Source organism: Streptomyces sp. NPDC111656 (assembly GCF_055656965.1).
In genome coordinates, this window is the sequence record NZ_JBVKCA010000010.1 from 113,568 (window position 1) to 170,360 (window position 56,793).

Below are 56,793 nucleotides of genomic sequence, written 5' to 3' on the forward strand. Positions count from 1 at the left end.
CATGGCGCGCAGGGCCGCGTCGGCGTCCTCGTCGTAGGGCTGCCCCTTCGCCACGGCCGACTGCCGGGCGACGATCGAGAGGACGCCCGCGAGCTGCTGGGGACCCATGACGGCGGACTTGGCGCTGGGCCAGGCGAACAGGAAGCGCGGGTCGTAGGCGCGCCCGCACATGCCGTAGTGACCGGCTCCGTAGGAGGCCCCCATGAGGACGGACAGGTGGGGGACCTTCGAATTGGAGACGGCGTTGATCATCATCGCGCCGTGCTTGATGATCCCGCCCTGCTCGTACTCCTTGCCGACCATGTAGCCGGTGGTGTTGTGCAGGAAGAGGAGGGGAATGTCGCGCTGGTTGGCGAGCTGGATGAACTGGGCGGCCTTCTGGGACTCGGCGCTGAACAGCACTCCCTGGGCGTTGGCCAGGATGCCGACGGGATAGCCGTGGAGGGTTGCCCAGCCGGTCGTGAGGCTCGTCCCGTAGAGGGGCTTGAACTCGTCGAAGTCGGAGCCGTCGACCACGCGGGCGATGACCTCGCGCGGGTCGAAGGGGTGTCGGAGGTCGCCGGGGACGATCCCCAGGAGCTCGTCCTCGTCGTACTTGGGGGGCTCGGCCGGACCGGGATCGCCGAACGCCTTGCGGTGGTTGAGCCGGGCGACGACGCGCCTGGCCTGGCGGAGGGCGTCCTGTTCGTCGACGGCGAAGTAGTCCGCGAGACCCGACACGCGCGCGTGCATCTCGGCGCCGCCCAGGGACTCGTCGTCGCTCTCCTCGCCGGTCGCCATCTTCACCAGCGGCGGCCCGCCCAGGAAGACCTTCGCCCGCTCCTTGACCATGATCACGTGGTCGGACATGCCGGGGATGTACGCGCCTCCGGCGGTGGAGTTCCCGAAGACGACGGCGACGGTCGGGATCCCCGCCGCCGACAACCTGGTGAGGTCGCGGAAAATCGCTCCCCCGGGGATGAAGATCTCCTTCTGGGACGGCAGATCGGCGCCGCCCGACTCCACCAGGCTGATGCAGGGCAGCCGGTTGGCGAGGGCGATGTCGTTGGCCCGCAGGGCCTTCTTCAGGCTCCAGGGGTTACTGGCGCCGCCCCGCACCGTCGGGTCGTTCGCGGTGATCAGGCACTCCACGCCCTCGACGACCCCGATCCCGGTCACCAGCGACGCGCCGACCGCGTACTCGCTCCCCCAGGCCGCGAGCGGCGACAGCTCCAGGAACGGTGTGTCGGGGTCGAGCAGCAGCTCGATGCGTTCACGGGCGAGCAGCTTGCCGCGCTTTCGGTGCCGGGCCACGTACTTCTCGCCGCCGCCCGCGAGCGCCTTGGCGTGCTCGGCGTCCAGCGCGGCGAGCTTGGCGAGCATGGCCTCGCGGTGGGCGGTGTAGTCGGGGGCGGCGGTGTCCAGGGCGGACGCCAGGACCGTCACAGCAGTGCCTCCGGGATGTCGAGGTGGCGGGAGCGGAGCCATTCGCCCAGGGCCTTGGCCTGGGGGTCGAAGCGGTGCTGGGAGGCGACGCCTTCGCCGAGGATTCCTTCGACGACGAAATTGAGGGCGCGGAGGTTCGGCAGAGTGTGACGGACAACTTTCAGATGACAGCTTTCAGTTATCAGATTCTGAAATCTGTCAGCCGTCAGTTGATGAACCAACCAGCGCCACGCGTCATCCGATCGCACCCACACCCCGACATTCGCGTTCCCGCCCTTGTCCCCACTGCGCGCACCCGCGACCACACCCAGGGGGGCGCGTCGCGTCGGCCCCGGAGGGAGCGGTTCGGGCAGGGCGGGCTCGGGCGCCGGTTCGAGTACGAGGGTGTCGGTGGCCGGAGCGACCGGCACCCGCCGCCCGTCATGGAGGACCGCCACGTGCGCCACGGCGCCCTGGGGGACGTACACGTCCTCGAAGACCCCGTACGGGGAGCCCTTTCCCGGGGGCGCGAGCACGTGGAACCCGGGGTAGCTGGCCAGGGCCAGTTCGATGGCGGCGCCGCTGAGGGTGCGGCCCACCGCGTCCTGGTCGGGGTCGCGTACGACGAGGCGCAGGAGGGCGCTCGCGGTCTCCTCCGTGGGAGCGTCGGGGTGGTCGGTGCGCGCGAGGTCCCAGCGGACCTCCGTGGGGCGCGACTTGGCCGCGTCGAGGGCCGCCTCCATCTGGTCCCGGACGAGGGCGGCCTTCGCCTCGATGTCGAGGCCGGTGAGGACGAAGGCGACTTCGTTGCGGTAGCCGCCGAGGCGGTTGAGGCCGACCTTGAGAGTGGGGGGCGGGGCCTCGCCGCGTACACCGGAGACGCGGACGCGGTCGGGAGCCTCCTGGGTGAGGCGGACCGAGTCGAGGCGGGCGGTGACGTCGGGGCCCGCGTACCGGGCGCCGGAGGTCTCGTAGAGGAGTTGCGCGGTGACGGTGCCGATGTCCACGAGGCCGCCGGTGCCGTCGTGCTTGGTGATGACGCTGGTGCCGTCCTCGTGGAGTTCGGCGAGCGGGAATCCCGGGTGGCGAAGGCGCGCCGGGTCGTGGTCGGTGAAGAAGGCGTAGTTGCCGCCGGTGGCCTGGGTGCCGCATTCCAGGACGTGACCGGCGACGACGGCGCCGGCGAGGCGGTCGTACGCGTCCGGCGCCCAGCCGAAGTGAGCGACGGCGGGCCCGGTGACCAGCGCCGCGTCCGTGACCCGACCGGTCACCACGATGTCCGCGCCCTCGCGCAGACAGGCGGCGATCCCGTCACCGCCGAGGTAGGCGTGCGCGGCGAGGCTCCTGGGGTGGCCGGCGGTCAGGTCGTCGCCCTCGACGTGGGCGACGCGTACCGGTATGCCGAGGCGGTCGGCCAACTGCCGTACGGCGTCGGCGAGTCCGGCGGGGTTGAGGCCGCCCGCGTTCGCCACGACCCGCACGCCCCGCTCGTGCGCGAGGCCGAGGCACTCCTCCAACTGGCCCAGGAAGGTGCGGGCGTAGCCGCCGGAGGGGTTTTTGAGGCGGTCGCGGCCGAGGATGAGCATGGTGAGTTCGGCGAGGTAGTCGCCGGTGAGGACGTCCAGGGGGCCGCCGGTGAGCATCTCGCGCATCGCGTCGAAGCGGTCGCCGTAGAAGCCGGAGGCGTTGCCTATCCGGAGGGGCGCGATGGTCACCTCGCGTCTCCCTTGGACGCGCGCCCCTGCCCGGGTGGACCCGCGAAGGCCTGGGCGATGTCAAGCCAGCGGTCGGCGTCGGGGCCGTCCGCCCGTACGGCGAGGTCGCCGCGGTGGGCCCGTTGGGTGACCAGGAGACAGAAGTCGAGGGCGGGGCCGGTGACGCGCTGGGGTGCCCCTTCGGGCCCGTACGTCCACAACTCGCCCTTGGGGCCGACCAGTTCGACACGGAACTCGGTGGCGGGCGGAGTGAGCCCCCGTACGTGGAAGGCGAAGTCCCGGGCCCGTACGCCGATGCGGGCGACGTGGCGGAGACGGTCGGTGGGAGTGCGTGCCACGCCCAGCCCGTCCGCCACGTCCTGGCCGTGGGCCCAGGTCTCCATCAGGCGGCCGGTGGCCATGGAGGCGACCGACATGGGCGGGCCGTACCAGGGGAAACGGGTGCCGGCGGGGGCCGCGCGGAGGGCCTCTTCCAACGCCGTTCGCCCCGCCCGCCAGTCGCCGAGCAGCGTGGCGGGCGGCAGCCCGGCCCCCTCCTCCGCGCCCTCGTCCACGAATCCGCCGGGCGAGGCCATCGCCTTCTCGACCTCCTTGGCGAAGGCCTCGGCGTCCGTCACGGCGAGCAGGGCCGAACGGTCCGTCCAGGCCAGGTGGGCGATCTGGTGAGCGACGGTCCAGCCGGCGGCGGGGGTGGCGAGTGCCCAGTGGCTCTCCGCCAAGTCCCTTACCAGCAGGTCGAGTTCTTCGCTCTCCTGGTGCAGATCGTCGATCACTGACGACGGGTCGGACACGATGGAGCTCCCCTCGGGGCACGACGGTGTGCGGCGGCGCGCGGCGATGTGCGGCGGGCGTGCGGAGTCTTTCGCGGTGCGCTCTGGAGCATGGCAGCGGCCACAGAAACAAGCAAGCATGCTTGCATTAATTGATGTGCCGCGCGGGTTGCAGAAGAGACGTCCCGCGCGGACTACAGGGAACGGAAGACGCCGTCCGGCGCCGCCTCGGCCGCGTCGGCGAAATCGGCGAAGTCGAGGTTGGCGATCATCAGGTTGGCGTGAATCTCGTGGACCCCGGCCGGGGCCGTGCGGAACTCGCCGCCTTCGGCCTCGAACTCCTCGTCGCTCTCGCACTCTTCCCTGGTCAGCGTGGACACCGCCAGCAGAGCTCCCTGTCCGGTGCGCAGGGCGACGCCGTCCGCGAGGAAGACGACGGCCAGTTCGTCGTCGGCGGAGACCGCGGCGAGTACGTCGGCCGTCGTGAGCCCCGCCCAGGAGGGGTCGTCGACAACATGGACGCGTGGCTCGAAGTCTCCTGGACCCCAGGGCAGGGACAGCGCGCGTCTCAGCGCCGTCCACGCCCCTTCGTCGCCGAAGTCGGTCCTGATGACCAGCGCCGCGAACTCGTCGCGGTCCGCCACGCCTTGCCCGGTGCGATCACTCATGACGCAGCCCCACTCCCCCGCTCGGATCACCGTCTGCATGTGCGGCACGCACACTAAACGAGGGCACCGACAAGCCGCGTTCGATGCGACGGAGTGGGGCAGGGGCAGGAGTCAGGCGTCGTCGTTGTGGGCGGACGCGCCCCGGCTCATCGCGAGGACCGCGTCACGTCGGCTGAGCGCGCCGAACGGGGAACCGCCGGTCGGGGTGTCGCTCCCGTAGATCCAGGTGGGGCCGTCGGCGAGGTGGTCGAGGGCCTCCGCCGCGACGTCGTCGGGATCGGCGAGTTCTCCGTACGGCCTGCCCTCGGCGTCGAACGCCCGGCGCATGGACGGGGTGTCGGTCTTGCCGAGGACGAGCCCCAGTACGTCGACGCCGCGGGTGCGCCACTCCGCCCACAGGCTCTCCGCGAGGATGAGGTCGAACGCCTTCGTGGCGCCGTAGGCGGCGAGCGTCGCACCGCCCGCCCAGGCCGCGCCCGACGTCACCAGCACCACGGCCCCGCGCCCGCGCGCCACCATCGGACCGCCGAAGCGGTATGCCGCTTCGAGCGGGCCGACGCAGTTGCGGTGGACCAGTTCGAGGTGGGTGGCGAGGTCCTTGTCGAGGAAGGCGACGCTGCGGTCGTCGCCGCCCGCGTTGTAGACGAACAGGCCGACTTCCAGGTCGGAGGTGGCGCGCGTCAGTTCCGACAACGCGTCCGGGGCGCCGAGGTCGAGCGCGACCGTGCGGGTCTCGACGTCGTACTTCGCCCGGATCTCGGCGGCGGACGCCTCCAGTACGGGTACGCGCCTCGCCACCAGGACCACGTTCATGCCGCGGGCGGCCATCGCGTGGGCGAACGCGGCGCCGACGCCGTCGGATCCACCGGCGACGACGCCCCAGGGGCCGTACGTGCCGGTCAGGGCTTCAGTCACTCTCCGCACCTCGTCTGCTCGATCGCCGAAGGGTCGTCAAAGGGTCATCGGGGGGCGCCGGAGGGGAATCCGGGGACGCCGGAGGGGCGTCGGCGCTGCTCACCGCGTCCTGTCGGACGCGGTCCGCGGGCGGCGCGAGCATCGCGCGGGGGCCCTCGGTTCCGTCCAGGTTGGCGTTGATCCGCTCGGCGATGCGCCAGCCCTGCGGGGTGCGCGCCCAACGCCAGGTGTTCGCGGAGACCTGGAACACCCAGAACCGGCCGGCGTCGGCGTCCCAGCGCAGGTGCAGCGCGTGGCTGCGGCCGGTGGCCCGGTCGCCGTCGACGACGATGTGCGGCACGGTCAGAACATGGCCGCAGCCGTTGTGGATCACGCTCTGGTGACCGGCGCCGTGAACCATCCCGAGGACGCCCTCCCGGCCCTCCATCCGCAGGTGAGGGACCGCGTCGAAGACGCCGTCCTCGGTCCAGAGGTCCGCCGCGGCCTCGCCGGAGCCGCTGTCGACGGCGGGCCCGTACTGGGCGACGAGCTGCATGATCTCGACCTGGTCCTCCAGGGCGTGGACCTTGGCCGCCAGCAACTCGACGGCGGCACGGAGCTCTTCGGTCTCGGTCATCCGTCACAGCCCTTCCCCGCTCGGATCCCCGCTCGGACTGTAGCTACGCGACGTCATTTATAGAAGAGGGCCTCCTATAAACAGGAGGCCGTGAACAGCCGGTCATTACGATGTCCGCCATGACAGAGCCGCGCCGTCGCCCCGGTCGCCCCCGGGACACGAGCATCGACGAACGGGCCCTCGCGGCAGCGCGCGAACTGCTCGTCCGGCGCGGCTTCGACGCGACGACGATCCAGGCGGTCACCGAACACTCCGGCGTGCACGCCTCCGCGATCTACCGGCGCTGGCCGTCCCGGATCGAGCTGATCGAAGAGGCCACGTTCCCCGGGCTCAGCCCGCTGAGCGTGCGGCCGACGGGGGATCTCGGCCGCGATCTGGGCCGGTTCGTCCGCGCCTACCTGGCGGCCTTCAGCACTCCCGCGGCCCGCGCGGCCGCCGCGGGCCTGCTCGCGCACCACCAGACGTCGGACCGGACCGGCCCGCCGGAGGTGTACGTCCGCATGTCGGCGCGACCCCTCTTCCAGGACATCCTGCGCGCCGCGCCACCCGGGACCGTCGACCCCACCGTGGACCCGGACGACGTGTTCGACATGCTGCTGGGCGCCGTCCTGACCCGCACCCTGTTGTTCAGCGCCACGGCGCGCGCCCGCCCCGTCGAGCGGACGGTCGAGATGATCCTCCGGCTGCTACGGCCTCTCTGAACCAGCCGAAGCGGCCGAAGCGACCGAACCAGCCGAAGCAGCCGGCCCGCCCGAGCCGACGTTCTTCGCCCTGCCCCGCCCCACCTGTGTCCGTACCGCCCCCATGCTCGCGGCGATGACCAGGGCGATCGCGAGGGCCTCGGTGGCGGAGAGGGCCTGGTCCAGGACGAGGAAGCCGGCGGTCGCGGCGACGGCGGGCTCCAGGCTCATCAGGATGGCGAAGGTCGCGGCGGGCAGGCGGCGCAGCGCGAGCAGTTCGAGGGTGTACGGCAAGACGGAGGACATGACGGCGACCGCGCCGCCCAGGGCCACGGTCGTCGGGTTGATCAGCCGGGTCCCGGACTCGGCGATCCCCAGCGGCAGGAACGCCACCGCCGCGACCACCATGGCGAGCGCGAGCCCGTCCGCCTGGGGGAAGCGTCGGCCCGTACGCGCGCTGAAGACGATGTACGCCGCCCACATCGCGCCCGCGGACAGGGCGAAGGCGACGCCGACCGGGTCGAGGGAGCTGAAGCCTCCGCCGCCGAGGAGGAACACGCCGCCGAGGGCGAGGCCCGCCCAGAGGAGGTTCAGGGCGCGGCGGGAGGTGAGGACGGAGAGGACGAGCGGGCCGAGGACCTCGAGGGTGACGGCGGGACCGAGTGGGATACGGGCGACCGACTGGTAGAAGAGGCCGTTCATCGCGGCCATGGTGAGGCCGAAGATCACGACCGTGCGCCAGTCCGCCCGTGAGTGCCCGCGCACCTTGGGCCGGCAGACGGCCATCAGCACGATCGCGGCCACCAGGAGGCGCAGGGTGACGACCCCGAGCGCGCCCGCGCGTGGGATGAGGGTGACCGCCAGCGCGCCGCCGAACTGCACCGAGACGCCTCCGGCCAGGACCAGTCCCACGGGGCCGAGGGCACCCCACCGGTTCGGGGCGCCCTCGCCCGGGGTGGGCGCGGGCGCCATCGCCGGGGCGGCCGAGGCCGGGGAGGACGGGGCGGCGCTGGGGGTGTTCACGGGGCCTTCCAGGGGCTCGACTCAGGAGTCGTGCATCAAGGTGCACTTCTCAGTCCACAGTAATGGACTAAGTCAGGCACGTGAACCCTTTATGCGCCTGTCCAGGGTGTCTCGTCGCGGAAGAGGGGCCGACCGTCGGGCAGATAGCCGTCAAGGGGGTCCCGCAGAGGATCGGGATCGGGGAGGGGGTAGGGGTCGGGGAGGGGGTAAGGGTCGGGAAACGCACCGGGGTACCAGGCTCCCTCGGCCCCGGACTGCCCGGCGGCTCCGTAGTACGCGTACTGCGGAGCCGCTTCCGCCACGAAGCCCCCCGCGTAATCCATCGGCACCCCGGTCGGCATTCCCACAGGCACCCCGGTCGGCATCCCCGCAGGCACCCCCACCGGCACTCCGGTCGGCATCCCCACCGGCACTCCGGTCGGCATCCCCACCGGCACCGCGCCACCCACCGGAACCTCCGCCTCCGTGAACAGCGGCAGCCTCAGCTCTCCGGTGTCCATCACCGCGTTGTTCTGCGATCCGTGCAGACGGGCGTACGCGCCGCCGCAGGCCAGGAGTTCGTCGTGGCGGCCGGTTTCGACCACGCGGCCGCGGTCGACGACGAGGATGCGGTCGGCGTCGGGCGCGAGGTTGAGGTCGTGGGTGATCATGATCGTCGTACGGCCCTGCATCAGTCGCCGCAGCGGCTTGATCACGCGGCGCGCGGCCATCGCGTCCAGGCCGGTGGTCGGCTCGTCGAGGACGAGGACGGGGGCGTCGCGCAGGATGGCGCGGGCGATGGCGAGCCGCTGGAGCTGGCCGCCGGAGAGGCGGGCCGAGTTGGGGTCGATCTTGGTGTCGTATCCGTCCGGCAGCTTCATGACGAAGTCGTGCGCGTCGGCGGCGCGCGCGGCCTCCACCAGCGCCTCGTCGCTCGCGCCGGGGCGCCCGCAGCCGATGTTGGCGCGGACGGTGTCGTGCAGGACGAGGGTCTCCTGCGGCAGCAGCGTGACGTACTCGCGCAGCCGGGCCAGCGGGAAGTCGCCCACCGGGACGCCGTCGAGGAGCACGGAGCCGGCGTCCGGGTCGTAGAAGCGCAGGAGGAGCTTGGACACGGTGGACTTGCCCGCGCCGCTCGGGCCGGTGACGATCACGAGCTCGCCGGGGTTGACCGTGAAGGACAGGCCGCGCAGGGCGTCGCTCTCCGCACCGGGGTAGCGGAAGGTGGCGTCGCGGACCTCCACGGCGCCGTCGGGGCGGCCGAGCCGGCTCTCCGCCGAGGGCGTCGGATCGGCGACCGCGGGCCGCACATCGAGAATCTCGATCAGCCGTTCGGCGCCGGCGGTGGCGGCGGCGATGGTCAGACCGAGCTGGGCCAGGCCGCGCACGGGCGGGTAGAGGTAGCCGAGGAACGCGGCGAAGGCGAGCAGCTGGCCGAGGGTCATCCGGCCGCCGGAGATCTCCCACACGCCGAGGCCGATGACCGCGAGCACGCAGATCGTCTCGATGACCTGGACGAGCTGCTCGTACAGCTCGTTGAGGCGCCCGGAGCGTACGGAGGCCCTGAACCAGGCGTTCGCCTCCTGGTTCAGCCGCCGCCGCTCGGCGTCGCGGCGGTCGTACGCCTGGGTGAGGACGATGTTGCCGAGGGACTCCTCGACGACGGAGGTGATCGCGCCGTCGGCGACCCGGCCGTCGCGCGAGACGGACTTGATGGCGCCGGAGAAGCGGCGGGCGGCCAGCCAGAACAGGGGGGCGAGCACGAAGGTCGCCGCGGCCAGGTCCCAGCGCAGCCAGAAGGCGGCGGCCGCGTAGAACAGCGCGCTGAACGCCGCCGACGCCGCGCCGACGAGCCCGGACACGACCATCGTCTCGATCGACTCGACGTCGCTGGTCAGCCGGGACAACAGGTCGCCCTGGCGGTGGCGTTGGAAGAAGTGCGGTGGCAACTGCTGCACGTGGTCGAAGACATGCTCGCGCAGCCGCATCACGAAGCGCTCGGTGACCCAGGTGGCGAGGGAGTTGCCCGCGTAGGCGACGGCGGCGCCGAGCACGGCGACGGCCAGCCATTCGGCGGCCGGGGCCCAGAACGCGGCCAGTGAGCCCTGTTGCAGGGCGTGGTCGGTTAGATCGCTGAAGAGGAGGATGGCGGCGGTCTCGGCGAGAGCGGCCAGCACCGTGCACAGCCAGATGGCCAGCAGCCAGCTCCGCAGTCCCTTGGTCAGCGGCCAGAAGCGCCGGAAGGCCGTACGGGCGGGGATGGTCGGCGTGTCGTGGTCGAGTTCATCGTCGTCCTCGTACTCGTGATCCTCGTACCGATCGTACGCGACCGCGCCGACGCCGGTTTCCGCGTATTCCTTGTGTTTCTCGTACCCCTGATTCTGCCTTTGCCGGGTCATGGCCCTCCTCATTTGAATTGCAGGCCGTGCCGAGGAATTCAAAAGAGAGAGGCCGACGGCGCACCGTCGGCCTCTCTGCTACCGCTCGATCAGCCGCTCGATCAGCGTTCGTCGTTGGGGAACGGCTTGGGGAGCGGCTTGTGCGCCTTCTTGCGCGGCTTCGGCGCCGGCGGGGGCGGGAGCTGCTTCGACTTGGGCTTGGGGGGCAGGGGGGCAAGCTTCTTGAAGCTCATGCCAACTCCTTGAGGTTTCTGGCTACGCAATAGCGAGCGCAAAAGTGCGATGGTGCGAGAATTCTCTACGGACCGGGCGGGAATTCCTGGTCGTCACCTCGGTTTTCCCTGCCGCCCGACATCAAGGAACCTACACGCCTCGCACCCCAAGGCACAGCAAAATGCAGCACATGACGACTGTGAATCCCCTTATGAAACCTGAGAGTTGCCTAAAAAACCTGGGTATTGGATATCCACGCCGTCAGTCCGGCCCTTGGTCGATCTCCAGGTCCACCCCTTGGTCCAGCGCCTCGGCCAGCGCCTCCGCCAGATGCCGCCCCTTGCGCCCCACCAGCTGTTCCAGCTGTGTACGGCAGGAGAAACCGTCCGCGAGAAGCAGGGTGTCGGGCGTGGCGGCCCGCACGGCCGGGAGCAGCTGTTCCTCCGCGCAGGTCTTCGACACCTCGTAATGGCCCTTCTCGAAGCCGAAGTTGCCGGCGAGTCCGCAGCAGCCGCCCGCGAGGGAGCCGGTGAGGCCCGCCGCCTCGCGCAGTCGGCGGTCTGCGCCGTCGCCGAGGACGGCGTGCTGGTGGCAGTGGGTCTGGCCGGTCACCGGACGGTCGAGGGGCGGGGGCGCCCAGTCCGGGGCGAGGCGCTCCAGGGCCTCGGCGAACGTCAGCACCGCGGAGGCGAGGCGCGCCGCGCGCGGGTCGTCGTGCAGGAGCTCAGGGAGGTCCGTGCGCAGGGCGGCGGCGCAGCTCGGTTCCAGGACGACGACGGCGGGTGGCCGCGGGTGGACGTCCGGGTCCAGGAACACGCCCATCAGGTCGAGCGTGCGGCGCATCACCGCGCGGGCGCGGTCGAGTTGGCCCGTGGAGACGTATGTCAGTCCGCAGCAGACGTGGCCCCGCGCGCCCACCGACCAGGGGTGGTGCGAGGGGGACACGCTTTCCCCGGCCCGCGGCGTCCGCTTGCGCATCACCACCGTCGGCGGGAGCATCACGTCCACCCCGGCCGCCTCCAACACCCGTACGGCCGCCTGCCCGACGGAGGGCGACAGGTACTCGGTGAAGGTGTCCGGCCAGAGGATCGCCACCTCCCTCCGGGACCCGTCGAGCTCCGCCTCGGGGTCGTACACCCCCTCCCGCATCATCCGCCGCACCCGCTCCTTGAACCGTCGCCCCCACCACCGGCTGAACGTCTCCGGCGCCAGGCGCGGGATCTCCCGCTCGGGTGCGATCCCGCCGAGCCGTTTGCCGAGCGCCGCGAACGGCCGCACGGACGCCAGGGAGTTGAGCAGCGGCGCCGTTCCCGTGCGGTCGACCAGGCGCAGCCACGCCGGCAGCCGGCCCATCGTGCAGTGCGCGGCGGGGCGCCTCCTGCCTTTGTAGTGGTGGTGCAGGAACTCCGCCTTGTACGTGGCCATGTCGACGCCCACCGGGCAGTCGGACCGGCAGCCCTTGCAGGACAGGCACAGGTCGAGCGCGTCCCGGACCTCGGTCGAGCGCCAGCCGTCGGTGACCACCTCGCCCGCGAGCATCTCGTGCAGCAGCCGGGCGCGCCCCCGCGTGGAGTGCTCCTCCTCGCCCGTCGCCCGGAACGACGGGCACATGACGCCCGCGTCGGCGGCCGTCGTACGGCACTTGGCGACCCCCACACATCTGCGCACCGCCGCCGAGAAGTCCCCGCCGTCCGCCGGATATCCGAACGCCACGTCCACCGGCTCGCGCGGCAGCACCGCGAACCGCAGGTTCTCGTCCAGCCGGTGCGGGCGCACCAGCATCCCGGGGTTGAGCAGGTCGTCGGGGTCCCAGAGGTCCTTGGCCCGCTCGAAGAGGCCGACCAGCTCCGTGCCGTACATCCTGGGCAGCAGTTCGGCCCGTGCCTGCCCGTCGCCGTGCTCGCCCGAGAGGGAGCCTCCGTGGGAGACCACCAGTTCGGCCAGTTCCTCGGAGAAGCGGCGGAAGCGGCGGATGCCCGCACCGGTCAGCAGGTCGAAGTCGATGCGGACGTGGATGCAGCCGTCGCCGAAGTGCCCGTACGGGGTGCCGCGCAGGTCGTGGGCGCTCAGCAGGTGGCGGAAGTCGCGCAGGTATGCGCCGAGCCGGGCCGGCGGCACCGCGCAGTCCTCCCAGCCCGGCCATGCCTCGCTCCCGTCCGGCATCCGGGTCGCCGTGCCGCTCGCGTCCTCGCGCAGCCGCCACAGTGCGCGCTGTCCGGCCGGGTCGGTGACCACGAGGGCGTCGAGCACGTCGGCGGCCCGGACGATCGCGTCCGCACGCGCGCGTGCTTCCGCCGGGTCCGCGCCCCCCGTCTCCACGAACAGCCATGCGCCGCCGCGCGGCAGCCCCGCGTCCGGCGGTACGAGGTCCGCGGCCATCCCCTCCACGGTGAGCGGCCCCAGCGGCAGCAGCCCGGCCGCCGCCTCGGCCGCCGCGCTCTCGTCCGCGTACGCCAGCACGGCCAGCGCCCGCGCGCGCGGTGCCTCGACCAGTCGTACGATCGCCTCCGTGAGCACCCCGAGCGTGCCCTCGGAGCCGCAGAAGGAGCGGGCGACGTCGGCGCCCTTCTCGGGGAGCAGCGCGTCGAGCGCGTAGCCGGAGATGCGGCGGGGCAGCTGCGGGAAGCCCGTGCGCAGGCGGGCCAGCTCGCCCTCGACCAACGTCCGCAGGCCGTCCGGGGCGCCCTGCCAGCTCTGTCCCAGCCGTACGACGGAGCCGTTCCCCTTGACCACCGACAGTTCGCGCACGCTGTCCGCCGTCGTGCCCCAGGCCACCGAGTGCGAGCCGCACGAGTTGTTCCCGATCATGCCGCCGAGGGTGCAGCGGCTGTGGGTGGAGGGGTCGGGTCCGAAGCGCAGGCCGTGCGGGGCCGCGGCCTCCTGGAGGCGGTCGAGGACGACTCCGGGCTGGACGACGGCCGTGCGTGCCTCGGGGTCGAGCGCGACGATCCGGTTCATGTGGCGGGTGAGGTCGAGGACGACTCCGGTGCCGGTCGCCTGCCCCGCGATCGAGGTGCCGCCGCCGCGCGGCACGACCGGCACCCCGTGGGTCCGGCACACGGACAGGGCGGCCGCCACGTCGTCCGCGTCGCGCGGACGGACCACGCCGAGCGGGACCCGGCGGTAGTTGGACGCGTCCATGGTGGTCAGCGCCCGCGCGGTCACGTCGAAGGCGACCTCGCCGCGCATCTCCGCCGCGAGGGCGGCCCGCAGCCCGTCCACGTCGGGCGGGTCCGCCGCGCCGCTCGTGCCGTCCTTCGCGCCAAGATCCGTCATGTCTCCAGGATGACCCCACGCACCGACAACGGTCCGTAACCGTGACGCATCGATCACCGAGCGATCACTGGCCGATCGCCGACCGGTCACTGACCGACCCCTGACCGATCACCGACCGATCGCCGACGCGATCACAGACCGATCACAGACCGATCACCAGCGGATTAGCAGCACGGATCCGGAACCTTCCCAATGCGAACACGAACTCTCATATAGTGACGGCAAATTGAGCAACCGGTGTCGGCTCTCGCCCAGGAACTTCCTCCCAGGAACCTCGCCCCAGGAAATTCGTCCAGGACACGACCGAGGACACGATTCATGACCGCGCCCATCCCCTCCGGCGAACGACCCACCCTCCGCGCGAGCGCCCCCGCGCCCCTGCTCACCGCCGTCGCGGCGGCGGTCGCGGTCGTCGTCGCCGTCTCCGTGGCACCCGACTCGGCACGCGTCCCCCTCGCCTGGGGCACGGGCGCCGCCGCCGTGCTGCTGTGCGTCGCCGTCGCGGTCGCCGCACGCGCCCTGCAGACCGCGAAGCTCGCGCGCCGCCGCCTCGACGCCGTGGCCCAGGACGCCGGACGGCTCCTGCAGGAACGGGCCCGCATGGCGGAGGAGTTCAACCAGGAGCGGTCCCGGCTCGCGGAGGAGTCCGCCCGCGACCGCGCGCGCCTGGCCGACGCCGACGCCCGCGAACGCGCCCTGCTCACGCAGGGGTTCGAGGAGGAGCGGCAGCGCCTCACCGCCGAGATCGCCGAGGAGCAGCGGCGGTTCGCCGAACTCGCCGAGGAGAACACCCGGCTGACCGAGCGCATGCGGCGGGCGGGCAGCGACCGGGCCGCCGCGATCTCGGCCACCGCCAACGCGGCCGGGCGGATGCAGGCACTGTCCACCGGCATGCTCGCCGACCTGCGCGCCATGGAGGACAAGCACTCCGACGAGGAGGTCCTCGCCGATCTCCTCCACCTCGACCACCGCACCGCGCAGGCGGGCCGCCTCGCCGACTCCGTCGCCGTCCTCGCGGGCGCCCGCTCCGGCCGCCGCTGGGCGCGCCCCATCGTCATGGAGTCGATCCTGCGCGGCGCCATGGGCCGCATCGGCGGCTACCAGCGGGTGCGCGTCCACTCCGCGAGCGACGCCGCCGTCGCCGGGCACGCCGCCGAGGGCGTGATGCACGCGCTCGCCGAACTCCTCGACAATGCCGCGAACTTCTCGCCGCCGACCGCCGAGGTGCACGTCTACGTCGAGGAGGTCCCGGCCGGTGTCATCGTCTCCGTCGAGGACAGCGGCCTCGTCATGGGCGACGTCCAGCTGCGCCGCGCCGAACGCGCCGTCTCCGCGGACGCCGCGGACGCCGCCGACCTCGGCGGCCTCACCGGCACCCGGCTCGGCCTCGCGGTGGTCGGCCGGCTCGCGCGCAAGCACGGCCTGAAGGTGTCCTTCCGGCCCTCCGCGCGCGGCGGCACGGGCGTCCTGGTGCTCATCCCCCAGGACATCCTGAGTCTGCCCTCCGCACCGGCCCCGGCCGCCCCTGCGGCGACGGAGTCCCAGGTCAAGCACGCCGCGGCGACCCCGCCTGCCGAGGACCGCCCGCTCGCCGAGCCGCGTCCCCAGGCGTCGTACGCCGCCGCCCGCGCCTCCGAGGACCTCGACCCGGACCCGGTCCCCACCCATGAGTCGCCCCGGCACGCCACCGACACCGACACCCCGCCGAACGGCACCCCCACGGCGGGCGCTCCCGCGACCGGCGGCCTCCCCAAGCGCCGCCGCGGCCGGACCCTCGCGCACGCCGAGCGCAGCCGCGCCCATCTCACGAACCAGGCCGACCCCGAGCCCCGTACGACCGACTCCAGGGCCACCGCCGCCCGCTTCAGCAGCTTCCGCCAGGCCGTCCGGGGCACCGCGCCGGACCAGGCGGCGGTCCAGGGAACGGTGCCCGAGGACGACGCCGTACGGGTCGAATCCGTACAGGGCGAATCCGGGAACGCCGTACGCGGCGAAGAAGCCGTACGGGAGCCCGCCCCCGCGCATCCCTCGCACGCCACCTCGCACACCTCTTCGCATCCGGAAGGCGACACCACTTCATGACCGGCACCACCACCGCCGACGAGAAGCTCTCCTGGCTCATCGAGGGCCTCCTCGAGCGCACCCCGGGCGCCCGGCACGCGCTCGTGCTCTCCCGGGACGGCCTGAAGCTGTGCCGCACGCCGGAGCTCACCGTCGACCGCGCCGACCAGCTCGCCGCGATCGCCGCCGGCATCCAGTCGCTGTCCCACGGGGCGTCCGTGGAGTTCGGCGACGGCACGGGGGGCGTGCGCTCGGCGATGACCGAGTTCTACGGCGGGGTCCTGTTCATCGTGGAGGCGGGCGACGGCGCCCACCTCGCCGTGGTCACCGCCGAGGACGCGGACGCCGGTCTGGTCGGGCACAACATGAGCGAGCTCGTGGAACAACTCGGCGAACACCTGAGCGCGCAGCCCCGGACGTCATGAGCCGTCCGGGCAGGGACGACGCGCCCGACCGGCTCTACACCCTCACCGGAGGGCGCAGCCGGTCCGCGCCCGACACCCCGTTCGACCTGGTGACACTCGTGGTCGCCGAGTGCGATCCGGCGGTGGGCATGCAGTCGGAGCACGCGGCGATCCTGCGGCTGTGCGAGCGGCCGACGGCGGTCGTGGAGATCGCCGCCGTGCTGAAGCTGCCGGTGTCCATCACCCGCATCCTGCTCTCCGACCTGCTCGCCGCGGGCCGCGTCAGCGCCCGCCACCCCCAAAAAGCCGCTCTTCCCGATCCCGACATCCTGGAGCAGGTGCTCGTTGGACTCCGTAACCTCTGATGCCCTTACGTCCCAGGGGGCCGACGCCCGTACGCCTCTGGGGGCACAGGCCGACAACGGTCTGAAGATCGTCATCGTGGGCGGCTTCGGCGTCGGCAAGACCACCCTGGTCCGCTCCGTGAGCGAGATACGTCCCCTCAACACCGAGGAGACGATGACGCAGGCCGGTGCGGCGGTCGACGACATCAGTGAGGTGCGCGGCAAGTCCGCGACCACGGTCGCCTTCGACTTCGGGCGCATCACGCTTGACGCCCGCAATGTGCTGTACCTGTTCGGCGCGCCGGGCCAGGAGCGTTTCTGGTTCCTGTGGGACCGGCTGTTCTCCGGCACGCTCGGGGCCGTCGTCCTCGTCGACACCCGCCGTATCGACGACTCCTGGTACGCGATCGACCGGCTGGAGCACCACGGGACGCCGTTCATCGTGGCCTGCAACGACTTCGGGGGCTCCGCCCACACCCCCGCCCAGATCCGCGAGGCCCTCGACCTCGATCCGCAGGTCCCGCTGCTCGACTGCGACGCGCGTTCGCGGGAGTCCAGCAAACGAGTGCTGATCACGTTGGTGGAGCACCTCAAGACCTTGCACGCCGCCGAAAGCGCCCTCACAACACCGGAGTTGGCCCTGTGACCCCCGCCCCCGTGCCCCTCAGCGGGCCCCGGTTCCAGACCGAACCCGCCGAGCTGTACCGGGAGATGCGACGCGACCACGGTGCCGTGACGCCCGTCGTCCTGGACGGCGACATCCCGGCGTGGCTGGTGCTCGGCTACCGCGAACTGCACCAGGTCACCGGCGACCCCGTGCTGTTCAGCCGCGACTCCGAGCTGTGGAACCAGTGGGACCGCATCCCCTACGACTGGCCACTGCTGCCGATGATCGGCCGCAAACAGCCCTCGATCCTCTATACCGTCGGCGAACGCCACCGCGAGCGCGCCGCGATGATCAGCGACGCCCTCGAAGCCGTGGACCCCTTCGAACTGCGCGCCCAGGCCGAGAGGTTCGCCGACGAACTCATCGACGCGGCGTGCGCCAAGGGCGAGGCGGACCTCATCGGGGACTACGCCGCCCTCCTGCCCGTCCGTGTCCTCGCCATGCTCTACGGCTTCGCCGAGGAACAGGGTCCTGGCCTCGTCACCGCCCTCAACGACATGGTCAACGGCCGTGAGACCGCGCTGGCCGGACAGCAGCACCTGGCCGGCTCCATGGCCCAGTTGATCGCCGACCGGAAGGCCGCGCCCGCACACGACGTCGTGTCCCGCATGCTCGCGAACACGGCCGGCTTCACGGACGAGGAGATCATCCAGGACCTGATGGTCATGATGGCCGCCGGCCACCAGCCGACCGCGGACTGGATCGGCAACTCGCTGCGCCTGATGCTGACCGACGAACGCTTCGCCGCCTCGCTCTTCGGCGGCCGCAACAGCGTCGCCGAGGCCATGAACGAGGTCCTCTGGGAGGACACCCCCACCCAGAACGTGGCCGGCCGCTGGGCCTCCCGCGACGCCCAGCTCGGCGGTCACCGCGTCCGCGCGGGCGATCTCCTCCTCCTCGGCCTCCAGGGCGCCAACTCCGACCCGCAGGTCCGCACCGACGGCTCCGCCCTCACCGGCGGCAACAACGCCCACTTCTCCTTCGGCCACGGGGAGCACCGCTGCCCGTTCCCGGCGCAGGAGGTGGCGGAGGTCATCGCGCGGACGGGGATCGAGGTCGTACTGGACCGCCTGCCGGACATCGACCTGGCGGTCCCGGCCGACTCCCTGACCCGGCGCCCCTCACCGTGGCTGCGGGGCCTGACCGAACTGCCCGTGCGCTTCACCCCGACCCCGGCCCTCGGAGGCACCCCCGCATGACCAGTCGTATCGCCCTGGACCCGTTCGTGTCCGACCTGGACGGCGAGAGCGCCCGGCTCAGGGAGGCGGGCCCGCTCGCCGCCGTCGAACTGCCCGGCGGCGTCCCGGTCTGGGCCGCCACCCACCACGCCGAGGCACGCGCCCTGCTCACCGACCCCCGGCTGGTCAAGGACATCAACGTCTGGGGTGCCTGGCAGCGCGGCGAGATAGCCCCCGACTGGCCGCTGATCGGGCTCGCCAACCCCGGCCGCTCCATGCTCACGGTGGACGGCGCGGACCACCGCCGGATGCGCACGCTGGTCGCGCAGGCGCTCACCCCGCGCCGGGTGGAGCAGATGCGGGAGCGCATCACCAAACTGACGGAGGGTCTGCTGGACGCCCTCGTGCCGGGCCCGGGCGGGCTCGTCGACCTGAAGGCCGCCTTCGCCTACCCCCTCCCCATGTACGTCGTCGCCGACCTCATGGGCATCGAGGAGTCCCGGCTCCCCCGCCTCAAGGAGCTCTTCGAGAAGTTCTTCTCGACGCAGACCCCGCCCGCGGAGGTCATCGCCACGCTGACGGAGCTGGCCGGGATCATGGCGGCGACGGTCGCCGCGAAGCGGGCGGAGCCCGGCGACGACCTGACCTCCGCCCTGATCCTGGCCTCCGAGGACGGCGACCACCTCACCGACGAGGAGATCGTCTCCACCCTCCAGCTGATGGTCGCGGCGGGCCACGAGACGACGATCTCCCTGATCGTCAACGCGGTGGTCAACCTCTCCGCCCACCCCGAGCAGCGCGCGCTCGTCCTCTCCGGCGAGGCGGACTGGTCGGCGGTCGTCGAGGAGACCCTCCGCTACTCCACCCCGACCTCACACGTCCTGATCCGCTTCGCGACGGAGGACGTACCCGTCGGGGACAAGGTGATCCCCGCGGGCGACGCCCTGATCGTCTCGTACGGTGCGATCGGCCGCGACGAGAACGCCCACGGTCCGGGCGCGGGCGACTTCGACATCACCCGCACCACGAAGAACCGTCACATCTCCTTCGGCCACGGCCCCCACGTCTGCCCCGGCGCCGCCCTCTCCCGCCTGGAGGCTGGGGTCGCCCTCCCGGCCCTGTACGCCCGCTTCCCGTCCCTGGACCTGGCGATCCCCTCCTCGGAACTCCGCAACAAGCCGGTGGTGACCCAGAACGACCTCCACGAACTCCCCGTGCGCCTGACCCCAACCCCCTGACCCGTTCCCTCGCCGCAGGCCTCCGCCCCGTACCCGGTCGGACGTCTTTCCGGCTGCGGGTGGGTGGGGGCTGGTCGCGCAGTTCCCCGCGCCCCCAAGGGGCGCCGGCGCGCATCTTTCAGCCCGTCCGGCGTGTGAGGACGAGGCCGTTCAGGCCGACGCGGGGGTCTGGGGGCGCAGCCCCCGGGGACGAGTCGGGTAGGGGCGGCGGGGGCGAGGAGAAGTGGGCCCCGCCTCGTCTCACCCGCCGGACGAAGTTTCCACTACGTTTCGTATAACGGATACGCTCGCTCCGTGGCTGATATCCAGATCCCCGCTGACATCAAGCCCGCCGACGGACGTTTCGGCGCGGGCCCCTCCAAGGTGCGCACGGAGGCGCTGGACGCGCTGGCCGCGACCGGTACCTCCCTGCTCGGCACCTCCCACCGCCAGGCCCCGGTCAAGAACCTGGTCGGCAAGGTCCGCGAGGGCGTGCGCGACCTGTTCTCGCTCCCCGACGGCTACGAGGTCGTCCTCGGCAACGGCGGCTCCACCGCCTTCTGGGACGTCGCGACCCACGGCCTGATCGACAACAAGTCCCAGCACCTCACCTTCGGCGAGTTCAGCTCCAAGTTCGCGAAGGCCGCCAAGCTCGCCCCCTGGCTCGCCGAGCCCACCGTCATCTCCTCCGACCCGGGCACGCACCCCGAGCCGGCGGCCGAGGCGGGCGTGGACGTCTACGCCTACACCCACAACGAGACCTCCACCGGCGTCGCCGCCCCCCTCAAGCGCGTCAACGGCGCCGACGAGGGTTCCCTCGTTCTGGTGGACGCCACCTCCGGCGCCGGCGGCCTCCCGGTCGACATCACCGAGACGGACGTCTACTACTTCGCCCCGCAGAAGTCCTTCGCCTCCGACGGCGGCCTGTGGATCGGCGTCTTCTCCCCCGCCGCCATCGAGCGCGCCGAACGCATCCACGCGAGCGGGCGTCACGTGCCGGAGTTCTTCTCGCTCCCCACGGCGATCGACAACTCCCGCAAGAACCAGACGTACAACACCCCGGCCCTCGCCACCCTGTTCCTGCTCAACGAGCAGCTGGAGTGGATCAACGGCCAGGGCGGTCTGGAGTGGTCCACGGGCCGTACGAAGGACTCCTCGACCCGCCTCTACACCTGGGCCGAGGAAAGCAAGTACGCGACCCCGTTCGTAGCCGACCCGACCAAGCGCTCGCAGGTCATCGGCACGATCGACTTCGCCGACGAGATCGACGCCGCCGCCGTCGCCAAGGTCCTGCGTGCCAACGGCATCGTCGACACGGAGCCCTACCGCAAGCTCGGCCGCAACCAGCTCCGTGTCGCGATGTTCCCGGCGATCGCCCCGGCGGACGTCGAGGCGCTGACGAAGTGCATCGACTACGTGATCGAAAAGCTGTAGTCCTCACTCGTACGCAGAGGGGGCGCCCTGCGCGAGCCATCGCGCCGGGCGCCCCTTTCTCATGCCGTACGCATCCTCACGTCGCCGTGCACGTCGCCATGCGGCGACTACGACTTGCGCAACAACCTCTTCAGCCCGAACCCCGCCGCCAGAACCGCGGCGACGGCGAGCGCCCCCTTGGCACCGGAGCTCAAGCCGCCGCCGTCGCTCCCACCGGCCGACGCCGATCCCCCGCCCTCCGAGGGCGACTTGGAGTCGGACCCGCCCCCGGGAACCGAGCCGGGCTGGACCGGACTGTCCTTGCCCTCGCTGCCGTACATGAGCTTGGACCCGTCAGGGGTGTACGTGACCGACTCCCCCTGGCGCTGGAGCGGCACGTCCAACCGCCCCTGGCGCTTGAGCTTCCCGTCGTTCCAGGCGTACGCGATCCCGCCGAAGTACCCGCGCACGACGAGCTGTTCACCGTCGGGCGAGAAGGCGCCGTCGGTGACCCAGAGGTCGATGGGGGCGACGGACCGGAAGATGTTGGCGCCCGACGTGGAGAGCCGGGCCGGACCCTCGTACAGGTGGCCGCCGTCCTCGTTCTTGTCGGCGATGTAGACCCGTCCGGTCTTCGGGTGGACCATCAGCGCCTCGGCGTTGCGGGGCCCGTCCGCGTACTTCACGACGTACTGCGTCGCCCGGATCGTCTGGTCCTTGAGCACCTTCGGCTCGGGCAGCTTGTAGATCCACACGTAGGACCACTTGCCGCCGAGGTTGTCGCCGATGTCGCCGACGTAGAGGTCGCCGTCGGGCCCGAGGGAGATGGCCTCGACGTCGCGCGGCGCGCCCACCCCCTTCATGGTGATGGTGGCGACGGTCTCGCCGGTCCTGCTGTCGACGGCGTAGAGGTAGGGACCGTCGTCGCTGTCGTTGTGGGTCCAGTAGATGCCGGGGTGGAGGTGCGAGGCGGCGAGCCCGCTCGACTCGGTGATCCGGGGATCCTTGATCGTGAACCCCCCGTCCCCGTCGGCGGCGAGGGCCGGTGCCGGCAGCGCGAGGGCGAGAACGGCAGCGGCGGAGGCGGCTCCGGCGAGGAACGAGGGCGATCGGCGCATGGCCCAAGCCTGCCATCCCTGAGCCGCCGGGACCCGGTGAGCCCCCGGGGAGCCGCCGCCCCCGGCGTGTCCATCCTCACACCCCACACCCCACACGGCCCTTACTGATCGCCCGCCCGATCATCCATGATGAGCGGATGCTCAGGTTCATGCCCGTCGGAGACTCCATGACGATCGGAAGCGCGGGCGAACACACATGGCGTTACCGAATGTGGCAGCACCTGCGCGCGACGTACGGGGGCCCGTTCCGGATCGTCGGCCCGCGCGAGACGCTGTACGACAAGGCGACGGAGTCCCCCGACTCGCACGAGTACGCGGACCCGGACTTCCCGCGCGCCCACCTCGCGGGCTGGGGCGAGGGCTGGCAGCACATGGTGCCCCTGATCGGTGAGGCGGTCCGCACCCAGCGCGCGGACGTGCTCCTGGTCTCCCTCGGCCTGATCGACCTGGGCTTCTACACGAACGCCGTACAGACGGCGGCGAACGCCCGCGCCTTCGTCGCCGAGGCCCGTGCGGCGAACCCGCGCATCCACCTGGTCCTCCTCCCGGTGATACCGAACGTCCGCGCGGAGTCCGACGCGCCCTTCGCCGCCGAGGTCGCCGCCTTCAACGAACTCCTGGCGAAGGCGGTGGCCGACCTGGACGAACCCCGCTCCCCCGTCCTCCTCGCCTCCCCGCCCCCCGGCTACGACGTCCACCACGACACGTACGACGGCACGCATCCCAACGCGTCCGGCGAGCACAAGATCGCGGAGGCCTTCGCGGAGGCGATGTACCAGGCCTGGGACCTGGGCGAGCCCTACTCGGCCTGACCGCCGACGCCGACCGGCGGCTATCCGTGCGTCCGGATCGCCTCGACGGCCCACTCCAGCACGGGCGCCGGACTCTCCGGGGCCGGCCAGCCGTTGATGACGGCGAGCAGCTCCGTGTACCGCTCCCTGCGCGGGTCGTTGACGGCTTCGAGCCAGGTCAGGACGTGTACGTCGTGAGCGAGGAGCGCCTCGACGACCGGCGCGGCGGCACCGTCTCCCGGCTCGATCCCCGCCGCGAGGACCGGGCCGACCAGCTCACGCACGGTCAGGACCAGCCCGGGGCGGAGCCCGCCGCCCCGGGCACCCTCCTGCTCCGCCTCCAGATGTGCGACCAACCGCCTCAGGACGGCCCGGAACTCCCCGTCCTGGGACAGCTCGGCCAACTCCACCCAGGCCGCGATCTGTTCGGGTTCGGGGTTGTCGGGCAGTTCGGGGGTGAACGAGCGCCGGATCCCGACGAACGCGCCTGAACGGGCCGACCCGGCGAATACGGAGTCGAGGAAGTCGTCGATCAGACGTCGGCGTTCGTCCTCTGAGAGCCTTGCCAACCGGTGCATGAGATCCATCTCCTCTGGGCTGGAGTCGCGCCGGGCCACCGCCGTCAGCACCGCGTGCCGCAGCCGCAGGGTGCGGATCTGTACGGCGAGCGCGTCCGCGTGCGCCGCCGCGACCTCGGAGAGCGAGAGCTCGCGTGCCACGACCTTCCGGATGTCCGGAAGTCCCACTCCCAGGTCACGCAGGGTCCGCACGAGATCCAGACGCGCGAGGGCGTCGGCGCCGTAGAGGCGGTAGCCGGCCGGGCTGCGACCGGTCGGCGGCACGATGCCCCGATCGGAGTAGAACCGAATCGCCTTGACCGTCAGCCCGGTCCGCCGCGCCAGCTCACCGATCGAGCAGAGCGGACCAAGGGGGTCGTTCATGCCGCCGTCCATGCCCCCACCCTGCCGCCTCCCCCTACGGGAGACTCAAGCGACCGCCGGGAACTGATCCCCACGTGACCAAGTCACCGTGCGTATCGTTGTACCGCGCGGCTGCACTCGACCGGGTTGCGGCCGGGGAGGAACGCCACGATGACCGTCCTTGAAGACAGGATCGAGATGGCCGACAGCGACGACATGAGCGCCTTGGACAGGCTCTTTGAACGACTGTCCGTCCCCGAGGGCTACAGGGCCGAGATCGTCGAAGGGGCCGTCTACATGGTGCCGCAGCGGAGCATCCACTGGCTGATCATCCGCAGGATCGTCCGCGCCCTGGACGAGAGGTTCGGCATCGACGCCATGGTCTTCTCGGACGTGCGCATCGACTTCCCCGGCCGCCTAAACGGCTTCTGCCCCGACGTGGCGAAGTTGCGCGACGGGGCGGAGCAGAACTCGGCGAACCACTGGCTCTACCAGGACGTCGAGTTCGTCGCCGAGGTGATCTCCAAAGGGACTGCCGCCAACGACTACGGCCCCAAGAAGACCGCGTACGCCACCGCCGAAGTCCCCGTCTTCCTGGTCGTGGACCCGTACGTTGGCAAATGCCACGTCTACACCCAGCCCAAGGACGGCGAGTACGTCACGGAGACGACGGTCTCCTTCGGCGGAGACGTCGACCTGACCACCACCCTGGGACTCACCCTCAAAACGGACGAGTTCCCCCGCGACTGACCCGCCACGCGGACACCTCCCTTGCCTAGAGCGCACTCCACCCCGTTGGCTAGGGAGTCATGAAGTACACGCAGCTCGGACGCACGGGACTCAAGGTCAGCCGACTCGTCCTCGGCACCATGAACTTCGGTCCGCAGACCGACGAAGCCGACAGCCACGCCATCATGGACGCGGCGCTGGACGCAGGAATCAACTACTTCGACACCGCGAACGTGTACGGCTGGGGCGAGAACAAGGGCCGTACGGAAGAGATCATCGGCAACTGGTTCGCGAAGGGCGGTGAGCGGCGCGACAAGGTCGTGCTCGCCACCAAGGTGTACGGGAACATGGCCGCCGACGGCGACGCCTGGCCCAACCACGACAAGCTGTCGGCCCTCAACATCCGACGGGCCGTGGACGCCTCCCTCAAGCGGCTCCGGACCGACTACATCGACGTCTACCAGTTCCACCACGTCGACCGCCGCACTCCCTTCGAGGAGATCTGGCAGGCCGTCGACGTACTGGTGCAGCAGGGCAAGATCCTCTACGTGGGGTCCAGCAACTTCCCCGGGTACAAGATCGCCCAGGCCAACGAGATCGCCGCCCGGCGCCACGGCACCATCGGTCTCGTCAGCGAGCAGTGCCTCTACAACCTCGCCGAGCGGCGCGCGGAGATGGAGGTCATCCCGGCCGCGCAGGAGTACGGCCTCGGGGTCATCCCGTGGTCGCCGCTGCAGGGCGGGCTGCTCGGCGGTGTCATCAAGAAGGAGGTCGAGGGCGGGCGCAGGGCGAGCGGCCGGGCCGCCGACTCCCTCGCGAACACCGCCATCCGCGCGCAGGTCCAGTCGTACGAGGATCTGCTCGACAAGCACGGGATCGAGCCCGGCGAGGCCGCCCTGGCCTGGCTGCTGACCCGCCCCGGCGTCACCGGCCCCATCGTCGGCCCCCGTACCGCCGCACAGCTCGACTCGGCCCTGCGCGCGGTCGAGCTGGAGCTGTCGGAGGAGCTGCTGACCGGCCTGGACGAGATCTTCCCGGGTCCGGGCCCGTCCCCGGAGGCCTTCGCCTGGTGACGCTCCCCAGGGGCGCCCGCCCGGGCGCCCCTCAAGGGGCGTGAGGAACCGCGCGACCGGCCACGGCCGCCCGCAGGCGGACGAGCGGCGCGGAGTTCCGGCCGAACCGGCAAAGCGGCCTGGCCGGCCCTACTTGACCGCCGCCGCCAGCGCCACCACGACGAACATCAGCACGAGCACACCGGCCATGATTTGGTTTCGGGTCTTCGGGTTCACGCCATCGAGGTTAACCGGCCGCCCCCGAGGACCTTCAGCCGCCCGCCCCGTCCAGCGGCCAGCACGCCACCGTCTCGTAGCGCGGCTGCTCCCCCGAGACTCCTGACCTCGGCAGATCGCTGCGTACGAGACACAGCTCCCGGACCGTCCAGTCCCGCCCGGCGAAGGCGTCCAGGGCGGCGACGTACGGGGCGAAGTCCGCGGTGTCGCGGCTGCGGGCCACCGTCAGGTGCGGGCGGTAGCGACGGTGCTCGCCCGTCCCGACGCCCGCCTTCCGCGCCGCCGCCTCCGCCCGGTCGGCCAGCAGCCGCATCGTAGGGACGTCTCCCGACACCCCGGTCCACAGCGCCCGGCCCCCGAAGTGGCCGCCGCCGCGGAGGGCGAGGGGGAAGGAGGGGGTGCGGTGGGCCGCGCGGGCCAGGCGGTCCGACAGGGGCTGGACGAGCTCTTCGGCCACCTCGCCGTAGAAGGCGAGGGTGAAGTGCCAGCCGGGGCGGCCCGTCCAGCGCAGTCCGTCCGCGCCCGGCAGGCGGTGCAACTCGTCCACCATCGTGCCGAGTTCACGCACCGCGGCCTGAGGTGGCAGCACGGCCGCAAAGAGTCTCATGCCCCTCACCCTTCCAGGGAATGGATCACCGGGCCACCCTCGCGCCGTGCCGACGGCCGACGGCCGACGGCCGACCTCCGTACGGCGGTCGGCCGGGCAACCATACGGCGGCCGTCGTCACACCGCCGTGGCCAGCCGCTCCTTCTGCTCCCCGGCCTCTCTCGGTACGAAGCTGACCTGCGGGTGGCCGCGATGCCAGCCCACCGACAGGCGCAGGCCGCCGACGCGGGCCAGGACCAGGCCGACGGTGGTCGCGGCGACGGCCGAGACCAGGCCGCCGAGGGCGAAGCCGACCCGGGCGCCGTAGGCGTCCGTGACCCAGCCGACGAGGGGCGCCCCCAGGGGCGTACCGCCCATGAAGACCATCATGAACAGCGCCATCACCCGGCCGCGCATGGCCGGGTCGGTGCCCATCTGGACCGCGGTGTTCGCCGTGACGTTGACGGTGAGACCGAAGATCCCGATCGGGACCATGAGGAGGGCGAAGAGCCAGAAGGACGGGGCCAGGGCCGCCGCCACTTCCAGGATGCCGAAGGCCACGGCCGCCACGATCAGGATGCGCAGTCTCGCCGTGCCGCGGCGGGCGGCGAGCAGCGCGCCGGCCACCGAGCCGACCGCCATCAGTGTGTTGAAGAGGCTGTACCCGCCGGCGCCCGCGTGGAAGATGTCGTCCGCGTACGCCGAGAGCCAGACCGGGAAGTTGAAGCCGAACGTGCCGATGAAGCCGACGAGGACGATCGGCCAGATCAGCTCGGGGCGGCCGGCGACATAGCGCAGGCCCTCGCGGAGCTGGCCCTTGCCGCGCGGCGCCCGCTCGACCGGGTGCAGGTCGCGGGCGCGCATCAGGAGCAGGCCGACGAGGGGGGCCACGAAGGACAGGCCGTTGAAGAGGAACGCCCAGCCCGTGCCCACGCCGGTGATCAGAACGCCCGCGACGGCGGGGCCGACCAGGCGGGCGGACTGGAAGTTGGCGGAGTTGAGGCTGACCGCGTTCTGCAGCTGGTCCGGGCCGACCATCTCGGAGACGAAGGACTGGCGGGCCGGGTTGTCGACGACCGTGGCGAGGCCGACGACGAAGGCCGCCAGGTAGACGTGCCAGACCTGGACATGGCCGGAGAGGGTCAGGAAGGCGAGCGCGAGGCCGGTGACGCCCATGGCGGTCTGCGTGGCCAGCAGGGTGGGGCGCTTGGGGAGGCGGTCGACGAGGACGCCGCCGTACAGCCCGAAGAGCAGCATCGGCAGGAACTGCAGCGCGGTGGTGATGCCGACCGCGGCGGAGGAGCCAGTGAGGCTCAGGACCAGCCAGTCCTGCGCGATGCGCTGCATCCAGGTGCCGGTGTTGGAGACGACCTGGCCGAGGAAGAACAGCCGGTAGTTCCTGATCCTCAGCGAGCTGAACATCGAGGAGCGGGGGGAACGGGAGGAACTCTCGGGGGCGGGCGGGGAGTCGGGGGTGGCTGGTCCGGGGGCGGAAGGTATTCCGGATCCCGTACTCAAAGGGATTCGCCTCCTAGCGTGGGACGTCATTGCACGCGGGCGCGGCCGCGTCTGTCACGGTGAGGTTCGGGCACGGCGGAGCGTGCGGGGCAGTGCGCACGGCCGTCACGGCGTGCCCCCGGCGGGGCATGGGGCACCGTGGCCGGCGCACATCCGGCGGTCCGCCGTGCGCGGCTGCGACCACCGCGCGGCGCCCGCGCCGAACCCGCGCCTGTCGCGTGCGGGCCCGGGCCGGGTGTGCGCCCCTGTCACAGTTGCGCGAGCTTTTCGAGGACGGGCGCGGCCTCGCGGACCTTCGCCCACTCGTCCTCGTCGAGGGCCTCGACCAGTCCGGCCAGGAACGCGTTGCGCTTGCGGCGGCTCTCCTCGAGCATCGCCTCGGCCTTGTCGGTCTGGGTGACGACCTTCTGGCGCCGGTCCTCGGGGTGCGGCTCCAGTCTGACCAGGCCCTTGGCTTCCAGCAACGCGACGATGCGGGTCATCGACGGTGGCTGCACATGCTCCTTACGGGCGAGCTCGCCGGGCGTGGCGGTGCCACAGCGGGCGAGGGTGCCGAGCACCGACATCTCGGTCGGGCTCAGCGACTCGTCGACCCGCTGGTGCTTGAGTCGACGCGACAGCCGCATTACTGCGGAGCGCAGGGCGTTCACGGCGGCAGCGTCGTCGCCATGGGTGAGGTCAGCCATGTCTTTAGAGTAACTCATTACCCTCTCTAAAGAGCCACAGGATGCCCGTGACACGGGTGACTGAACCGTCACGTCACCCATATGAGTGAGTCGCATCCAGAAAGTGACCTCGCGTCGCTCCCGCTCCCGCGACCCTCGACTGCATGGGGACCAGCGTGCTCAGCCTGCGGATGGACGGGGAGCTGCTCGACCGGCTCCGACACCATGCCGCCAAACGCGGAATGAGCGTCCAGGACTATGTCGTCCGGACGCTCATTCGCGATGACTTCGACGAGCGGTTCCAGACCGCGGTCGAGGAGACGGAGAAGTTCTACGGGGTCACGTGAGACCCCGTGGGGCCGCTCGCGCGACCCCCATGGGACCGCTTACGTCAGGCCCAGGGCCGGCATCAGGTAGTAGAAGGCGAACACCGCCGAGACGACGTACATCGCGACCGGGATCTCCCGGCCGCGGCCGGCGGCCAGGCGCAGTACCACGAAGGTGATGAAGCCCATGCCGATGCCGTTCGTGATCGAGTAGGTGAACGGCATCATCACCATGGTCACGAAGGCGGGCATGGCGATCGTGTGGTCCGCCCAGTCGATCTCCTTGACCGAGCCGGAGAGGATCAGGAAGCCGACCGCGAGCAGGGCGGGGGTCGCGGCCTGGGACGGGACCATCGTGGCGATGGGGGTCAGGAACAGGGCCACGGCGAAGAGTGCGCCGGTGACGACGTTCGCGAAGCCGGTGCGCGCGCCCTCGCCGACGCCCGCCGTGGACTCCACGAAGCAGGTGGTGGCCGAGGAGGAGGTGGCGCCGCCCGCGGCGACCGCGATGCCGTCGACGAAGAGGACCTTGTTGATGCCGGGCATGTTGCCCCGCGCGTCCGTCAGCTTGGCCTCGTCGCCGATGCCCATGATCGTGCCCATCGCGTCGAAGAAGCACGACAGCAGCACGGTGAAGACGAAGAGGATGCCGGTGAGCACACCGACCTTGCCGAAGCCACCGAAGAGGCTGACCTTGCCGACGAGACCGAAGTCCGGGGTGGCGACCGGGTTGCCGGGCCACTTCGGGGTGGTCAGGCCCCAGGAGGGGACCTTCGCGACGGCGTTGATGATCACCGCGAGGACCGTCATGCTCACGATCGAGATGAGGATGGCGCCGGGCACCTTGCGCACGATCAGCGCGAGCGTGAGCAGCGTGCCGAGGATGAAGATCAGGACGGGCCAGCCGTTGAGGTGACCGTCGGCGCCGAGCTGGAGCGGGACGGTGGTCTGGGCGACGTCCGGGATGCGCGAGACGAAGCCCGAGTCGACCAGGCCGATCAGCATGATGAACAGGCCGATACCGATCGAGATGCCCTTGCGCAGGCCCAGCGGCACTGCGTTCATGACGCGCTCGCGCAGACCGGTCGCGACGAGCAGCATCACGATGAAGCCCGCGAGGACGACCATGCCCATGGCGTCCGGCCAGGACATCCGCGGGGCGAGCTGGAGGGCGACGACCGTGTTCACGCCGAGGCCCGCCGCCAGCGCGATCGGCACGTTGCCGATGACGCCCATGAGCAGCGTGGTGAAGGCCGCGGTCAGGGCGGTCGCGGTGACCAGCTGGCCGTTGTCCAGGTGGTGCCCGTACATGTCCTTCGCGCTGCCCAGGATGATCGGGTTCAGCACGATGATGTAGGCCATCGCGAAGAAGGTGGCGAGACCGCCTCGGATCTCGCGGGGCAGGGAGCTGCCGCGCTCGGAGATCTTGAAGTAGCGGTCCAGCGCGCCCTGCGCGGGGCCGGGTCCCGGCTGGTCCGGGGCGGGGGCCTTGGTGGTGGCCGAGGTGGACATGGGTGACCTCATACGTGCGGGGCCTTGCGGGCCAGGACTGGCGCCGGGCGGGGACTGGCGCCGGGCTGGGGAAAAAACATGATCGAGTCTGGCCGCCGCACGATCACCAACAGGTTTCTCGGATGTTTCTGTTGGAGTTTCGTACGAACAGAAAGAGCCAGACTCGGACCGTTTCAGTATGAACATATGAGTTCGAAATCGCTATCTCCGCGCGTAGACCGTTGGTATACAAGGGCCCGTACGGGTCCGGCGGAGCCGGAGCGGACGGCCTCGTAAGCTGTGTCCATGGCGAAGTGGACCCCCAAGCACGAGGCGCCGGAGCCCCTGGAGGGGCCCGTCGTCGCCACCATCACGGGCGGCACGATCCTCTGGTTCGTCCTCTTCCTGGTGCAGCTGCCGTTCTACGGCTGGTTCGACGACCACGGACACCTGTGGTGGGTGTGGACCTGCCTGGCCGGCGCGGGCCTCGGCCTGATCGGCATCTGGTACGTCCGTGGGCGCGACGCCGCCCTCAAGAAGGCCGCCGCTGAAGCGGAGCAACAGCCCACCGCCACTACGGAGTAACCGTCCGCTGCTGCGGAGCAACCGGTTCCCCCTACAACCACGGCATCACTGGCCGCCGCTCCGGTCCTCCCCTGGTCGGATCTTTGGGGCACTCGGCGGGTGAAGCCGTATTTCCGCACGTACCGTCGGATGCATGACGCACATCGACGCGGGCGCCGAACTCGATCCTGTTCACCCCGTGCCCCTGCCCGCCCCCAAGCGGGCCCCGGGGCTGTCCGCCGCCGAAGTGGCCGAACGGGTCGCCCGCGGCGAGGTGAACGACGTCCCCGTGCGCAGCAGCCGCTCCATCAGCGAGATCGTCCGCGCCAACGTCTTCACCCGGTTCAACGCGATCATCGGTGTGCTCTGGCTGATCATGCTGTTCGTGGCGCCGTTCCAGGACAGCCTGTTCGGGTACGTGATCATCGCCAACACCGGGATCGGCATCATCCAGGAGTGGCGGGCCAAGAAGACCCTGGACTCGCTCGCGGTGATCGGCGAGGCGAAGCCGACGGTGCGCAGGGACGGGGTCGCGGGCGAGGTCAGTACGTCGGAGATCGTGCTGGACGACGTGATCGAGATCGGGCCCGGGGACAAGATCGTCGTGGACGGCTCGTGCGTCGAGGCCGACGGTCTGGAGATCGACGAGTCACTGCTCACCGGTGAGGCGGACCCGGTGGTCAAGCACGCCGGCGACGAGGTGATGTCGGGCAGCTTCGTGGTCGCGGGCGGCGGCGCGTTCACCGCGACGAAGGTGGGGCGGGAGGCGTACGCGGCGCAGCTCGCCGAGGAGGCGTCCCGGTTCACGCTGGTCCACTCCGAGCTGCGCAGCGGTATCTCCACGATCCTCAAGTACGTGACGTGGATGATGATCCCGACCGCGATCGGTCTGGTCATCAGCCAGCTCGTGGTCAAGCAGCACGGCTTCAAGGACTCCATCGCCCGTACGGTCGGCGGGATCGTCCCGATGGTCCCCGAGGGCCTGGTCCTGCTCACCTCCGTGGCCTTCGCGATCGGCGTCATCCGGCTTGGCCGGAAACAGTGCCTCGTGCAGGAACTTCCCGCCATCGAGGGCCTCGCCCGCATCGACACCGTCTGCCTGGACAAGACCGGCACCCTCACCGAGGGTGGCATGGACGTCACCGAGCTGCGGCCGATCCAGGGCGCCGACGAGACGTACATACGCAAGGCGCTCGGGGCGCTCGGCGAGTCCGACCCGCGCCCGAACGCCTCCCTCCAGGCCATCATCAACTCCTACCCGGACAGCGAGGACTGGCGCTGCACCGAGTCGCTGCCGTTCTCCTCGGCCCGCAAGTACAGCGGGGCGTCCTTCAGCGAGGGCAACGGAGAGTCGAGTACGTGGCTGCTCGGCGCCCCCGACGTCCTGCTGCCCGACGGGGACCCGGCGCTCGCCGAGACCGGACGGCTGAACGAGGACGGGCTGCGGGTGCTGCTGCTCGCCAAGGCCTCGAAGGACCTCGACGACCCCAAGGTGACGGAGGGCGCCCGCCCCACCGCCCTGGTGGTCCTGGAGCAGCGGCTGCGCCCGGACGCGGCGGACACCCTGCGCTACTTCGCCGAGCAGGACGTCAAGGCGAAGGTCATCTCCGGCGACAACGCGGTCTCGGTGGGCGCGGTGGCCGGGAAGCTCGGCCTGAGCGGCACTGTCGTGGACGCGCGCCACCTTCCCGACGAGAAGGAGGAGATGGCGAAGTCGCTGGACAAGGGCACGGTGTTCGGACGGGTCACCCCGCAGCAGAAGCGGGACATGGTGGGCGCGCTCCAGTCACGCGGCCACACGGTGGCGATGACGGGCGACGGCGTGAACGACGTGCTCGCCCTGAAGGACGCCGACATCGGCGTGTCCATGGGCTCGGGCTCGGAGGCGACCCGGGCGGTGGCCCAGATCGTGCTGCTCAACAACAGCTTCTCGACGCTGCCCTCGGTGGTCGCGGAGGGCCGCCGGGTCATCGGCAACATCACCCGCGTCGCGACCCTCTTCCTGGTGAAGACGGTCTACTCGGTGCTGCTGGCCATCCTGGTGGTGTGCTGGCGGGTCGAATACCCCTTCCTGCCCCGGCACCTGACCCTGCTGTCCACGCTGACCATCGGCATCCCGGCGTTCTTCCTCGCGCTCGCCCCCAACACGGAGCGGGCGAGACCGCACTTCGTCCGGCGGGTCATGCGGTACTCGATCCCCGGGGGCGTGGTCGCGGCCGTCGCCACCTTCATCACGTACATGGTGGCCCGTCACCACTACACCGGACCGGGCGAGTTGGACGCGGAGACCAGCGCCGCCACGCTGACACTGTTCCTGATCTCGATGTGGGTGCTGGCGATCATCGCCCGCCCGTACACCTGGTGGCGCGTCGCCCTGGTGGCCTCGATGGGCCTGGCGTTCCTCGTCGTACTGATCGTGCCGTGGCTCCAGCACTTCTTCGCCCTGAAGCTGGTGGGCGTGCAGATGCCGTGGATCGCGGTGGGCATCTCGGTGGTGGCGGCGGCCACCCTGGAGTTCCTGTGGAGAGGGGTGGACCGCCGGTTCCCGGCGTAGCCTTGCCGTCCCACCACGCGGAAAGCCCCTTGGAGAAGCCCCACGTGAGTGAATTGCAGCGCCTTACGGGAGTCGGCCTCGACCTCGACCACTACGAGTATTTTCTCGAGGTCCTGGCCGACTGAGGGCCGGCGCCCACCGGGAGGAGAAAAGGCCGGGTGCCGCCCGTCCACAGGGCGGCACCCGGCCTTCGTGTTGCGGCTCGCGAGGATCAGCGCACGTCGATGTAGTCACCGGTGGCGTTGACCGCCGGGGTGCTCGTGGTGCCCGCGAAGGCGTAGCGGTAGGTGCCGTCGACGGACGCCTTGACCGTCGTCTTCAGCGCGCCGCCACCGGTCGTCTTGATCGTCTTGACCGTGGTGTAGGCGCTGGCGCCCTTCTTCATGAACTGCAGCTTCACCGGCTGGCCCACGTAGCCCGTGTACTTGCCGGTCTGCCAGTCGGCGCGGGTCAGGGCACCGGTGACCGTGATGGTCTTGCCCTTCTTGACCGGCTCCGGGGCCGCGTTGACCGTCAGCTTGGAGGCGCGCTGGAGCTTGGCGGTGCCGAGCCCACCCTGCCACTTGATGGCGCCGCCGGCCGTGACCGCGACACCGCCCACGTTCCAGGTACCGGCGTCGGCGTTCGCGATCTCGTCGGCGACGGTGGGACGGAAGTACATGGTCGCCGTGCAGTTGGCCACGGTCGTCGAAGCGGCCTTGCAGGTCCCCGGTTCGTCACTGCCGAAGGCCGCGGTCCGCTCCGTCAGCGAGGAGCCGCGGTAGAGGATCGGGCCGGTGCCGAGCTTGTCAGGGGCGATGCTGACGTTGGCGGGGTGCGTCAGGGTGTACGTGACCGTGACAGCGGTCTTCTTGGTGCCGACGACCATCGCCTTGGCCTTGTTCACCTTCACGTTGGAGAAGGTGACGTTGGGCGCGGCGGCGGCGTGCGCGGCCGGTACGGCAAAGGCGGACAGGGCCAGGGCGCCGGAGACGGCGGCCACGGTGGCGCGAATGCGCATGTGCATTCCCCAGAGGGAGAAGTGATCGAGGAGTCTGTTGACTCACGTGCTCTGATCCGTGACGGGCGTGGCGGGTTGTAAGGGGCGATGCGAGTTTTACCCGTACATGACCAATGTTTGGGATACGCGTGTGCCACGCCTCGGTTCCGCATGCCGCAACACGAAACGCCGGTCCCGGAAAGTCCGGAACCGGCCCTCGCATCACACAACACCTAGACCGTCGGCCACATGCTCTTGCCGGCCGCCAGTCCACCCTTGCCGTCGCCCGCGTACCAGCGCAGGTCGCCGGCGGCCGTCACGGCGGCGAGGTCGGCCCTGCCGTCCCCGTCTCCGAATGGCTTCTCGCCCGCAAGGACGAGGAGACCAGTCTCGGCTGGAGGGCACTCGTCCTTGAGGAGGCCTTCCCCGGCGCCGGAATCCGGCACTGGGGGGCGCTGAACAAGGAACAGCAACAGCACGCAGTGGAACGCCTCTTCGCCCTGCTGCTCACGTTCCTGACCGAACGGGACACCGCCTAGCGAACGCGAGGGCGCCACCGACGAATCCGGTGGCGCCCTGCGCGGGTTCAGGTCTCAGTCGAACCAGCGGTCCCGGGCCAGTTCCTCCGTGCGGGACGGGTCCTCCAGCAGGGCCGCGACCTCGAAGCGGCGCGGCCACTGTCCGGCCGCCCAGGCGAGGCCGGCCGCCACGCCCTCCAGGGTGGCGGCGTGCAGCACCCCGTCCCGTGTGCGGCGCCAGTCCAATTCGGTGCCGTCGACGACGAGTTCCTCGTGTTCGACGTACGAGGTGGGGGTCGAGTGGCCCAGCAGGACCCGCACGGACTCCGGTACGTCGTGCTCGGTGCCCTCAGAGGTCACCTCGCCGGTCACCGACTCGCTGAGCCGCCGCACCTGGAACAGCTCGGCGAGATCGGCGGCGCGCGCGGGCCGTACGGGGAGCAGCGGCATGCCGCCGGTGAAGGGCAGCAGGTCGGGCGAGTCGACGACCACGGCGTCGGCGGCGTCCACCACGACCACCTCGCCGTCCACCACGGCCCGCAACTCGTCCGGCAGGGTCACCTGTTCGGGTTCGAGGTCGGCCAGGGCCCCGTAGAGGGCGTGAAGTTGCGCTCCGGAGACCTCGCGGTCGGGGTCGGCGAGCCGGTCGAGGAGTTCGGCGGCGCCGCCGGGCTCGCCCAGGAGGGCGGCCACGGACGTGCGTACGCCCAGCGCCCGCAGGACCTGCTCGTCGTCGAAACCGGTGGCGTCGGCGGCGTCGTACAGGCCGTGCAGGAGGGGGTCGCCGCCCGCCGCCCGCAGACCGGCCGGGCGGCGGCCGTCGAGGACGGGGTGGTCGCGCAGCCACCAGGCCGTGTACGGCCGGACGATCTCGTGCGTGCCGTCCGGGAGGAGGATCCGCACCGGCTGGGTGAGCGCGTCCCGCAGGGGCGGCCGGGAGAGCAGGGCGAGTGCCTGCGGCCAGCGGTCGTCGTCGACCAGGTCCAGGTCCCGTACGGCGACGATCTCCGTCGCGACCGGCGGCACCGGCGTGTCGGGCAGCCGGTCGAGGACGTCCTCGCACCACACGTCGACGGCGTCCAGCAGACCCGCGTCGTCGGGTTCGGCGAAGTCCGAGTCGCGGGGCTCCAGTTCGTCCGGGTCGAGGACGACGTCGGTGGCGCGGACGAGGGTGAAGTTGGCGAGCACACCACAGGCCGCGAGCGGCTGTTCGCCCCAGCGGTCGGCCAGCTCGCCGTCGACGAAGGCGAGTTCGTCCTCGCGCATGACCTGCGCGAAGGGGCTGCCGGGCAGTACGAGTTCACCCGCGGGCAGGAGTTCGCCCTCATCGTCGGGCAGGGCGAGGGCCCCGAGCCAGGGTTCGTCGCCTGGTTCGAGGGCGGCGTCGCGGACGAGGGCGAGGACGAGGTCCGCCAACTCCTCGGTGTCCGGGGTCTCCTGGTCCCAGGCCGCGCCCTCGTCGTCGAGGGAGGCGGCGACGGCGGCACGCACCTGCGGGGTGGTGAGGACGGCGCGGGGGGTGGCCGGGAGGGCGCCCAGCTTCTCCAGGAGGGGGTGGGCGGCGTCCGGGTGGGCGACCTTGAGGCCGATGCGGGCGAGGGCGTCGGAGGTGGCGGCCCAGGTGTCGTCGGGAGTGGGCCCTTCGGGGAGCGGCAGCAGGACCTGGCGGGGGCCGATGGTCGTACGGCCGTCGGCGAGCGGTACGGGCAGGCCGGAGAGCCGGTCCGGGTCGACGCCGGCGAGGCTGTCGTACAGCCGCCACCACCATCCCGGGTCCTTCTCGAGACCGGCCAGCCGGTCCACGGCCTCGGTGAGCGGGACGCGGGCGACACCCAGCGTCCGCAGCTCCACCCGGCGTTCCAGCCCGGCGGGGAGCAGGCTGGGGATCACCTCGGCGAGGACGCGGACGGTGTCGGCACCGGCGCCCTCGACGACCTCGGCGTCGCGCGGCCGCAGGGCGTCCGGGTTCTCCGCGAGACCGATCCCGGCCCCGGCTGCGTCGCTCTCGCCCTCGGGCCAGTCCGCCGGAGCGTCCTGGTCCTTGGCCTGCGGGACGGCGGGCGGCAGGAAGGCGGTACGCGGCAGCCGGTCCAGGATCGCCTGCCGCAGGGTGCCGTCCAGCTCGCCCTTGCCGAGGGGGCCGGGCACGAGGTCGATGATCCCGGTGTCCACCGGGCGCCAGGCGGCGAGGAGTTCGGCGTAGGCGTCCGCGGCGCGCTCCACCAGGAACTCGGTGAGCGGGCCGGGCGCGGCGTGGCGCCGGGTGGTGTCGAGCGGGAGGGAGGCGATGAGGAGGGCCGGCACGCCGAGGGGCTCGTCGCTGGGCGTGGGCGCGTGCACGACGGGGCTGGTACGGGGTCGGGCGGGCGTGCCGTCCTCGTCCACCGGGACGGCCCAGGTCACCGACCAGTGCGGGCGCAGGCGCTCCTCGACCGGGCGGTCGGCGAGGAGGGCGGGGTCGAGGGGGCCGTGGTGGGAGACGGTGCGGTAGGGCGTGGTGCCGTGGCGGGAGTCCTCGATGGTGACGCCGTGCTCGTCCCCGCGGCGCCGCAGCGTGCGTACGTCCTCGCCGCCCTCCCCGACCTCGACGATCACTTCCTCCAGGCCCGGGAGGGCGAGCAGGAGGGCGTCGTCGATGTTCTGCAGGAGGCGCTCGGCGAGGCCCTCGGCGGCGGGGTCGCGCAGCGGGAGGATCACGACGGTGTCGTACGGGTCCGGGGCGGTGCCCTCGGCCGCGAACGGCAGCCGGAGCAGCGGCACATGACCGTCGCGCCGACGGATCTCGTCCCCGAGGCCCGGGCTGTGGCGGGCGGTGTCCGCCGCCAGTTCGCGGGCCTCGGCGAGGGACCAGCGCACGCCGCCGTGCCGGCCGACCACGGCGGGCTCGTCGGTCACCGCGAGGACGGCCGCGAAGCCGACGCCGAAGCGGCCGACGGCGGTGTCGTGCGCGTCCCGCTTCGCGGAGGCGCGGAGGGTGGCGAGCGATTCGACGCCGGCCGCGTCGAGGGGGGCGCCGGTGTTGGCCGCGAGGAGTACGCCGTCGCGGAGGGTGAGGCGGAGACGGCCGGGGACGCCGGCGCGGGCTGCCGCGTCGGCGGCGTTCTGGGCGAGCTCGACGACGAGCCGGTCCCGGTAGCCGCCGAGGACGAGGTCCTCCTCGGCGTTGGCGTCCTCGCGGAACCGGGCCGGGCTGGTGGCCCAGGCGTCCTGCACGCCGCGGCGCAGGCGGGCCGTGCCGAACGGGTCCGCGCCCTCGGCTGCCGGCCGCACGAACTTGCTCACGGTTCACTCTCCCTCTCGCTTCGCGCGATCGCGAGCGCTGGGCTCGGCCGCGGCACGAAGGTACCGCGCGGCGGAAGGGGTTCTGGCCCGGGCCACGGTGCGTCTCGGCCTGCGGCGCTCTCACTCCGGGGCCGGGACCCCGGATTCCGGCCTGCCCGGATCCGCCCGGCCGCGGGCTTCCGGGCCCCCTGAACCGGGGCTACGCCCCGGATCCCCACCCACAGATCCCCTGCCTGCGGGCCGGTGGGGGCCGGCCGCGCGGTTCCCCGCGCCCCTGAAGGGGCGCTGCATCTTTCAGCCCGTCCGGCGTTCGAGGACGAGGCGAGGGACGTTACGAGTGGCCCAGTTCGGCCGCGGTTTCGTCGGGGGTGACGGAGACCGAACCGGAGTCCGGGGACGGGCGCAGGGGGAAGGGGTCGACCTTGGTCTCGTCGATGACCGGAGGAGCCGGGCGGGGAGGTTTGGGCATGACCGCGGCCTCGGAGTGGCCACCACAGCCGTAGGAGAGCGAGACGACACGCCCGTCCGCCGGAGAGAACTCGTTCGCGCAGACACCGAACGCCTGTCCGAGCGAGCCCCCGATGGGGTTCAGGAAGCCACAGCTGACGCAGGACGCCGGGGCGGCCTGGGCCATCGCCGTCTTGGGGCCGTACGACTCCTCCCAGCGGTCGGCCGCGACATGCAGGCCGTAGCGGGAGAGCACACGGGCCCGGCGCAGGCCGAGTTCCTCCGCGACGGCCGCGATCGAGCCGCGGCGCGGGGCGAACGGCAGATGCGCGGGGGTGCCGGCGGTGACCTCGGCGTCCTCCGCCTCGACCAGTTCCGCCATGTCCTGGGAGACCGCGGAGTTCGGCGCCGGCTCGTCCTCCCCGGAGAAACCGGGCTCCAGACGCAGATCCTCGGCGTCCGTGGGCAGCAGGTCGCCCGGGCCCATGTCCCCGGGGCGCAGCCGCTCGCTCCACGGCACCCACTCGGGGGCGAGCAGGGAGTCGGGGCCGGGCAGCAGCACCGTCTCGTCGAGGGTGACGACCTTCGCGCGGGAGGCACGGGCGACGGTGACGGCCCAGCGCCAGCCGCGGTACCCGAACTCCTTGCACTCGAAGTAGTGCGTGACAACGCGGTCCCCCTCGGAGACCAGTCCCACGTGTTCGCCGACGACGCCGGGGGCGGCGGCCTCCTCGGCGGCGGTGCGCGCGAGGTCGACGGCCTCGGCGCACAGGCGGTCGGGGGTGCGGCTTCGCGTTGTCGCTGCGCTCACAGGTATCGCTTCTCTCCTACGCCGTCTCACGGGTGCGCCATTCCTCGGCGGGGGTGCGGACGGAGCGGACCGGTGGGCCGCGTCGACGTCCACGCCCGATCGCACTCGGGCGCACCTACGTCATCCATTCTGCGGGATGACCGAGAGGCGCGCGGCCGAGAACAACCGCCGCAGGCGCGCTACGCACGCTACCTTCTCCTGAGCCCTGGGCCCACACCGGCGGGGCGCTTCCGCACTCCGCGCCAGGTTTCCGGACCGCTCCGAGGCCGTGTTTTCCCACCCCACACCCCCTCTCGTACGGATCGAAAAGAACCTCGCACAACCATCGCGGTCGGCCGGAAAACGCTCCTCACCCCCGACCCGGTCCGGTTCGGCACCCCGACACGCGCCCCGCATGCGGCCCGTCACCCGCCCACTCGGCCGCCATACGCGCGGTAACCGCACTACGTACGCACTTCTCGGGGCACTATTGCGGAGTGGCAGCCGCGAGGTCGCCCCAAGGAGCCGCCGGTGTCGGCGCTGCCAAGGGCGGCACCAGAAATGGCGGATCGGGCCGGATGACCGGTTCCGTCCGCGCGATGGGCCGTGCCCTGCACTTCCCGGTGACCGGAACGGCGCGCGGGATCCGCAAGGCGACGCACGCGCACGGGGCGGGCGAATCCGGCCTCGGGAAACTGATCGAGCTGCACGCGGTGAACGGCGCGGGCGATGTCATGATCACCGTCGCGCTCGCCTCCACCGTCTTCTTCTCGGTGCCCACCGACGAGGCACGCGGGCGCGTCGCTCTCTACCTCGCCATCACCATGGCGCCCTTCACCCTCCTCGCCCCGGTGATCGGCCCGCTTCTGGACCGTCTGCCGCACGGCCGCCGGGCCGCGATGGCGGGCGCGATGTTCGCCCGGGCCATGCTCGCGCTGCTGCTGTCGGGCGCGGTCGTGACCGGCGGCCTGGAGCTGTATCCCGCCGCGCTGGGCGTGCTGGTCGCGTCCCGGTCGTACGGGGTCGTACGAAGCGCCGTGGTGCCGCGGCTGTTGCCTCCCCGGTTCTCCCTGGTGAAGGCGAACTCCCGGGTCACCCTGGGCGGGCTCCTGGCCACCGGTGTCGCCGCGCCGATCGGGGCGGGGCTGCAGGCCCTCGGCCCGCGCTATCCGCTCTACGGCGCCTTCGTCATCTTCATCGCGGGCACGTTCCTGTCGTTCACGCTGCCGCCCAAGGTCGACTCGGCCAAGGGCGAGGACCGGGCGCTGCTCGTCGCGGACGAGGAGCATCTGCACCGACCGCAGCTCATCAAGGACAAGCTGCGGCGTCCGGGACTGCGCACCGTCGGTACGGCCGTCACCCACGCCCTCGGCGCCAACGCCGCCCTGCGTTGTCTCTCCGGCTTCCTGATCTTCTTCCTCGCCTTCCTGCTCCGCGAGCACCCGCTCACCGGCGAGAGCGCGGCCGTCTCGCTCGGGATAGTGGGCGTCTCGGCGGGCGCGGGCAACGCGCTCGGCACGGCGGTCGGGGCCTGGCTGAAATCGCGCGCCCCGGAGATCATCATCGTGACGGTCGTCGCGTGTGTGCTGGGGGCCGCGATCACCGCCGCCCTATTCTTCGGGGCCTTCCTGGTGGCCTGTCTGACGGCGGTCGCGGGGTTCTCGCAGGCGCTGGCCAAGCTCTCCCTGGACGCGCTGATCCAGCGGGACGTGCCGGAACTGGTCCGTACGTCGGCGTTCGCGCGCTCGGAGACGCTGTTGCAGGTGGCCTGGGTGTTCGGCGGCGCGATCGGCATCGTGCTGCCCCTCAACGGCACGCTGGGCCTGTCCGTGGCCGCCGCGATCGTCGCCGTCGGGTGGCTGACCACCACGCGGGGGCTGCTCGGCGCGGCGCGGCGCGGGGGCTCGGTGCGCTCACGCGTGGCCTGACGGCGGCACGCCGTACCCCACGTGGGGAGAGCGGTGGACGTGCCCGATAGCCTTCGGCCATGACCTCCCTGCCCCGCGGCAGAGCCGCCAATGGACATCGCCGTCGCGCCGTTGCCGCTCTCGGCGCCGTTTCCGCCGGACTTCTCGTCCTGTCCGCCTGTGACAAGCCGACGCCGCTGGCCACCATCACGGTCGGCAAGAACTCCGTGAGCTCCGAGACCGACTGCTACAACGACGGCAAGGAGGTGAAGACCGCGGACCTGGCCAAGTGCCTCAAGGGCACGGACATCAAGTCCATCAAGGTCGACCCCGACGAGACCGTCCGGTTCGGTGTGGACCCGAAGATCGCCGACAACGGCTGGACGATCCTGATGAACGGTCAGCCGCTGACCGACTCCAGCAAGAAGACGTACCGCACGATCCCGGGCAGCGTGTTCTTCAACGCGCAGTACGGCGCGAGCGGCAACTCCACGCTGGTCTCCATCAAGGAGGGCGACAAGACGGTGACCGGGCTGTGGTCCTTCAAGCTCAAGAAGGACGCCTGATCGCTGTCGCTGGGCTGAAGGTGCTGGTGGCCACCGCCGTTCCCGTGGAGAGGGACGCGGTGGCCGGGGCGTTCACTGCCGCCGGCCGTTCGCTGCGGCTGCCCGGGACGACCCTGGAGCGGCTGTCCCCGGCCTCCCGTGACGGCACTGCCGCCCGCGTGACCCTCGATCTGCTGGCCGCCGGGGTGGGGCCCGCTCCGGCCGCCGCGTCCACCGCGGGCGCGCTCACCGCGGCCGCCCTGGACGGCGCCCCCTACGACCTCGTCGTCTCCACCGGGATCGGGGGCGGTTTTCAGCCTGGGGCCCCGGTGGGATCCCTCGTCGTCGCCGACGAGATCACCGTGGCGGACCTGGGCGCCGAGACCGCGGACGGGTTCCTGCCGGTCACCGAACTCGGGTTCGGGACCGTCAGCCACCGTCCACCGCAATCACTCGTACGAGAAGTCGTGTCGGCCACGGGCGGACGCGCCGGAACCGTACTGACCGTGTCCACCGTGACGGGCAGCGCCGAGCGCGCCGCCGAGCTGCGGGCCCGGCACCCGCGCGCCCTCGCCGAGGCCATGGAGGGCTTCGGGGTGGCCGAGGCGGCCGCCGCGCACGGTGTGCCCGTACTGGAGATGCGCGCGGTCTCCAACCCCGTCGGCCCGCGCGACCGCGCCGCCTGGCGGATCGGAGAGGCTCTCGCGGCCCTCACCGAGGCGTTCGGGAAGCTCGCGCCCGTCCTGGAGAGTTGGAACCCACATGACCCAGACCCAGACCACCAGCCCTGAGAAGACGCTGCAGATCGCGTACTCGCCCTGCCCGAACGACACCTTCGTCTTCGACGCCTGGGCCCACGGCCGCGTCCCGGGCGCGCCCGCGCTCGATGTGACCTTCGCGGACATCGACATCACCAACGGCATGGCCGAGCGCGGCGAGTTCGACGTGCTCAAGGTGTCGTACGCCGTCCTGCCGTACGTCCTCGACGAGTACGCGCTGCTGCCGTGCGGGGGCGCGCTGGGCCGGGGTTGCGGGCCCCTCGTCCTCACCCGGGAGCCGGACGCGGACCTGACCGGGCGCACGGTCGCCGTGCCGAGCGAGCGGTCGACCGCCTACCTGCTCTTCCGTCTCTGGGCCGCGGACACCGTTCCCGGCGGGGTCGGCGAGATCGTCGTCATGCCCTTCCACGAGATCATGCCGGCGGTACGGGACGGGAAGGTCGACGCCGGACTCGTCATCCACGAGGCCCGTTTCACGTACCAGAACTACGGGCTGCACAAGCTCGCCGACATGGGCGAGCACTGGGAGCGCACGACCGGACTGCCCATCCCCCTCGGCGCGATCATCGCCAAGCGCTCGCTGGGCGAGGAGCGCCTGAAGGGCCTCGCCGACGCCACCCGCTCCTCGGTCCGCGCCGCCTGGGACGACCCGGAGGCCTCCCGCCCCTATGTCCTCGAACACGCCCAGGAGATGGACCCGGCCGTCGCCGACCAGCACATCGGCCTGTACGTCAACGAGTTCACCGCCGACCTCGGGGAGGACGGCTACGCCGCGATCCGGGGCCTGCTCACCCGCGCCGCCGCCGAAGGACTGGTCCCGGCACTCGGACCCCACGCGCTGTCGTTCCCCTGATCCCCGGCCGACGGTACGGACGGGGCCGAGGGGCTGATCACGCCCCTCGGCCCGGATACGCCTCCGGCGCTTCCTTCCGCCCGCCCGCGGGCTATACGTCGAGTTGGTCGGCGACCGCACGCAGGAGGCCCGCGATCTTCTTGCCGGAGGCCTTTTCGGGGTAGCGGCCCTTCTCCAGCATCGGCGTGATGTTTTCGAGAAGGGTCGTCAGATCCTGCACGATGGAGGCCAGTTCGTCCGGCTTACGGCGCTGGGCGGCCGCGACGGAAGGGGTCGGGTCCAGGATGGTCACCGAAAGCGCCTGGTCACCGCGCTGGCCGGCGACCACGCCGAACTCCACGCGCTGGCCGGGCTTGAGCACATCTACTCCGGCGGGCAGGACCGAGGAATGAACGAAGACGTCGCCGCCGTCGTCGCGGGAGAGAAAGCCGAAGCCCTTCTCGCTGTTGAACCACTTGACCTTGCCGGTAGGCACGTCTGTCCTCGTCCTCGTACTCGTCGGAAACTGCTCTGAAACTGCACGGGCGCACACTCGGGCCGTTGCACGGGCAACGGTCGAAAACTGCCCCGGATAGCACTACAGCGGGTCGTCGGACCCGCCGGTACCAAGGCTAATGGTCCCGGGGCCGGTGACAAGACGTCGCCGGATTGTTCCTTCGCGCTGGGAACTACCCTGGTCCGGTGCGTGACAAAACCCAACCGAATTCCGCCGAGCCCGGTGACCGGCTGATCCGTGCCGGTGCCATCGTGTTCTTCGTCGGAGCCGTGGCCACACTCGTCACCGTGGCCCCGCTACTCCTCCATACGACGCCTTTCCCTACGTACATGTTCGGCTTGAGCATGTTCATGGGCGTCGGCTTCCTGATTGCCGCGGCGGGGGTGCTGCGGTCCGTCGCCGCGGGACGCCGTCAGGCCCGCGCGATTCAGGCCCGGACGGCCTCCCGGTAATCCCCGCGGTAGTCGCTCAGCCACGCCGGGAACTCCGTCAGGTCGGCCAGCACGACGTCCGCGCCCGCCGCGCGCAACTCCGCCGCGTCGCACGGGCCGGTGGCGACCGCGACGGAGTACGCGTCCGCGGTGCGCGCGCCGCGGACGTCACCGGTGTGGTCGCCGACGTACACGCTCGCGCCGTGCTCCCGCAGTGCCTCTGCCTTCTGCTCGGCCCACAGGTTGCCGACGACCGCGTCGGCGTCGATGCCCAGGTGGTCCAGATGCAGTTTGGCGTTGGGCTCCCACTTCGCGGTGACGACGACCGCGCGCCCGCCCGCCGCGCGGACCGCGGCGACAGCCTCGCGGGCGCCGGGCATCGCGAGTGTGCCGGTGATGGCGTGCACGGGGTACATCTCGCGGTAGAGGTCGGCGATCGCGGGCACCTGGTCCGCCGGGAACCAGTTGATCAGCTCCTCCGCCAGCGGCGGTCCGAGCCGCGTGACGGCCAGGTCGCAGTCGATGTACGTCCCCGTGCGCTCCGAAAGTGCCTGGTAGCAGGCGTGGATGCCGGGGCGGGAGTCGATCAGGGTCATGTCGAGGTCGAAGCCGACGGTCAGCAGGTGGGCAGTCCGGGGGGTCGTCGATGCGATAGGCATATGGACCATTGTGCCCAGGTGCCCACGCGCCCGTGTGGTGGCCGGTGGCGGTCGGTCGCGGGGGTCAGCGGCGTCGCTGTGAGCGCCACACCAGGTACAGCGCAGAGGCCACGGCCGCGCCCCTGACCACCCACGGCCAGGTCTGCGCGACCGCCTCGTTCATGTGCCCCTTGACGATCGGATCGCCCCAGCGGCCGTCCGTACGGCCCCACAGCCAGACGACGCCCGCCGTCACGGCCAGCCCCGGCATGCCGAGCACGGCCCACTTCGACTCGACGGGGCTCAGCCGCCGGGAGGCCCAGGCGATGAGCCAGCCGAGGCCGAGGACGAACCAGTTGCCGAGGACGGCGCCGACGACGAGGAGGACGGCGGCCAGCAGAAGGAGGGGGTTGGTCCAGTTGCCGGGGCGGGGGAGTCGGCGACGGGGCGCGACGGTGACGTCGGGGTCCTCGACGGGGGCGGGCTTTTCTACCTTGGGCGCCTTGGAAGGCTTCGCCGACTTGGAGGGCTTGGAGAACTTGGAGGACTTGGCCGGATCGTCCCCGGTCGCGTCCTCGTCGTCGTCCTCGTCCTCGTCCTCGTGCTTCGGTGGTGGCTTGAGCAGTTCGGGGATCTCCACGCCGCCGACGAATCCCGGCACGCTGTCACCCAGCCCGAACGGGCTGGTGTCCTTGCGCCACCAGTCCGGATCCGCGGAGCTGTCGCCCAGTTCGTGCGTGCTCGCCAGGTGGGGCGGGGAGGGGGCGTCGTCGGTCTCGGTGGGGCGGGGCGCGGGTTTCGGCTCCGCCGGGCGCGGCCTCGGGACGACTCGGCGCAGGCCCTTGGGGCGGTCTTCGGCCTCGCCGGCGCGCTGGGTGGGGACGGCGGCCCAGGTGTCCGTACCGGCCTCGGGGGCGCCCTCGCGGGCGGCGGCGACGATGTCGTCCGGGGTGCCGAGGCGGGAGAGGATGCGGCGGACGGCGGCCGGGCTGTCGACGGGGGCCTTCGCCCGGCGTCGGTCGATCTCGTTGCGCAGCTCCGACACGAGTCGCATGCGGGTGGCCGAGGGCAGCTGGCGCTGCTGGGCCAGGTCTCCGACGCGGCTCAGATAGTCGAATACGAGCTGGTCGCTCTCAATCCCCACGAAGTCCCCTCCGGGGCGCGCACGTTGTAAACCCCGTGGCCACGACGGTACCGCGTACACCCCGAGTTCTTCGCCCCCGCCGCCCCTACCCACCCCATCCCCACCCGGGGGCTCCGCCCCCAGACCCCCGGGTGGGTTCTTCGACTGCGGCCGGGTGGGGGCTCGGCGCGCAGTTCCCCGCGCCCCTGAGGGGCGCCGGGGCGCAGCCCCGTGCCTTAGGGGCGCGGGGAACTGCGCGACCAGCCCCCTCCCAGCCGCAGCCGGACAACACTCCCGGGGTCCGGGGCGTAGCCCCGGGGATGGGGTGGGTAGGGGCGGCGGGGGCGAGAAACCACTACCGTTGAGCGGATGAGCACAGAGGAGCACCCCACGCCGGGCCGAACCCCGGACCCCGCCCCGCAGGGCACCGCTCCGCGCTCCCTCGCGGAAGCCCTCCGCGCCCGGGACGACGCCTCCCTGTCGGCCCTCCTCCGCACCCGCCCCGACCTCATCACCCCCGTCCCCACGGACCTCACCCAGCTCGCCACCCGCGCCGGCACCCGCGCCTCGGTGGTCCGCGCCCTGGAGCGCCTGGACCGGTTCGCGCTCCAGACCGCGGAGGCCCTCGCCGTCGCGTCGGACCCGGCGGCGCGCGACGAACTGCTCGCACTGCTGGCGGGCGACGACAGCGACCCGGCGGTCACGGCGGCGTTCCCGCGCGCTCTGGGGACGCTCCGCGAGCAGGCCCTGGTGTGGGGCCCCGACGACCGCCTGCGCCTCGTACGCACGGCGCGCGAGCTGCTCGCGCCGTCCCCCCAGCACCCGTCCCCCACCGGCCTGGGCCCGACCGTCGCCGAAGCCACGGCCGGGATGTCCCCGGGGCGCATCCAGGAGATCGTGGCCGAGGCGGGGCTGGCGACCACGCACGACTCCGTCTCCGCCGTCGCCTCGCTCACCGGGCTGTTCACCGACCGGGCCCGGATGTCGGCGCTCCTCGACACCGCCCCGGCCGAGGCGGTGGACGTGCTGTCCCGGCTGGTGTGGGGGCCGCCGTACGGCCAGGTGACCGCCGACCCGGCACGCCATCTGCGCTGGCTGATCGACCGCGGGCTGCTGCTGCCGACGGCGCCCGGCACGGTCGTACTGCCCCGGGAGGTCGCCCTGCATCTGCGGGCGGGCCGCGCGCACCGGGCGACGGAACCGGCGGCCCCGGCGGTCGAGGCCGCACGGACACACCGTCCACAGGTTGTGGACAGTGCGGCGGCGGGCCAGGCGTACACGGCGCTCGCCACCGTCGAGGAGCTGCTGAAGGACTGGCACGAGGGCGGGCCCGCGGTACTGCGCGCCGGTGGGCTCAGCGTGCGGGACCTGAAGCGGACCGCGGTGGCGCTGGACGTCGCGGAGCCGATCGCCGCGTTCTGGGTCGAGCTCGCCTACGCGGCGGGCCTGCTGGCCTCGGACGGGGAGGCCGACGAGAGGTACGCGGCCACTCCCGCTTATGACGAGTGGCTGGAGCGGCCCGCCGCCGAACGGTGGGCCACGCTCGCCGCCGCGTGGCTGGCCGCGACTCGTACGGCGGGCCTGATCGGCGGGCGGGACACGAAGGACCGTACGTTGTCGGCGCTGGGCCCCGGCCTCGACCGCTCGGCGGCCCCCGAGGTCCGCCACCGCGTCCTCACCCTCCTCGCCACCCTGCCCGAGGGCGCCGCCGCCACCCCTGACTCGGTCCTCGCCCATCTCCAGTGGGAGCGTCCGCCGCGCGGGGACCGGAGCACGGCCGAGGATCTGCGGGCCCGGCTCGCCCGGTGGACGCTGTCCGAGTCGGAGCTCCTGGGAGTCACCGGCCGGGGCGCCCTCTCGGCGCAGGGGCGGGCGCTGCTGGGGCTGCCGTCGGCGAGCGTGCGGGAGACCGGGACGCGCGCCCCGTCCGGTCCCGGCGACAAGCTCCCCGCCCACAAGCACCACCGCCCCGCCGTCGAGGCCCCCCTCTCCGAAACCCCGCGCTCCCCCGCCGAGCAGGCCGCTGCCGTCGCCCACGCCGCCCGGCTCCTCGCCCCGCTGCTGCCCGAGCCGCTGGACCACGTCCTGCTCCAGGCGGACCTGACCGCCGTCGCCCCCGGCCCGCTGGAGCGGCCCCTCGCCGACACGCTCGGCGTGCTCGCGGACGTCGAGTCGAAGGGCGGGGCGACGGTCTACCGCTTCACCCCCGGGTCGGTACGGCGCGCCCTGGACGCGGGCCGGTCGGCCTCGGACCTGCACGCGTTCCTCACGGCCCACTCCCGCACGCCCGTCCCGCAGCCGCTCGCCTATCTGATCGACGACGTGGCGCGCCGGCACGGCCATCTGCGGATCGGGGCGGCCTCGGCGTACGTGCGCTGCGACGACGACGCGCTGCTGAGCGAGATCCTCGCCGACAAGCGCTCGCAGGGACTGCGGCTGCGCCGCCTCGCACCCACCGTGCTCGCCGCCCAGGCCGACCCGGCGGCCCTGCTGGTGGGCCTGCGCTCGATGGGCTTCGCGCCCGCCGCGGAGTCCGCCGAGGGTGATGTGCTGATCACCCGCGCGCACGCCCACCGCACCCCGCCGCGCTCCGCCCCCGTGCCGGTCCCGGACGGTCCGCCGGTGCCCGACGCCACGCTCCTCGGTGCCGCGGTCCGCGCCATCCGCGCCGGTGACCTGGCCTCCACGACCCCGCGCAAGGACACGCAGGCGTCGGCGCCGGGCAACGGCGAGCTGCCGCGCACCAGCTCCGCCGAGACCCTCGCCACCATGCAGGCCGCCGTCATGACCGGAGAGGCGGTGTGGATCGGGTACGTGAACGCCGAGGGCGCCGCCAGCCAGCGCGTGATCGCCCCGATCCGGGTGGAGGGAGGCTTCGTGACGGCGTACGACCACACCGCGGACGAGGTCCGCACCTATCCGTTGCACCGCGTGACGGGGGTCGCCGAGCTCGCCGACGACCAGCCGTGATCACCGCCCCTTGAGGCACACTGGACGTTTGGCCGGTCATCCGCGCGGGGTGACGGCACGCAGAAAGGGACGGGTGTGAACGGACCCCTCATCGTCCAGAGCGACAAGACCCTGCTCCTGGAAGTCGACCACGAGCAGGCCGACGCCTGCCGTCGGGCCATCGCGCCGTTCGCCGAGCTGGAGCGCGCGCCCGAGCACATCCACACCTACCGGGTGACACCGCTCGGCCTGTGGAACGCGCGCGCCGCGGGCCACGACGCCGAGCAGGTCGTCGACGCGCTCGTCGAGTTCAGCCGCTACCCCGTACCGCACGCCCTGCTCGTCGACATCGCCGAGACGATGGACCGCTACGGACGTCTCACCCTCAGCAAGCACCCGGCCCACGGGCTGGTCCTCACCACCACCGACCGGCCCGTCCTGGAGGAGATCCTGCGGTCGAAGCGGATCATCCCGCTCGTCGGCAACCGGATCGACCCGGACACCGTGGCCGTGCACCCCTCCGAGCGCGGGCAGATCAAGCAGACGCTGCTGAAGCTGGGCTGGCCGGCCGAGGACCTCGCCGGGTACGTCGACGGGGAGGCGCACCCGATCGAGCTGGCGGAGGACGGCTGGGCGCTGCGGCCGTACCAGAAGCAGGCCGTGGAGAACTTCTGGCACGGCGGGTCGGGCGTTGTCGTCCTGCCCTGCGGAGCCGGGAAGACGCTCGTCGGCGCCGGGTCCATGGCGCAGGCCAAGGCCACCACGCTCATCCTCGTCACCAACACCGTCTCCGCCCGGCAGTGGAAGCACGAGCTGGTGAAGCGGACCTCGCTGACCGAGGACGAGATCGGCGAGTACAGCGGGACGAGGAAGGAGATCCGCCCGGTCACCATCGCCACCTACCAGGTGCTGACGACCAAGCGGAAGGGCGTCTATCCCCACCTGGAGCTGTTCGACTCCCGGGACTGGGGACTCATCGTCTACGACGAGGTGCACCTGCTGCCCGCGCCCGTCTTCAAGTTCACGGCCGATCTCCAGGCGCGGCGGCGCCTCGGCCTGACCGCGACCCTGGTCCGCGAGGACGGGCGCGAGTCGGACGTCTTCTCGCTCATCGGGCCCAAGCGGTTCGACGCGCCCTGGAAGGAGATCGAGGCGCAGGGGTACATCGCGCCCGCCGACTGTGTCGAGGTCCGCGTCAACCTCACCGACTCCGAGCGGCTCGCGTACGCCACCGCCGAGACCGAGGAGAAGTACCGCTTCTGCGCGACGACCGCGACCAAGCGGAAGGTGACCGAGGCGCTGGTACGGAAGTTCGCGGGGCAGCAGATCCTCGTGATCGGCCAGTACATCGACCAACTCGACGAACTGGGCGAGCACTTGAACGCGCCCGTCATCAAGGGCGAGACCAGCAACGCGCAGCGGGAGAAGCTGTTCGACGCCTTCCGGGAGGGCGAGATCAGCGTGCTCGTCGTGTCGAAGGTCGCCAACTTCTCCATCGACCTGCCGGAGGCGACCGTCGCCATCCAGGTGTCGGGCACCTTCGGCTCGCGCCAGGAGGAGGCCCAGCGCCTCGGCCGCGTGCTGCGCCCGAAGGCCGACGGCCACCAGGCGCACTTCTACTCCGTCGTCGCCCGCGACACCATCGACCAGGACTTCGCCGCCCATCGGCAGCGGTTCCTGGCGGAGCAGGGGTACGCCTACCGGATCGTCGACGCCGACGAGCTCCTGGCCGACAACTGAACCAGCAGGACCAGCCCCAGCAGGGGGTACGGCGAGGCGAACGGCTGCTGCCACCAGGGGAGACGAAGGTCCAGATCGCCCTGGTGGGGGACCAGCCAGAGGGTGCGGGCCGCGAAGACCGCGGCGGTGGCGGCGGCCGGGCGCGGGCCGTGTTCGGCGTACAGCACGGCGATCAGCGGGACGCACCACACCCAGTGGTGCGACCAGCTGATGGGTGAGATCAGCAGGGCCGTGAGGGCGATGACGAGGACGCCCTGGCGGTCGGTGCGCGCGCGGCGGGCGAGCCACAGTCCCGCCGCCGCGAGGGCCAGCGCGGGTACGGCCCACAGCGGACCCGGTGCCGGGTCCCCCAGCGCCCGGGCGATCAGCCCCTGGAGCGACTGGTTGTCGACGATCCACACCTTGCCGACGCGGCCGGTCTCGTAGAGCCGCCGGGTCCAGAAGTCGACGCTCGCGGCGGGAAGGGCGAGCGCTCCCAGGAGTACGGTCCCGGTGATGGCCGCCAGGGCGGTGGCCGCTTCCCGCCGTCGGCCCCTGAGCAGCAGATACGCCACGAAGACGGCGGGGGTCAGTTTCACCCCGGCCGCGATGCCGAGGGCGATGCCCTTGCCGGGGGCGCCGGGCGGCCGTGTCAGGTCCCAGAGGATCAGGCAGGCGACGGCGAGGTTGATCTGGCCGAAGAGCACGGTCTGGAAGACGGGTTCGAGCCACAGGGCGAGCGCGGTCGCGGCGCAGAGCGCGGGCAGCCGCGTCGGCAGGCCCGCGAGACGGCAGGAGAGCCGGACCAGCACAGCCAGCAGGGCCACGTTCCCGGCGACGAAGGCCGCCTTGAGGACGGACAGCGGAAGCCAGGCCAGCGGGACGAAGAGGACCGCCGCGAAGGGCGGGTACGTGGCGGGCAGCTGCCACTCGGTGACGGTGAACCCGTAGAGATCCGTGCCCTGGACGACGGCCGCGCCCTCGGCCTGGTAGACGAGCGCGTCGGCCATCGGGGTGCGCCGGAGAAGACACAGCGCGGCGAACGCGGCGAGGGAAGCGGTGAGCAGGAGGAAGGGAAGAAGAGCCGCGGGAAGGCGGGAGACGGAGAAACGAGGGGCGGAGAACGGGAGAACTTCGTCGAGTGAGCGATCGGTCACGTTCCGCTGAAGCACGGAGTGACCCTAGTGCCGGGACGGTTCACCCCGGCGGACGGCTCACCGGTGTCGTACGCCCGCCTCCTCCTCGTACTCCCCGAGGAGCACGACGCCGAACGCCGCGCCCACGAAGACCTTGACGGCGCGCAGGGCGTCGCCGACACGGTGGTGGTGGTGGACGGCGGAGAAGGCGGTCGCGCCACGAGCGGCGGGACCGCGCCGGGAAGGGCCTGAGGTGAAGGTTGCTGCGCTCATGTATCCATGATGGAATCCGCGACCCCATATGGCGTCGGCCTATGGACCGAACCTCGGCGGCCTCTCGTACGTCTTCAGGCCTCTGCGTGTACGCCTCACGACGGACGGCGACCCCTAGGGATATGGGGGCCGCATCCCTGATGTCGCGTAGGACGCCGGGAGCGATGCCGCGCACGACGCCGCGAGCGGTCCGCGAAAAAGAGTTGGCCCGGACCTCCTCCCCTGACCTAGAATCTCCGCTCTTGCCCGCCTCCCTCGACGGAGTGCCGCCGCCCGGCCGGAAACCGGACAGCATCCAACGGCTCGACCGCCGTACCCACTCACACGCAGCAGGTCTTCCGGAGGCACCACGTTGTCCACCCCACCCGCCCAGGACCCCCTCTCCCGCGAGCGCGCCCACCTCGGCTCGTCCCGTGCGGCACTGCGCGCGATGCGCGAGGACGTGGAGAACCTCGACATCAAGGACGTCACCGCGAACTGGGTGAACGCCGCGGTCCTCCAGCACCAGATCGACGAGCGGATCAAGGCCCTCGCCGACCTCAGTCACACCCCGCTGTTCTTCGGCCGCCTCGACTATCTGCACGCACCCGGCGCCGACAAGGCGGAGGGCGCGCAGGGCGGGCGTTTCTACATCGGGCGCCGGCACGTGCACGACGCCGAGGGCGACCCGATGGTCATCGACTGGCGCGCGCCGGTGTCGCAGCCGTTCTACCGGGCCTCGAAGAAGGACCCGATGGACGTCGGACTGCGCCGCCGCTTCGGGTACACCGGCGGCGACCTCACGGCGTACGAGGACGAGCACCTGTCCGACCCCTCCGAGGCCGCGGCGACCAGCAAGCTGCTCCAGCAGGAGATCGAGCGCCCGCGCGTGGGCCCGATGCGGGACATCGTGGCGACCATCCAGCCGGAGCAGGACGAGATCGTACGGTCGGGTCTCTCGGGCTCCGTCTGTGTGCAGGGCGGCCCCGGCACCGGGAAGACGGCCGTCGGCCTGCACCGCGTCGCCTACCTCCTCTACGCCCACCGGGAGCGGCTGGCCCGCACCGGCACCCTGGTCATCGGGCCGAACAAGTCCTTCCTGCACTACATCGAGCAGGTGCTGCCCGCGCTGGGCGAGCTCGAGGTCAAGCAGGCGACGGTCGACGACCTCGTCGCGCATGTGGAGGTACGCGGGACGGACGACGCGACCGCCGCCGTCGTCAAGGGCGACGCCCGGATGGCCGAGGTGCTGCGCCGGGCCGTCCGCTCGCATGTGACGCTCCCGACCGAGGGCGTCGTGGTCGTGCGCGGGTCGCGGCGCTGGCGTGTCCCGGCGTACGAACTCGAGACGATCGTCCGGGAGTTGCTGGACCGCGACATCCGGTACGGCGCCGCCCGCGAGGCCCTTCCGCAGCGGATCGCGCACGCCGTGCTGGTCCAGATGGAGCGCTCGGGCGAGGCACCGGACGACCGGGTGCAGGACGCCGTGGCCCGCAACACCGCGGTGAAGGCAGCCGTCAAGGCGATCTGGCCGCCGGTCGACCCGGCCAAACTGGTCCTTCGCCTGCTCACCGACGCCGACTTCCTGGCCGTCCACGCGGACGGAATCCTCGACGAGGACGAACAGAAGGAGATCCTCTGGTCGAAGCCGGTGCGGTCGGTGAAGTCGGCCAGGTGGGCGCCCGCCGACGCCGTGCTGATCGACGAGGCCACCGATCTCGTCCAGCGCACCCACTCCCTCGGCCATGTCGTGCTCGACGAGGCGCAGGATCTGTCGCCGATGCAGTACCGGGCGGTCGGGCGGCGCTGCACGACGGGTTCGGCGACCGTGCTCGGTGACCTCGCACAGGGCACGACCCCCTGGGCGACGCGGAGCTGGGACGAGGCGCTCACCCACCTCGGCAAGGGGGACGCGGTGATCGAGGAGCTGACCGCCGGTTTCCGCGTCCCCACCGACGTCATCACCTACGCCTCCCGACTGCTGCCGCACATCGCGCCGGGCCTGACCCCGGTGGCGTCGGTCCGTGAGAACCCGGGCTTCTTCGAGGTGCGGCCGACGACCGCCGACGAGCAGGTCGTGGACGCCTGCGAGGAGTTGCTGCGCAACGAGGGTTCGATCGGTCTCATCGCCGCCGACGCCCGGATCCCGGCGCTCACCGAGGCGCTGGCGGCGGCGGGGCTGACATACCTGGGCCCCGGCGAGGAGACGACGGCTCAGACCCGCCTCACCCTCGTCCCGGCCTCCCTCGCCAAGGGCCTGGAGTACGACTACGTGGTCCTGGACGAGCCGCAGGCCGTGGTCGACGGAGAACCGGACGAGCGGACCGGACTGCGCCGCCTGTACGTGGCCCTGACCCGAGCGGTCTCGGGCCTGACCGTCACCCACGCGGCCCCGCTGCCGCAGCAACTGGCCTAGCCGGGCGGGCCCTTCGACGGCCGCTACGCGTCCAGGGCCTGCCGCCACTCCCGTACGGCCGCCACCGCCACCGGCCCGTCCCATCCGCCGGGCCGGGCCGCCCCACCGATGTGGAAGGCGTCGATCCCCGCGGCCCTCAGCGGAGGAACGTGATCGAGACGCAGGCCGCCGCCCACCATGATCCGAGGTTCGTAGCCGGGTTCGGTGCGGCGGGCGGCCTCGGCGAGGAGGGTCGGGAGACCGTCGTCCACGCCGTCCGGGGAACCCGCCGTGAGGTACGCGTCCAGGCCCGGCAGGTCCGCGAGCTGCTTGCGCAGGGAGTCGCGGTCGGCGGCGCGGTCGATCGCGCGGTGGAACGTCCAGGGGCAGCCGTCCAGTTCCGCGACGATCCGCTCGACGGCGGACAGGTCGGGACCTCCGTGCTCGTCGAGGAAGCCGAGCACGAACTCGTCCGCTCCGGCGGCCCGCATCTCCTCCGCGAGCCGTACGAGCGCGTCGACGTCCTTGGCGGCGCCCGCCGCGAAGCCGTCCGCCCGCCTCAGCATGACGCGCAGCGAGATGTCGACGGCGGCGCGGATCCCGACGAAGGTCTCCAGCGCCGGGGTGAGCCCGTCGGCGGCCATGTCGGTGACCAGCTCCAGCCGGTCGGCGCCTCCCGCCTGGGCGGCGACCGCGTCCTCCACGCCGAGGGCGATCACCTCCAGGACTGCACGCTTGCGCTCGCTCATGGGGCCTCTTCCTCTGCGGCTACAGGTCTAGTCCAATCTCAGGGTACGCCGCGGCCACCGCCCCCCGCGAGAAGGCCTCGCCGTTTACCGGGGCACATCGTCGGGGCTCCGCCCCGGATCCCCGTCCACCTGGATTCGTTCGTCTGCGGGGCAGTGGGGGCTGATCGCGCAGTTCCCCGCGCCCCCAAGACGGGGCTGCGCCCCGAATCCCCCGTCCACCCGGATTCGTTCGTCTGCGGGGCAGTGGGGGCTGATCGCGCAGTTCCCCGCGGCCCCAAGACGGGGCTGCGCCCCGAATCCCCCGTCCATCCGAATTCGTTCGTCTGCGGGACGGTGGGGGCTCGTCGCGCCGTTCCCCGCGCCCCTGAAGGGGCGCCGGGGCGCAGCCCCGTGCCTTAGGGGCGCGGGGAACTGCGCGACCAGCCCCCACCCAGCCGCAGCCGACAAACCCACCCGGGGGTCTGGGGGCGGAGCCCCCGGGGGATGGGACGGGTAGGGGCGGCGGGGGCGAGGGAAGGCGCTAGGGGCCAAGCAGCCCGAGCAGGAGAATCGACGTATGCCCGACCTCGACGCGCTGCGCACCCGCTGGTCCCACGCCCTCGACGGCGCCCGCTCCCCCGGCGGCCCCGCCCCGACCCCGTACGCGGACAACCTCCTCACCCGCTGGCAGGAGCCCCAGCGCCGCTACCACACCGTCGCGCACCTCACCGCGGTCCTCGACCACATCGACGTACTGGAGGAGTACGCGGACGACCCCGCCCTCGTCCGCCTCGCCGCCTGGTTCCACGACGCCGTCTACCTCCCCGACCGCTCCGAGAACGAGGAACGCTCCGCCCGCCTCGCCGAACGCGCCCTCCCCGAGGCCGGGGTGAGGGAAGCCGAAACAGCCGAGGTCGGGCGTCTGGTCCGGCTCACCGTCACCCACGCCCCGGCCGACGACGACCGCAACGGCCAGGTCCTCTGCGACGCCGACCTCGCGATCCTCGCCTCGGCCCCGGACACCTACGCCGCCTACACCGCCGCCGTCCGCGAGGAGTACGCCTTCGTCCCGGACGAGGCGTTCCGGGCGGGCCGGGCAGCCGTACTGCGTCAACTCCTCGACCTGCCGGGACTGTTCAGGACGCCGTACGGAACACGGGAGTGGGAGGAGCGGGCCCGGGAGAACATCCGGCGTGAGCTCGCCCACCTCACCGAAACCACCCCGGAATCGGCGAACCCGCCCCGGAAGGACGCCAAGTGAGCCGCACCGGTCCGCCGCCCGGCCCCCGCATGCCCCTCGCCGTCTACATCCTCGCCCTCTCCGTCTTCGCCC

The 56,793-nt window shown here is 71.9% G+C and carries 50 protein-coding genes (2 of these 50 running past the window's edge); 24 read left to right on the top strand and 26 right to left on the bottom strand.

Annotation, left to right across the window (positions count from 1 at the left end):
• From ACZ7M3_RS28110 to ACZ7M3_RS28135, 6 genes are all read right to left on the bottom strand, one after another.
• Window positions 1–1,425: the 5' portion of an acyl-CoA carboxylase subunit beta gene (locus tag ACZ7M3_RS28110; protein ID WP_472066634.1), read on the bottom strand. The gene continues 174 nt to the left of window position 1, outside the view; only the first 1,425 of its 1,599 coding nucleotides appear in the window; its start codon is at window positions 1,423–1,425; its stop codon lies beyond the left edge, outside the window.
• A complete protein-coding gene (locus ACZ7M3_RS28115) occupies window positions 1,422–3,113 on the bottom strand; it encodes an acyclic terpene utilization AtuA family protein (RefSeq protein WP_472066911.1) in 1,692 nt (563 codons plus the stop codon). Before ACZ7M3_RS28115 ends, ACZ7M3_RS28110 begins: the two co-directional genes overlap by 4 nt.
• A gap of 2 nt (window positions 3,114–3,115) precedes the next feature.
• Window positions 3,116–3,910, bottom strand: a complete 795-nt coding sequence (locus ACZ7M3_RS28120) for a TIGR03084 family metal-binding protein (RefSeq protein ID WP_472066636.1) — start codon at window positions 3,908–3,910, stop codon at window positions 3,116–3,118.
• Between the two features lie 173 nt (window positions 3,911–4,083).
• Window positions 4,084–4,557, bottom strand: a complete 474-nt coding sequence (locus tag ACZ7M3_RS28125) for a DUF6924 domain-containing protein (protein ID WP_472066638.1) — start codon at window positions 4,555–4,557, stop codon at window positions 4,084–4,086.
• Between the two features lie 111 nt (window positions 4,558–4,668).
• Window positions 4,669–5,472, bottom strand: coding sequence for an SDR family NAD(P)-dependent oxidoreductase (locus tag ACZ7M3_RS28130; RefSeq protein WP_472066640.1), 804 nt, complete (start codon window positions 5,470–5,472; stop codon window positions 4,669–4,671).
• Window positions 5,465–6,088 carry a nuclear transport factor 2 family protein gene (locus ACZ7M3_RS28135; RefSeq protein WP_472066642.1) on the bottom strand — a complete coding sequence of 208 codons (624 nt, stop codon included), beginning with the start codon at window positions 6,086–6,088 and terminating at the stop codon, window positions 5,465–5,467. The genes ACZ7M3_RS28130 and ACZ7M3_RS28135 overlap by 8 nt, the downstream gene beginning before the upstream one ends.
• A gap of 119 nt (window positions 6,089–6,207) precedes the next feature.
• Between ACZ7M3_RS28135 and ACZ7M3_RS28140 the strand changes: the two genes are divergently transcribed.
• Window positions 6,208–6,789, top strand: coding sequence for a TetR/AcrR family transcriptional regulator (locus ACZ7M3_RS28140; RefSeq protein ID WP_472066644.1), 582 nt, complete (start codon window positions 6,208–6,210; stop codon window positions 6,787–6,789).
• Here the strand turns inward: ACZ7M3_RS28140 and ACZ7M3_RS28145 are convergent.
• The 4 genes from ACZ7M3_RS28145 to ACZ7M3_RS28160 form a co-directional block, all read right to left on the bottom strand.
• The gene (locus ACZ7M3_RS28145) at window positions 6,775–7,791 is read right to left on the bottom strand and encodes an EamA family transporter (protein ID WP_472066646.1); all 1,017 of its coding nucleotides are present in this window, start codon (window positions 7,789–7,791) and stop codon (window positions 6,775–6,777) included. The two genes, ACZ7M3_RS28140 and ACZ7M3_RS28145, sit on opposite strands and share 15 nt — an antisense overlap.
• Window positions 7,792–7,880: 89 nt before the next feature.
• Window positions 7,881–10,169 carry an ABC transporter ATP-binding protein gene (locus ACZ7M3_RS28150; RefSeq protein WP_472066648.1) on the bottom strand — a complete coding sequence of 763 codons (2,289 nt, stop codon included), beginning with the start codon at window positions 10,167–10,169 and terminating at the stop codon, window positions 7,881–7,883.
• 101 nt (window positions 10,170–10,270) lie between these two features.
• Window positions 10,271–10,402, bottom strand: a complete 132-nt coding sequence (locus ACZ7M3_RS28155) for a hypothetical protein (protein ID WP_256258009.1) — start codon at window positions 10,400–10,402, stop codon at window positions 10,271–10,273.
• A 241-nt stretch (window positions 10,403–10,643) separates the two neighbouring features.
• The gene (locus tag ACZ7M3_RS28160; protein ID WP_472066650.1) at window positions 10,644–13,658 is read right to left on the bottom strand and encodes an FAD-binding and (Fe-S)-binding domain-containing protein; all 3,015 of its coding nucleotides are present in this window, start codon (window positions 13,656–13,658) and stop codon (window positions 10,644–10,646) included.
• A gap of 318 nt (window positions 13,659–13,976) precedes the next feature.
• Between ACZ7M3_RS28160 and ACZ7M3_RS28165 the strand changes: the two genes are divergently transcribed.
• The 7 genes from ACZ7M3_RS28165 (at window position 13,977) to serC (ending at window position 20,963) form a co-directional block, all read left to right on the top strand.
• Window positions 13,977–15,740, top strand: a complete 1,764-nt coding sequence (locus tag ACZ7M3_RS28165) for a sensor histidine kinase (RefSeq protein WP_472066652.1) — start codon at window positions 13,977–13,979, stop codon at window positions 15,738–15,740.
• A complete protein-coding gene (locus ACZ7M3_RS28170) occupies window positions 15,737–16,144 on the top strand; it encodes a roadblock/LC7 domain-containing protein (protein WP_054235659.1) in 408 nt (135 codons plus the stop codon). The genes ACZ7M3_RS28165 and ACZ7M3_RS28170 overlap by 4 nt, the downstream gene beginning before the upstream one ends.
• Window positions 16,141–16,488, top strand: a complete 348-nt coding sequence (locus ACZ7M3_RS28175; protein WP_067371922.1) for a DUF742 domain-containing protein — start codon at window positions 16,141–16,143, stop codon at window positions 16,486–16,488. The genes ACZ7M3_RS28170 and ACZ7M3_RS28175 overlap by 4 nt, the downstream gene beginning before the upstream one ends.
• Complete coding sequence (locus ACZ7M3_RS28180; protein WP_472066654.1) at window positions 16,469–17,113, top strand: GTP-binding protein; 645 nt, start codon at window positions 16,469–16,471, stop codon at window positions 17,111–17,113. Before ACZ7M3_RS28175 ends, ACZ7M3_RS28180 begins: the two co-directional genes overlap by 20 nt.
• On the top strand, window positions 17,110–18,333 hold the full coding sequence (locus tag ACZ7M3_RS28185) for a cytochrome P450 (RefSeq protein WP_472066656.1): 1,224 nt from the start codon (window positions 17,110–17,112) through the stop codon (window positions 18,331–18,333). Before ACZ7M3_RS28180 ends, ACZ7M3_RS28185 begins: the two co-directional genes overlap by 4 nt.
• Entirely contained in the window at window positions 18,330–19,550 is a 1,221-nt protein-coding gene (locus ACZ7M3_RS28190; protein ID WP_472066658.1) for a cytochrome P450 family protein, read from the top strand. The genes ACZ7M3_RS28185 and ACZ7M3_RS28190 overlap by 4 nt, the downstream gene beginning before the upstream one ends.
• A 294-nt stretch (window positions 19,551–19,844) precedes the next feature.
• On the top strand, window positions 19,845–20,963 hold the full coding sequence (serC, locus tag ACZ7M3_RS28195) for a phosphoserine transaminase (protein WP_099942027.1): 1,119 nt from the start codon (window positions 19,845–19,847) through the stop codon (window positions 20,961–20,963).
• A gap of 107 nt (window positions 20,964–21,070) precedes the next feature.
• Here the strand turns inward: serC and ACZ7M3_RS28200 are convergent, their stop codons facing one another.
• A complete protein-coding gene (locus ACZ7M3_RS28200; protein ID WP_472066660.1) occupies window positions 21,071–22,060 on the bottom strand; it encodes a WD40 repeat domain-containing protein in 990 nt (329 codons plus the stop codon).
• 137 nt (window positions 22,061–22,197) lie between these two features.
• Between ACZ7M3_RS28200 and ACZ7M3_RS28205 the strand changes: the two genes are divergently transcribed.
• A complete protein-coding gene (locus tag ACZ7M3_RS28205) occupies window positions 22,198–22,872 on the top strand; it encodes an SGNH/GDSL hydrolase family protein (RefSeq protein ID WP_095854003.1) in 675 nt (224 codons plus the stop codon).
• A gap of 20 nt (window positions 22,873–22,892) precedes the next feature.
• Here ACZ7M3_RS28205 and ACZ7M3_RS28210 read toward each other — a convergent pair whose 3' ends face one another.
• A complete protein-coding gene (locus ACZ7M3_RS28210; protein ID WP_472066663.1) occupies window positions 22,893–23,792 on the bottom strand; it encodes a MerR family transcriptional regulator in 900 nt (299 codons plus the stop codon).
• A 150-nt stretch (window positions 23,793–23,942) separates the two neighbouring features.
• Between ACZ7M3_RS28210 and ACZ7M3_RS28215 the strand changes: the two genes are divergently transcribed.
• Window positions 23,943–24,521: a Uma2 family endonuclease gene (locus ACZ7M3_RS28215; protein WP_472066664.1), complete on the top strand. Its 579-nt coding sequence runs from the start codon at window positions 23,943–23,945 to the stop codon at window positions 24,519–24,521.
• Between the two features lie 59 nt (window positions 24,522–24,580).
• Complete coding sequence (locus ACZ7M3_RS28220) at window positions 24,581–25,573, top strand: aldo/keto reductase (protein ID WP_351308096.1); 993 nt, start codon at window positions 24,581–24,583, stop codon at window positions 25,571–25,573.
• Between the two features lie 250 nt (window positions 25,574–25,823).
• On the opposite strand, the gene thpR is transcribed toward ACZ7M3_RS28220, so the two are convergent.
• The 3 genes from thpR to ACZ7M3_RS28235 all read right to left on the bottom strand — a co-directional run bounded on the left by thpR (window position 25,824) and on the right by ACZ7M3_RS28235 (window position 28,579).
• Window positions 25,824–26,396 (bottom strand): RNA 2',3'-cyclic phosphodiesterase, encoded by a 573-nt coding sequence (gene thpR, locus ACZ7M3_RS28225; protein WP_472066666.1) that lies wholly within the window; start codon window positions 26,394–26,396, stop codon window positions 25,824–25,826.
• A gap of 117 nt (window positions 26,397–26,513) precedes the next feature.
• On the bottom strand, window positions 26,514–27,797 hold the full coding sequence (locus ACZ7M3_RS28230) for an MFS transporter (RefSeq protein ID WP_472066668.1): 1,284 nt from the start codon (window positions 27,795–27,797) through the stop codon (window positions 26,514–26,516).
• Window positions 27,798–28,141: 344 nt separating this feature from the next.
• Window positions 28,142–28,579: a MarR family winged helix-turn-helix transcriptional regulator gene (locus tag ACZ7M3_RS28235; RefSeq protein WP_054235179.1), complete on the bottom strand. Its 438-nt coding sequence runs from the start codon at window positions 28,577–28,579 to the stop codon at window positions 28,142–28,144.
• Between the two features lie 143 nt (window positions 28,580–28,722).
• Here ACZ7M3_RS28235 and ACZ7M3_RS28240 point away from each other — a divergent pair, with 143 nt between their 5' ends.
• A complete protein-coding gene (locus ACZ7M3_RS28240; RefSeq protein ID WP_101404380.1) occupies window positions 28,723–28,905 on the top strand; it encodes a ribbon-helix-helix protein, CopG family in 183 nt (60 codons plus the stop codon).
• Window positions 28,906–28,944: 39 nt separating this feature from the next.
• Here ACZ7M3_RS28240 and ACZ7M3_RS28245 read toward each other — a convergent pair whose 3' ends face one another.
• Complete coding sequence (locus ACZ7M3_RS28245) at window positions 28,945–30,396, bottom strand: NCS2 family permease (protein ID WP_355305883.1); 1,452 nt, start codon at window positions 30,394–30,396, stop codon at window positions 28,945–28,947.
• A gap of 285 nt (window positions 30,397–30,681) precedes the next feature.
• Here ACZ7M3_RS28245 and ACZ7M3_RS28250 point away from each other — a divergent pair, with 285 nt between their 5' ends.
• Window positions 30,682–30,960 carry a DUF2530 domain-containing protein gene (locus tag ACZ7M3_RS28250; protein ID WP_261685834.1) on the top strand — a complete coding sequence of 93 codons (279 nt, stop codon included), beginning with the start codon at window positions 30,682–30,684 and terminating at the stop codon, window positions 30,958–30,960.
• Between the two features lie 133 nt (window positions 30,961–31,093).
• Window positions 31,094–33,493, top strand: coding sequence for a cation-translocating P-type ATPase (locus tag ACZ7M3_RS28255; RefSeq protein ID WP_472066671.1), 2,400 nt, complete (start codon window positions 31,094–31,096; stop codon window positions 33,491–33,493).
• A gap of 211 nt (window positions 33,494–33,704) precedes the next feature.
• On the opposite strand, the gene ACZ7M3_RS28260 is transcribed toward ACZ7M3_RS28255, so the two are convergent.
• The 4 genes from ACZ7M3_RS28260 to ACZ7M3_RS28275 all read right to left on the bottom strand — a co-directional run bounded on the left by ACZ7M3_RS28260 (window position 33,705) and on the right by ACZ7M3_RS28275 (window position 39,530).
• Complete coding sequence (locus ACZ7M3_RS28260) at window positions 33,705–34,493, bottom strand: hypothetical protein (protein ID WP_472066673.1); 789 nt, start codon at window positions 34,491–34,493, stop codon at window positions 33,705–33,707.
• Between the two features lie 212 nt (window positions 34,494–34,705).
• Window positions 34,706–34,918 (bottom strand): hypothetical protein, encoded by a 213-nt coding sequence (locus ACZ7M3_RS28265; RefSeq protein WP_472066675.1) that lies wholly within the window; start codon window positions 34,916–34,918, stop codon window positions 34,706–34,708.
• Window positions 34,919–35,065: 147 nt separating this feature from the next.
• Entirely contained in the window at window positions 35,066–38,272 is a 3,207-nt protein-coding gene (locus ACZ7M3_RS28270; protein ID WP_472066677.1) for a sacsin N-terminal ATP-binding-like domain-containing protein, read from the bottom strand.
• Between the two features lie 331 nt (window positions 38,273–38,603).
• Window positions 38,604–39,530 (bottom strand): DUF3027 domain-containing protein, encoded by a 927-nt coding sequence (locus ACZ7M3_RS28275; protein WP_472066679.1) that lies wholly within the window; start codon window positions 39,528–39,530, stop codon window positions 38,604–38,606.
• A gap of 476 nt (window positions 39,531–40,006) precedes the next feature.
• Between ACZ7M3_RS28275 and ACZ7M3_RS28280 the strand changes: the two genes are divergently transcribed.
• The 4 genes from ACZ7M3_RS28280 to ACZ7M3_RS28295 are packed head-to-tail and all read left to right on the top strand — an operon-like array spanning window position 40,007 to window position 43,593.
• Window positions 40,007–41,437, top strand: coding sequence for an MFS transporter (locus tag ACZ7M3_RS28280; RefSeq protein WP_472066681.1), 1,431 nt, complete (start codon window positions 40,007–40,009; stop codon window positions 41,435–41,437).
• Between the two features lie 59 nt (window positions 41,438–41,496).
• Window positions 41,497–41,982, top strand: coding sequence for a DUF2771 domain-containing protein (locus ACZ7M3_RS28285; RefSeq protein WP_067371854.1), 486 nt, complete (start codon window positions 41,497–41,499; stop codon window positions 41,980–41,982).
• Window positions 41,983–42,008: 26 nt separating this feature from the next.
• On the top strand, window positions 42,009–42,752 hold the full coding sequence (locus ACZ7M3_RS28290) for a futalosine hydrolase (protein WP_452970934.1): 744 nt from the start codon (window positions 42,009–42,011) through the stop codon (window positions 42,750–42,752).
• On the top strand, window positions 42,724–43,593 hold the full coding sequence (locus ACZ7M3_RS28295) for a 1,4-dihydroxy-6-naphthoate synthase (RefSeq protein ID WP_472066683.1): 870 nt from the start codon (window positions 42,724–42,726) through the stop codon (window positions 43,591–43,593). The genes ACZ7M3_RS28290 and ACZ7M3_RS28295 overlap by 29 nt, the downstream gene beginning before the upstream one ends.
• A gap of 91 nt (window positions 43,594–43,684) precedes the next feature.
• On the opposite strand, the gene ACZ7M3_RS28300 is transcribed toward ACZ7M3_RS28295, so the two are convergent.
• Window positions 43,685–44,068 carry a cold-shock protein gene (locus ACZ7M3_RS28300; protein ID WP_054235168.1) on the bottom strand — a complete coding sequence of 128 codons (384 nt, stop codon included), beginning with the start codon at window positions 44,066–44,068 and terminating at the stop codon, window positions 43,685–43,687.
• A gap of 206 nt (window positions 44,069–44,274) precedes the next feature.
• Here ACZ7M3_RS28300 and ACZ7M3_RS28305 point away from each other — a divergent pair, with 206 nt between their 5' ends.
• Complete coding sequence (locus ACZ7M3_RS28305) at window positions 44,275–44,541, top strand: hypothetical protein (protein ID WP_351308056.1); 267 nt, start codon at window positions 44,275–44,277, stop codon at window positions 44,539–44,541.
• On the opposite strand, the gene ACZ7M3_RS28310 is transcribed toward ACZ7M3_RS28305, so the two are convergent.
• Both ACZ7M3_RS28310 and ACZ7M3_RS28315 read right to left on the bottom strand, forming a co-directional pair.
• Window positions 44,517–45,179, bottom strand: coding sequence for an HAD family hydrolase (locus ACZ7M3_RS28310; RefSeq protein ID WP_472066685.1), 663 nt, complete (start codon window positions 45,177–45,179; stop codon window positions 44,517–44,519). The genes ACZ7M3_RS28305 and ACZ7M3_RS28310 overlap by 25 nt on opposite strands.
• A 64-nt stretch (window positions 45,180–45,243) precedes the next feature.
• Complete coding sequence (locus ACZ7M3_RS28315; protein WP_472066687.1) at window positions 45,244–46,302, bottom strand: hypothetical protein; 1,059 nt, start codon at window positions 46,300–46,302, stop codon at window positions 45,244–45,246.
• Window positions 46,303–46,650: 348 nt separating this feature from the next.
• Here ACZ7M3_RS28315 and ACZ7M3_RS28320 point away from each other — a divergent pair, with 348 nt between their 5' ends.
• Together ACZ7M3_RS28320 and ACZ7M3_RS28325 are read left to right on the top strand one after the other, a co-directional pair.
• Window positions 46,651–49,251, top strand: a complete 2,601-nt coding sequence (locus ACZ7M3_RS28320; RefSeq protein ID WP_472066689.1) for a helicase-associated domain-containing protein — start codon at window positions 46,651–46,653, stop codon at window positions 49,249–49,251.
• Window positions 49,252–49,326: 75 nt separating this feature from the next.
• The gene (locus ACZ7M3_RS28325; RefSeq protein ID WP_351308044.1) at window positions 49,327–50,970 is read left to right on the top strand and encodes a DNA repair helicase XPB; all 1,644 of its coding nucleotides are present in this window, start codon (window positions 49,327–49,329) and stop codon (window positions 50,968–50,970) included.
• Here the strand turns inward: ACZ7M3_RS28325 and ACZ7M3_RS28330 are convergent.
• Window positions 50,928–52,016 carry a glycosyltransferase 87 family protein gene (locus ACZ7M3_RS28330; RefSeq protein ID WP_472066913.1) on the bottom strand — a complete coding sequence of 363 codons (1,089 nt, stop codon included), beginning with the start codon at window positions 52,014–52,016 and terminating at the stop codon, window positions 50,928–50,930. The genes ACZ7M3_RS28325 and ACZ7M3_RS28330 overlap by 43 nt on opposite strands.
• Before the next feature lie 147 nt (window positions 52,017–52,163).
• Window positions 52,164–52,358 (bottom strand): hypothetical protein, encoded by a 195-nt coding sequence (locus ACZ7M3_RS28335; protein WP_472066691.1) that lies wholly within the window; start codon window positions 52,356–52,358, stop codon window positions 52,164–52,166.
• A 352-nt stretch (window positions 52,359–52,710) separates the two neighbouring features.
• Between ACZ7M3_RS28335 and ACZ7M3_RS28340 the strand changes: the two genes are divergently transcribed.
• A complete protein-coding gene (locus ACZ7M3_RS28340) occupies window positions 52,711–54,753 on the top strand; it encodes a HelD family protein (protein WP_472066693.1) in 2,043 nt (680 codons plus the stop codon).
• 23 nt (window positions 54,754–54,776) lie between these two features.
• On the opposite strand, the gene ACZ7M3_RS28345 is transcribed toward ACZ7M3_RS28340, so the two are convergent.
• Window positions 54,777–55,481 (bottom strand): copper homeostasis protein CutC, encoded by a 705-nt coding sequence (locus ACZ7M3_RS28345; RefSeq protein WP_472066695.1) that lies wholly within the window; start codon window positions 55,479–55,481, stop codon window positions 54,777–54,779.
• Window positions 55,482–56,037: 556 nt separating this feature from the next.
• On the opposite strand from ACZ7M3_RS28345, the gene ACZ7M3_RS28350 reads away from it, so the two are divergent.
• Together ACZ7M3_RS28350 and ACZ7M3_RS28355 are read left to right on the top strand one after the other, a co-directional pair.
• Entirely contained in the window at window positions 56,038–56,721 is a 684-nt protein-coding gene (locus ACZ7M3_RS28350) for an HD domain-containing protein (RefSeq protein WP_472066697.1), read from the top strand.
• A 29-nt stretch (window positions 56,722–56,750) separates the two neighbouring features.
• Window positions 56,751–56,793, top strand: the start of a protein-coding gene (locus ACZ7M3_RS28355) for a Cmx/CmrA family chloramphenicol efflux MFS transporter (protein WP_472066915.1). Its footprint extends 1,187 nt past the window's final position; the window shows 43 of its 1,230 coding nt (coding positions 1–43); its start codon is at window positions 56,751–56,753; its stop codon lies beyond the right edge, outside the window.

Bases quoted from the DNA above. Each gene is read 5' to 3' on its own strand.
- ACZ7M3_RS28125 (WP_472066638.1), bottom strand. From the start codon at position 4,557: ATGAGTGATCGCACCGGGCAAGGCGTGGCGGACCGCGACGAGTTCGCG.
- ACZ7M3_RS28135 (WP_472066642.1), bottom strand. From the start codon at position 6,088: ATGACCGAGACCGAAGAGCTCCGTGCCGCCGTCGAGTTGCTGGCGGCC.
- ACZ7M3_RS28140 (WP_472066644.1), top strand. From the start codon at position 6,208: ATGACAGAGCCGCGCCGTCGCCCCGGTCGCCCCCGGGACACGAGCATC.
- ACZ7M3_RS28150 (WP_472066648.1), bottom strand. From the start codon at position 10,169: ATGACCCGGCAAAGGCAGAATCAGGGGTACGAGAAACACAAGGAATAC.
- ACZ7M3_RS28155 (WP_256258009.1), bottom strand. From the start codon at position 10,402: ATGAGCTTCAAGAAGCTTGCCCCCCTGCCCCCCAAGCCCAAGTCGAAG.
- ACZ7M3_RS28160 (WP_472066650.1), bottom strand. From the start codon at position 13,658: ATGACGGATCTTGGCGCGAAGGACGGCACGAGCGGCGCGGCGGACCCG.
- ACZ7M3_RS28165 (WP_472066652.1), top strand. From the start codon at position 13,977: ATGACCGCGCCCATCCCCTCCGGCGAACGACCCACCCTCCGCGCGAGC.
- ACZ7M3_RS28170 (WP_054235659.1), top strand. From the start codon at position 15,737: ATGACCGGCACCACCACCGCCGACGAGAAGCTCTCCTGGCTCATCGAG.
- ACZ7M3_RS28175 (WP_067371922.1), top strand. From the start codon at position 16,141: ATGAGCCGTCCGGGCAGGGACGACGCGCCCGACCGGCTCTACACCCTC.
- ACZ7M3_RS28190 (WP_472066658.1), top strand. From the start codon at position 18,330: ATGACCAGTCGTATCGCCCTGGACCCGTTCGTGTCCGACCTGGACGGC.
- ACZ7M3_RS28200 (WP_472066660.1), bottom strand. From the start codon at position 22,060: ATGCGCCGATCGCCCTCGTTCCTCGCCGGAGCCGCCTCCGCCGCTGCC.
- ACZ7M3_RS28205 (WP_095854003.1), top strand. From the start codon at position 22,198: ATGCTCAGGTTCATGCCCGTCGGAGACTCCATGACGATCGGAAGCGCG.
- ACZ7M3_RS28210 (WP_472066663.1), bottom strand. From the start codon at position 23,792: ATGAACGACCCCCTTGGTCCGCTCTGCTCGATCGGTGAGCTGGCGCGG.
- ACZ7M3_RS28215 (WP_472066664.1), top strand. From the start codon at position 23,943: ATGACCGTCCTTGAAGACAGGATCGAGATGGCCGACAGCGACGACATG.
- ACZ7M3_RS28220 (WP_351308096.1), top strand. From the start codon at position 24,581: ATGAAGTACACGCAGCTCGGACGCACGGGACTCAAGGTCAGCCGACTC.
- thpR (WP_472066666.1), bottom strand. From the start codon at position 26,396: ATGAGACTCTTTGCGGCCGTGCTGCCACCTCAGGCCGCGGTGCGTGAA.
- ACZ7M3_RS28230 (WP_472066668.1), bottom strand. From the start codon at position 27,797: ATGTTCAGCTCGCTGAGGATCAGGAACTACCGGCTGTTCTTCCTCGGC.
- ACZ7M3_RS28235 (WP_054235179.1), bottom strand. From the start codon at position 28,579: ATGGCTGACCTCACCCATGGCGACGACGCTGCCGCCGTGAACGCCCTG.
- ACZ7M3_RS28240 (WP_101404380.1), top strand. From the start codon at position 28,723: ATGGGGACCAGCGTGCTCAGCCTGCGGATGGACGGGGAGCTGCTCGAC.
- ACZ7M3_RS28245 (WP_355305883.1), bottom strand. From the start codon at position 30,396: ATGTCCACCTCGGCCACCACCAAGGCCCCCGCCCCGGACCAGCCGGGA.
- ACZ7M3_RS28250 (WP_261685834.1), top strand. From the start codon at position 30,682: ATGGCGAAGTGGACCCCCAAGCACGAGGCGCCGGAGCCCCTGGAGGGG.
- ACZ7M3_RS28255 (WP_472066671.1), top strand. From the start codon at position 31,094: ATGACGCACATCGACGCGGGCGCCGAACTCGATCCTGTTCACCCCGTG.
- ACZ7M3_RS28260 (WP_472066673.1), bottom strand. From the start codon at position 34,493: ATGCGCATTCGCGCCACCGTGGCCGCCGTCTCCGGCGCCCTGGCCCTG.
- ACZ7M3_RS28285 (WP_067371854.1), top strand. From the start codon at position 41,497: ATGACCTCCCTGCCCCGCGGCAGAGCCGCCAATGGACATCGCCGTCGC.
- ACZ7M3_RS28295 (WP_472066683.1), top strand. From the start codon at position 42,724: ATGACCCAGACCCAGACCACCAGCCCTGAGAAGACGCTGCAGATCGCG.
- ACZ7M3_RS28310 (WP_472066685.1), bottom strand. From the start codon at position 45,179: ATGCCTATCGCATCGACGACCCCCCGGACTGCCCACCTGCTGACCGTC.
- ACZ7M3_RS28320 (WP_472066689.1), top strand. From the start codon at position 46,651: ATGAGCACAGAGGAGCACCCCACGCCGGGCCGAACCCCGGACCCCGCC.
- ACZ7M3_RS28335 (WP_472066691.1), bottom strand. From the start codon at position 52,358: ATGAGCGCAGCAACCTTCACCTCAGGCCCTTCCCGGCGCGGTCCCGCC.
- ACZ7M3_RS28345 (WP_472066695.1), bottom strand. From the start codon at position 55,481: ATGAGCGAGCGCAAGCGTGCAGTCCTGGAGGTGATCGCCCTCGGCGTG.
- ACZ7M3_RS28350 (WP_472066697.1), top strand. From the start codon at position 56,038: ATGCCCGACCTCGACGCGCTGCGCACCCGCTGGTCCCACGCCCTCGAC.